The sequence below is a fragment of the Petrotoga sp. 9PWA.NaAc.5.4 genome, from assembly GCF_002895485.1.
Lineage (GTDB): Bacteria > Thermotogota > Thermotogae > Petrotogales > Petrotogaceae > AZRK01.
The window spans coordinates 1-57,671 of sequence record NZ_AZRK01000024.1 but is presented as its reverse complement, the minus strand read 5'-3'; the positions used below and the strand labels follow the sequence as shown (position 1 = coordinate 57,671).

General features: G+C 30.3%; 50 protein-coding genes and 1 tRNA gene (1 of these 51 running past the window's edge). 25 read left to right on the top strand and 26 right to left on the bottom strand.

Going from position 1 to position 57,671, the window contains the following annotated elements; genetic code table 11:
* The 9 genes from mutS to X924_RS07610 all read left to right on the top strand — a co-directional run.
* A protein-coding gene (mutS, locus tag X924_RS07650) for a DNA mismatch repair protein MutS (RefSeq protein WP_121958339.1) crosses the window boundary here: on the top strand, positions 1–312 show its final stretch. Its footprint begins 2,142 nt before the window's first position; 312 of the gene's 2,454 nt are visible here — the last part of the coding sequence; the start codon falls outside the window, past its left edge; the stop codon is at positions 310–312.
* 76 nt (positions 313–388) lie between these two features.
* Positions 389–829, top strand: a complete 441-nt coding sequence (locus tag X924_RS07645) for an Asp23/Gls24 family envelope stress response protein (RefSeq protein WP_121958338.1) — start codon at positions 389–391, stop codon at positions 827–829.
* Between the two features lie 2 nt (positions 830–831).
* Complete coding sequence (gene nusB / locus X924_RS07640; protein WP_121958337.1) at positions 832–1,266, top strand: transcription antitermination factor NusB; 435 nt, start codon at positions 832–834, stop codon at positions 1,264–1,266.
* 86 nt (positions 1,267–1,352) lie between these two features.
* Positions 1,353–3,197, top strand: a complete 1,845-nt coding sequence (dxs, locus tag X924_RS07635; protein WP_121958336.1) for a 1-deoxy-D-xylulose-5-phosphate synthase — start codon at positions 1,353–1,355, stop codon at positions 3,195–3,197.
* A 45-nt stretch (positions 3,198–3,242) separates the two neighbouring features.
* On the top strand, positions 3,243–3,749 hold the full coding sequence (locus X924_RS07630) for a hypothetical protein (RefSeq protein WP_121958335.1): 507 nt from the start codon (positions 3,243–3,245) through the stop codon (positions 3,747–3,749).
* A 101-nt stretch (positions 3,750–3,850) separates the two neighbouring features.
* The gene (locus X924_RS07625) at positions 3,851–6,079 is read left to right on the top strand and encodes an endonuclease MutS2 (RefSeq protein ID WP_121958334.1); all 2,229 of its coding nucleotides are present in this window, start codon (positions 3,851–3,853) and stop codon (positions 6,077–6,079) included.
* A gap of 16 nt (positions 6,080–6,095) precedes the next feature.
* Positions 6,096–8,168, top strand: coding sequence for a cell division FtsA domain-containing protein (locus X924_RS07620; RefSeq protein ID WP_121958333.1), 2,073 nt, complete (start codon positions 6,096–6,098; stop codon positions 8,166–8,168).
* A complete protein-coding gene (locus X924_RS07615; RefSeq protein ID WP_121958332.1) occupies positions 8,161–8,517 on the top strand; it encodes a holo-ACP synthase in 357 nt (118 codons plus the stop codon). Before X924_RS07620 ends, X924_RS07615 begins: the two co-directional genes overlap by 8 nt.
* Before the next feature lie 468 nt (positions 8,518–8,985).
* Entirely contained in the window at positions 8,986–9,810 is an 825-nt protein-coding gene (locus tag X924_RS07610) for an aldo/keto reductase (RefSeq protein WP_158245350.1), read from the top strand.
* 22 nt (positions 9,811–9,832) lie between these two features.
* Here the strand turns inward: X924_RS07610 and X924_RS07605 are convergent, their stop codons facing one another.
* The 8 genes from X924_RS07605 to X924_RS07570 form a co-directional block, all read right to left on the bottom strand.
* Positions 9,833–10,333 (bottom strand): nitroreductase family protein, encoded by a 501-nt coding sequence (locus X924_RS07605; protein WP_121958371.1) that lies wholly within the window; start codon positions 10,331–10,333, stop codon positions 9,833–9,835.
* The gene (locus X924_RS07600) at positions 10,317–10,910 is read right to left on the bottom strand and encodes a thymidine kinase (RefSeq protein ID WP_121958331.1); all 594 of its coding nucleotides are present in this window, start codon (positions 10,908–10,910) and stop codon (positions 10,317–10,319) included. Before X924_RS07600 ends, X924_RS07605 begins: the two co-directional genes overlap by 17 nt.
* A gap of 329 nt (positions 10,911–11,239) precedes the next feature.
* On the bottom strand, positions 11,240–11,929 hold the full coding sequence (locus X924_RS07595) for a zinc dependent phospholipase C family protein (RefSeq protein WP_121958330.1): 690 nt from the start codon (positions 11,927–11,929) through the stop codon (positions 11,240–11,242).
* A 47-nt stretch (positions 11,930–11,976) separates the two neighbouring features.
* Positions 11,977–12,753, bottom strand: a complete 777-nt coding sequence (locus X924_RS07590; RefSeq protein ID WP_121958329.1) for a hypothetical protein — start codon at positions 12,751–12,753, stop codon at positions 11,977–11,979.
* Positions 12,743–13,612 (bottom strand): ATP-binding cassette domain-containing protein, encoded by an 870-nt coding sequence (locus X924_RS07585; protein ID WP_121958328.1) that lies wholly within the window; start codon positions 13,610–13,612, stop codon positions 12,743–12,745. The genes X924_RS07590 and X924_RS07585 overlap by 11 nt, the downstream gene beginning before the upstream one ends.
* A gap of 44 nt (positions 13,613–13,656) precedes the next feature.
* Complete coding sequence (locus tag X924_RS07580) at positions 13,657–14,700, bottom strand: dipeptidase (RefSeq protein ID WP_121958327.1); 1,044 nt, start codon at positions 14,698–14,700, stop codon at positions 13,657–13,659.
* 215 nt (positions 14,701–14,915) lie between these two features.
* Entirely contained in the window at positions 14,916–15,350 is a 435-nt protein-coding gene (fliS, locus tag X924_RS07575) for a flagellar export chaperone FliS (RefSeq protein ID WP_121958326.1), read from the bottom strand.
* A gap of 237 nt (positions 15,351–15,587) precedes the next feature.
* Positions 15,588–16,196: a hypothetical protein gene (locus X924_RS07570; RefSeq protein ID WP_121958325.1), complete on the bottom strand. Its 609-nt coding sequence runs from the start codon at positions 16,194–16,196 to the stop codon at positions 15,588–15,590.
* A 255-nt stretch (positions 16,197–16,451) separates the two neighbouring features.
* On the opposite strand from X924_RS07570, the gene X924_RS07565 reads away from it, so the two are divergent.
* From X924_RS07565 to X924_RS07520, 10 genes are all read left to right on the top strand, one after another.
* Entirely contained in the window at positions 16,452–17,690 is a 1,239-nt protein-coding gene (locus X924_RS07565) for an aminopeptidase P family protein (RefSeq protein WP_121958324.1), read from the top strand.
* A 2-nt stretch (positions 17,691–17,692) separates the two neighbouring features.
* The gene (gene ruvC, locus X924_RS07560; RefSeq protein ID WP_121958323.1) at positions 17,693–18,184 is read left to right on the top strand and encodes a crossover junction endodeoxyribonuclease RuvC; all 492 of its coding nucleotides are present in this window, start codon (positions 17,693–17,695) and stop codon (positions 18,182–18,184) included.
* Positions 18,171–22,331 (top strand): PolC-type DNA polymerase III, encoded by a 4,161-nt coding sequence (locus X924_RS07555; RefSeq protein WP_121958322.1) that lies wholly within the window; start codon positions 18,171–18,173, stop codon positions 22,329–22,331. Before ruvC ends, X924_RS07555 begins: the two co-directional genes overlap by 14 nt.
* Before the next feature lie 5 nt (positions 22,332–22,336).
* The gene (locus X924_RS07550; protein ID WP_121958321.1) at positions 22,337–23,401 is read left to right on the top strand and encodes a hypothetical protein; all 1,065 of its coding nucleotides are present in this window, start codon (positions 22,337–22,339) and stop codon (positions 23,399–23,401) included.
* Positions 23,402–23,471: 70 nt separating this feature from the next.
* Positions 23,472–24,347 carry a DMT family transporter gene (locus X924_RS07545; protein WP_121958320.1) on the top strand — a complete coding sequence of 292 codons (876 nt, stop codon included), beginning with the start codon at positions 23,472–23,474 and terminating at the stop codon, positions 24,345–24,347.
* A 129-nt stretch (positions 24,348–24,476) separates the two neighbouring features.
* Positions 24,477–25,079 (top strand): serine O-acetyltransferase EpsC, encoded by a 603-nt coding sequence (epsC, locus tag X924_RS07540; protein ID WP_369826030.1) that lies wholly within the window; start codon positions 24,477–24,479, stop codon positions 25,077–25,079.
* Positions 25,080–25,578: 499 nt separating this feature from the next.
* A complete protein-coding gene (gene cysK / locus X924_RS07535; RefSeq protein WP_121958318.1) occupies positions 25,579–26,472 on the top strand; it encodes a cysteine synthase A in 894 nt (297 codons plus the stop codon).
* A 102-nt stretch (positions 26,473–26,574) separates the two neighbouring features.
* A complete protein-coding gene (gene clpX / locus X924_RS07530) occupies positions 26,575–27,804 on the top strand; it encodes an ATP-dependent Clp protease ATP-binding subunit ClpX (RefSeq protein WP_121958317.1) in 1,230 nt (409 codons plus the stop codon).
* The gene (gene tsaD / locus X924_RS07525) at positions 27,755–28,804 is read left to right on the top strand and encodes a tRNA (adenosine(37)-N6)-threonylcarbamoyltransferase complex transferase subunit TsaD (RefSeq protein WP_121958316.1); all 1,050 of its coding nucleotides are present in this window, start codon (positions 27,755–27,757) and stop codon (positions 28,802–28,804) included. Before clpX ends, tsaD begins: the two co-directional genes overlap by 50 nt.
* A 71-nt stretch (positions 28,805–28,875) precedes the next feature.
* Positions 28,876–28,966, top strand: a tRNA-Ser gene (locus X924_RS07520).
* A 36-nt stretch (positions 28,967–29,002) separates the two neighbouring features.
* On the opposite strand, the gene X924_RS07515 is transcribed toward X924_RS07520, so the two are convergent.
* The 10 genes from X924_RS07515 to X924_RS07470 all read right to left on the bottom strand — a co-directional run bounded on the left by X924_RS07515 (position 29,003) and on the right by X924_RS07470 (position 38,499).
* On the bottom strand, positions 29,003–29,545 hold the full coding sequence (locus X924_RS07515) for a 2-oxoacid:acceptor oxidoreductase family protein (RefSeq protein WP_121958315.1): 543 nt from the start codon (positions 29,543–29,545) through the stop codon (positions 29,003–29,005).
* A 58-nt stretch (positions 29,546–29,603) separates the two neighbouring features.
* Positions 29,604–30,353 (bottom strand): thiamine pyrophosphate-dependent enzyme, encoded by a 750-nt coding sequence (locus tag X924_RS07510; protein WP_121958314.1) that lies wholly within the window; start codon positions 30,351–30,353, stop codon positions 29,604–29,606.
* A gap of 17 nt (positions 30,354–30,370) precedes the next feature.
* Positions 30,371–31,435, bottom strand: a complete 1,065-nt coding sequence (locus X924_RS07505; RefSeq protein WP_121958313.1) for a 3-methyl-2-oxobutanoate dehydrogenase subunit VorB — start codon at positions 31,433–31,435, stop codon at positions 30,371–30,373.
* 13 nt (positions 31,436–31,448) lie between these two features.
* Positions 31,449–31,682, bottom strand: a complete 234-nt coding sequence (locus tag X924_RS07500) for a ferredoxin family protein (RefSeq protein WP_121958312.1) — start codon at positions 31,680–31,682, stop codon at positions 31,449–31,451.
* Between the two features lie 40 nt (positions 31,683–31,722).
* On the bottom strand, positions 31,723–32,403 hold the full coding sequence (locus tag X924_RS07495) for a cobalamin biosynthesis protein CobQ (protein WP_199172666.1): 681 nt from the start codon (positions 32,401–32,403) through the stop codon (positions 31,723–31,725).
* A 13-nt stretch (positions 32,404–32,416) separates the two neighbouring features.
* Positions 32,417–33,484 carry a butyrate kinase gene (gene buk, locus X924_RS07490; RefSeq protein WP_121958311.1) on the bottom strand — a complete coding sequence of 356 codons (1,068 nt, stop codon included), beginning with the start codon at positions 33,482–33,484 and terminating at the stop codon, positions 32,417–32,419.
* A gap of 14 nt (positions 33,485–33,498) precedes the next feature.
* On the bottom strand, positions 33,499–34,401 hold the full coding sequence (locus X924_RS07485) for a bifunctional enoyl-CoA hydratase/phosphate acetyltransferase (RefSeq protein WP_121958310.1): 903 nt from the start codon (positions 34,399–34,401) through the stop codon (positions 33,499–33,501).
* Positions 34,398–35,486 (bottom strand): butyrate kinase, encoded by a 1,089-nt coding sequence (buk, locus tag X924_RS07480; protein WP_121958309.1) that lies wholly within the window; start codon positions 35,484–35,486, stop codon positions 34,398–34,400. Before buk (X924_RS07480) ends, X924_RS07485 begins: the two co-directional genes overlap by 4 nt.
* Before the next feature lie 14 nt (positions 35,487–35,500).
* On the bottom strand, positions 35,501–36,724 hold the full coding sequence (locus tag X924_RS07475; protein ID WP_121958308.1) for a PLP-dependent aminotransferase family protein: 1,224 nt from the start codon (positions 36,722–36,724) through the stop codon (positions 35,501–35,503).
* A gap of 347 nt (positions 36,725–37,071) precedes the next feature.
* Positions 37,072–38,499: an MATE family efflux transporter gene (locus tag X924_RS07470; protein WP_121958307.1), complete on the bottom strand. Its 1,428-nt coding sequence runs from the start codon at positions 38,497–38,499 to the stop codon at positions 37,072–37,074.
* 337 nt (positions 38,500–38,836) lie between these two features.
* On the opposite strand from X924_RS07470, the gene X924_RS07465 reads away from it, so the two are divergent.
* From X924_RS07465 to X924_RS07455, 3 genes are read left to right on the top strand one after another with little or no spacing between them, the layout of a single operon-like run.
* Positions 38,837–39,640 (top strand): HAD-IIA family hydrolase, encoded by an 804-nt coding sequence (locus tag X924_RS07465; RefSeq protein WP_121958306.1) that lies wholly within the window; start codon positions 38,837–38,839, stop codon positions 39,638–39,640.
* 24 nt (positions 39,641–39,664) lie between these two features.
* A complete protein-coding gene (locus X924_RS07460) occupies positions 39,665–40,222 on the top strand; it encodes a methionine synthase (protein ID WP_121958305.1) in 558 nt (185 codons plus the stop codon).
* Positions 40,212–42,530 carry a homocysteine S-methyltransferase family protein gene (locus tag X924_RS07455; protein WP_233186608.1) on the top strand — a complete coding sequence of 773 codons (2,319 nt, stop codon included), beginning with the start codon at positions 40,212–40,214 and terminating at the stop codon, positions 42,528–42,530. Before X924_RS07460 ends, X924_RS07455 begins: the two co-directional genes overlap by 11 nt.
* A 24-nt stretch (positions 42,531–42,554) precedes the next feature.
* Here the strand turns inward: X924_RS07455 and X924_RS07450 are convergent, their stop codons facing one another.
* The 4 genes from X924_RS07450 to X924_RS07435 form a co-directional block, all read right to left on the bottom strand.
* On the bottom strand, positions 42,555–42,812 hold the full coding sequence (locus X924_RS07450) for a hypothetical protein (protein WP_121958303.1): 258 nt from the start codon (positions 42,810–42,812) through the stop codon (positions 42,555–42,557).
* Positions 42,813–43,057: 245 nt separating this feature from the next.
* On the bottom strand, positions 43,058–44,461 hold the full coding sequence (gene xseA / locus X924_RS07445) for an exodeoxyribonuclease VII large subunit (RefSeq protein WP_158245349.1): 1,404 nt from the start codon (positions 44,459–44,461) through the stop codon (positions 43,058–43,060).
* Positions 44,433–45,113, bottom strand: coding sequence for a 16S rRNA (cytidine(1402)-2'-O)-methyltransferase (gene rsmI, locus X924_RS07440; RefSeq protein ID WP_121958301.1), 681 nt, complete (start codon positions 45,111–45,113; stop codon positions 44,433–44,435). The genes xseA and rsmI overlap by 29 nt, the downstream gene beginning before the upstream one ends.
* Positions 45,114–45,213: 100 nt before the next feature.
* Entirely contained in the window at positions 45,214–45,765 is a 552-nt protein-coding gene (locus X924_RS07435; protein WP_121958300.1) for a hypothetical protein, read from the bottom strand.
* Between the two features lie 663 nt (positions 45,766–46,428).
* Between X924_RS07435 and X924_RS07430 the strand changes: the two genes are divergently transcribed.
* Positions 46,429–47,646: a uracil-xanthine permease family protein gene (locus tag X924_RS07430; protein WP_121958299.1), complete on the top strand. Its 1,218-nt coding sequence runs from the start codon at positions 46,429–46,431 to the stop codon at positions 47,644–47,646.
* Positions 47,647–47,737: 91 nt separating this feature from the next.
* A complete protein-coding gene (locus tag X924_RS07425) occupies positions 47,738–48,484 on the top strand; it encodes an undecaprenyl-diphosphate phosphatase (RefSeq protein ID WP_121958298.1) in 747 nt (248 codons plus the stop codon).
* A 312-nt stretch (positions 48,485–48,796) separates the two neighbouring features.
* Here the strand turns inward: X924_RS07425 and hutI are convergent, their stop codons facing one another.
* The 4 genes from hutI to hutH form a co-directional block, all read right to left on the bottom strand.
* Positions 48,797–50,077: an imidazolonepropionase gene (gene hutI, locus X924_RS07420; protein WP_121958297.1), complete on the bottom strand. Its 1,281-nt coding sequence runs from the start codon at positions 50,075–50,077 to the stop codon at positions 48,797–48,799.
* Entirely contained in the window at positions 50,074–50,979 is a 906-nt protein-coding gene (gene ftcD / locus X924_RS07415) for a glutamate formimidoyltransferase (protein ID WP_121958296.1), read from the bottom strand. Before ftcD ends, hutI begins: the two co-directional genes overlap by 4 nt.
* Positions 50,980–51,104: 125 nt before the next feature.
* Positions 51,105–53,138, bottom strand: coding sequence for a urocanate hydratase (locus X924_RS07410; RefSeq protein ID WP_121958295.1), 2,034 nt, complete (start codon positions 53,136–53,138; stop codon positions 51,105–51,107).
* 29 nt (positions 53,139–53,167) lie between these two features.
* On the bottom strand, positions 53,168–54,694 hold the full coding sequence (gene hutH, locus X924_RS07405) for a histidine ammonia-lyase (protein WP_121958294.1): 1,527 nt from the start codon (positions 54,692–54,694) through the stop codon (positions 53,168–53,170).
* Positions 54,695–55,337: 643 nt separating this feature from the next.
* Between hutH and X924_RS07400 the strand changes: the two genes are divergently transcribed.
* A complete protein-coding gene (locus X924_RS07400) occupies positions 55,338–57,305 on the top strand; it encodes a TIM-barrel domain-containing protein (RefSeq protein ID WP_121958293.1) in 1,968 nt (655 codons plus the stop codon).
* Positions 57,306–57,671 lie beyond the last annotated feature (366 nt).

Below are 57,671 nucleotides of genomic sequence, written 5' to 3'. Positions count from 1 at the left end.
TTTGCTACACATTATACAGAACTTACTTACATGTCAAATATTTATGAAGAAGTTATGGCTAAAAGAATAAAGGTGCAGGAAACAATGGGAGGGGTTGTTTTTTTACATAAGATAGAAGATGGAACGAGTGATAACAGTTATGGAATAGAAATAGCAAAATTAGCAGGATTCCCTCCAGAAATAATTGAAAGGTCGAAAGAGATATTAGATCAACTTTCTGATCGAGCTGATTTAGAAAATCGGTTAAAAAGAATTAAAGGAATAGGCAAGAAAAAGTACAAAGTTCCTGAAAACCAATTAAAAATGTTTTGATTTTATGATATAATAATTTGTATAGAAAAAATCTATGGTAACAATTTTAATAAATAAAATGTAAGGAGGGGTTTAAATGCCGTTAAATGAAGAAAATGATTATGGCGAAATTAGTATTTCAGAAAATGTGTTAAAAGATTTAGTTTATAAAAGTGTGGAAGGCCATTTGAAAGAAAAAAAGATTTTTGATAGCAAAATTCAAAAGGAATTACAAAAAAGTATAAAAGTTGTTATCAACGATGACGCAAGTGTTAGTTTATCATTGAAAGTTCCTGCAAAGTACGGAGAAAATATAGTTAGTTTTACAAAAGAAATCCAAAAAATTATAAAAGAAGAACTCGAAAAGATAGCAGAAGTATATGTTTCAAACGTTGATGTAACTATAGATACACTTTTAAAACCTGAGGAAATAGAAGAGTACGAAGAAGTTCAGGAAGGCGAAAATGAGGAAAAGGAAAAGGCTGAGGAAAAAGATGACGATGATGAAGAGGAGGAAGAAGAGGAGAAAAAGGATTAATAATGAAAGATTTTATTTTTCAGAAAAGATTGATGAGAAAAATTGTGTTTGAGAGCCTATTTCAAATGGATATTAAAGATTCTTCACTTGAAGATATTTTTTTCACCTTTGAAAAGATTACCGAAGGGCTAAAATTAGATGAAAAAAATATGGATGAAGCGAAAACTTATATAAGAGATATATATCAAAATAAACAAGAATATGATAACATAATAGAAAGATATTCAGAAGGGTGGTCTTTAGAAAGAATCGGTAGCGTTGAAAAAACAGTTATGAGAATTTTCATATATGAATTAACAAATAAAAAAGAGATTCCTACTAAAGTAATTCTAAATGAAGCTACGGAACTAACAAAAACTTATTCTACTCAAAAAGCTGCGAGTTTTGTTAATGGAATTATGGATAGATTAGCTCGCGACCAATTCTTATTGATTTAGCAAACCCTATTTTAACTATTTCTATGAAAGGGGGCCACATAGGTTTTTAATTTTAACTTTATAATTAAAAACCTATGTAATGAAAAATGAAATTTGATACAGAAACGCCTCTTTATATAGCTTTAAAAAACATGAATTATGAGGAATTAGAAGAATTAGCAAAAGAAATAAGAAATTATATATTCACTGTAGTATACAACAACAATGGACATTTAGCTTCTAATTTAGGTGTAGTGGAATTAACTATCGCTTTATACAGAGTTTTTGATCCTTTTGAAGATATTGTTATTTGGGATACAAGTCACCAATCTTATGTTCATAAACTTCTTACTGGTCGATGGAAAGATTTTAAAAATATAAGAAAAAAAGATGGAATAAGTGGGTATACTAATATTCATGAGTCGCAAGCTGATAGATTTGGTGCTGGACATGCTGGAACATCTATAGCTGCGGCGTTAGGGTATGCTATAGCCGATAAAATAAAAGGTGTGAATCGAAATATAGTTTCCATAATTGGGGATGGGGCATTAGGTTGTGGTATGGCTTTAGAGTCATTAAATCAATTGAGTTATCAAGGAGCTAAAATAAAAATAATTTTAAACGATAATAACATGGCTATATCGAAGAATGTAGGATCCCTTTCAACGCTTTTAAATAATTTTAGAGTAAAGAAAGAATATACTGAAGTTAAAAAGGTTATAAAAGATACATTAGAAGAGCACCATCAGGTAGGTAAAGATTTTGAAAACCTTTTAAGAAGAGTTAGAGATAGTTTGAAATATTCTTTGTACAATTCACCAGCAGCTTTTTTTGAAGATATGGGTATTAAATATTACGGTCCTGTAGACGGACATAATATTAAAAAATTGGAAGAATTTTTATCTTTTGTAAAAGATTATAAAGAAAATTCTGTGTTGCTTCATGTTGTTACAAAAAAAGGTAAAGGGTTTGAAGAAACAGAAGCATATCCAACTAAGTTTCATGGGGTTTCAAAAAGCAACGCTGAAAAACTTTCTTATAGCAAAGTAGTAGGATATACACTTGCACATTTAAAGAACTATCAATTTGTTGTTTTTACAGGTGCGATGGCTGAAGGGACAGGGTTAGATATTCTTCAAAATGTAGATAATAACAAAGTTATAGATATGGGAATAACAGAAGCAAGTATTGTAACAACTGCTGCTGCTGTTTCGTTAGGAGGAAAAATTCTTCCTATAGTTGATGTTTATTCAACTTTTATGCAAAGAGCTTTTGATTCTTTAATTCATGACGTAGCCCTACAAGAGATTCCTGTACTTTTTTTATTAGACAGAGCAGGTTTGGTAGGAGAAGATGGGCCTACTCACCATGGTGTATTTGATATATCATATACTCGATTGATTCCGAATGTGGAGATATGGACTCCTTTAGATGCGCAAGATTTAGCAAATATGGTATATACTTCTATAATAAAAGGTATTAACAAACCAAGGTTTATAAGATTTCCAAGAGATGGAGAGAAAGTAGATATTAAAGAAATATTGGATAAACTTCAGATAGTAGATAATGAATGGAAATATTTAAAAAAACAAAAAGAATCTAATGTCTATGTTTTAGCTGTAGGTACCCTTTCTAAGAATGTTTATGAAGCTTTAAAAACTTACGATGTTAATATTATAGGTGTTAGAAGTGTGAAACCTTTAGATATACGTATAATTAAAGAATTGAAAGAAAGAGCCGAAACAATTTTAGTTTATGAAGAAGGAAGTTTGAAGGGCGGATTCAATGAAGAAATTTTCAAAATAAGAAACAAAAACGTATATTCTTACGGTATAGACGATGAGTTTATACCTCATGCAAGTAGAAAAGAACAACTTGAATACTGTGGATTAAGCATAGAAAAAATAAGAAAGAATTATGAGAAAATTTTTAATAACAATAAAGTAAGATAAGAAAAGAAATTTATATTTTTGTATCAGAAAAAGGTGGGACATACAATGAAAAAGGTAAAAATTCCTATATTATTTTTGTTTATTTTATTAATTATACCATTACGAATTCATGCCTTAGAATTATCTACTAATAATGCTTATTCTTATACTTTAAACAGTGAAAACGGAAGTTACGATTACTTAGGAACAAGGATATCTGTTCTTATTCCTACTTCTGATAGCCAAGAGGTTTCTTATGGACCATATGTGGGAATTTTTTATAATTACAAACTTGTTGATTATGATTTTATTCCAGATGCGATGGGTATTTCATTAGGTTTAAATATGAAATATAATACTCAAATTATTCAAGAGTTGGGATTTTTAGTCACTGCCTTTGGAGGAGTCCATAGCGAAGATTTATTTAAAACCTTTAACACTGAAATATTGCTGAATATTGGAGTTAATTACAAAAATTTTTACATTACGGTAGGATATGAAACGAGATACTATCCAACAGATGTTATTGTAAATTATTTACCAATCACAATAGGGGTGAATTATAAATTTTAGATAAAACTTACAAAGACTTAGATCTAAACGAAATCGTTAAAGAAATAGCAAATAATTCCGACACTCAATATGGGCAAAATTTATTATTAAGCAAAATTGAAATGTATAAAGATTATGAAATATTAAACCGAGAAATCATGATTTCTCGTGTTTTTTTTAATTTGGCTATTAAAGGTGAGTTGAAAGATATTTCCGCGGTACCTAACATTATTGATATAATAGAAAAACTTGATAATAAAGGAAATTTAGAAGGAAAAGAATTTAGAAAAATTGGAACGTTTTTATACGAATCTAATGAAGCATATAAATTTTACAGCGAAATAGACGATTTACTTACTGAAAAAATCATTAAATACTTTCCTCTTAAAGAATTAATCGATAATATTTTTAGAATCTTTGCAGAAAATGGGGAAATAAAAGATGATGCAACAATTGAGCTAAAAAATATAAGAAAAAATATAGCTTCTACTAAAAATCAGATAAATTCGGAATTTAATAAAATAAAAAATAGATATTATAAATATTTGGCTATAGATCAACCTATTGAAAGAAACAATAGAGTTTGTATTGCTGTTAAATCTGAAAACCGCAATCTTATAAGAGGAATAACAGTTGGTAAATCCGATTCTGGAGCCACAGTTTTCGTTGAACCAGAGAATATTATCGAATTAAATGATGCACTAATAAATATTGAATCAGAAGAAAAAGTTGAAATAATAAAAATTTTATCGAATCTAACCTTTGATATACAAAAAAATCTTGAAAAATTGAAAAATAATATAGAGGTCATTTCATATATAGATGTCAATATCGCAAAATCGAAATACGCCAAAAAAAAGAATGCAATATTTGTAACACCCAAAAAAGACAATAAAAATATTGATTTAAAAGAGTTGAGGCACCCTCTTATTGACCAAGATAAAGTTGTACCTATAGATGTAGAGCTTAAAAAAAATGGAATGATAATAACTGGCCCGAATACTGGAGGAAAAACTGTTTCGTTAAAATCTATAGGAGTTGCTTTCTTTATGGCACATGCTTGTTTGCCAGTACTGGCTTTAAAAGCAGATTTACCTTTTATAGATGAGATATATACTGATATAGGTGATCAGCAAAATATTTCTGAAAATTTGAGTACTTTCTCAGCTCATTTGGTTAATATAAAACATATCGTTGAAAATGTGACATCAAATTCTTTGGTACTTATAGATGAATTAGGCACGGGGACGGATCCTATAGAGGGTTCTGCTTTGAGTAAAGCGATATTGGGACATTTACTTGATATAGGACCTATATTATTTGTCACCTCCCATCTTTCTGAAATAAAGGCCTTTTCTTTGGAAGAAGATAGACTGACGTCGGCCTCTATGTCTTTTGATTTAGAAACATTGAAGCCTACATATAAGTTGATAATAGGAGTACCAGGAGCTTCGCATGCTATAGAAATAGCAGAAAAATTAGGTATAGAGAGAAAAATAATAGAAAATGCAAAAAGAAATTTAAACAAAGAACATACAGAAAATGAAATTATTTTAAAAAGACTTTCATATTTGTATAAAGAATATGAAGAGAATCGGGAGAAGCAGAAAAATCAGTTACAAGAACTGGACAGATTAAAAAAGGAATATGGAGAAAAACTTGAAAAATTGAGAAAAAAAGAAATAGAGAGTTTAGATAAAGAATTTTTTATGATAAAAAAACAAATAAAAGAAATAAAAAACGAGATTCAAAGAATTATAGAAGATGTTAAAATCGCACTTAAAGAAAAAGACTTAGAAAGATTAAAAAACAATCTAAAAAACGCAGATAACTTATCAAATCAAATTAAAGAGTTGGAAGATTCACTTTTTAAAAAACAAAGTCTTTCTAAAAAATCAAACGTTAAGTTGAAAATCGGAATGAAAGTTAAAGTACCTGGAAATATGCAAGGAATAATAAAAGAAATAGATGAATCTAAAGCAACCGTTCAAATAAAAAATTCACCTATTGAAATAACATATCAGTTAAACGATATAGAACCAGTAGGTGAAGAAAAGGATATAGAAGAACCGAAAAACAACGTTAATTTTAAGATAAGTAAAAAAAAGGCAGTTTATCCAGAAATAGACGTGCGTGGTTATACCGTAAATGAAGCTATTCCCGTTATAGAAAAATTCATTTCTGATCTAATTGCTTCAGGAATAAAAGAGGGGAGAATAATTCATGGGAAAGGTACCGGCAAATTAGCTATCGGTATTTGGGAATACCTTAGAAACTTCCCTTTAGTAAAAGATTTTAAAATTGCAAGAACTGAGGAAGGCGGAACTGGAGCTACAATTATAGAAGTGTAGTAGGGAGGAGTATCCTATGATTTTTGGCCTTGACATTGGTACAAGAACATTAGTAGGTATTTTAGCTGATTACGACGAAGAAAATGAAAAGATAGTAATAAGAGATTTTTATGAATTAGAACATGAAAACAGAGCTATGTTAGATGGTCAAATACACGACGTTGGTAAAGTTGCAAAAAGCGTTAATAAAGTAAAGCAAATGCTCGAAGAAAAAAGTGGCGAAAAATTATCTGAAGTGGCTATAGCTATAGCCGGACGGTTTCTTATTTCATCAATAGGTACTTATGAACTTGATATATCCACGCAAGGTTTTTTAAGTGAAGATATTGTTAGAAATATGGAACTTGAAGCTGTTAAACTGGCAACAGAAAAGATTCAGTATTACGAAAGTATGTATTGTGTTGGGTATTCAGTTTTATATTATAGTCTTGATGGTCAATGGATAAAACATCTTGAAGGGCAAAAAGGTAACCAAGCAAAGGTTAAAGTTTTGGCCGCTTTTCTCCCAAGAAATGTAGTAGAAGCGATGATGTCTGTTTTAGAAAGGTCTGGCTTAAAGCCTTTTCATATCACTTTAGAACCCATAGCTGCAACAAGTTTAGTAGTACCTGAAGATTTAAGAAGCTTGAATATAGTAATGGTAGATGTTGGAGCTGGTACAAGTGATATAGCTATCTCAAATAACGGGGTAATAATAGGTTATGGTATGGTTCCGTTAGCAGGTGACGAAATAACCGAGGCCATTTCTGAAAGTTTATTAGTCGATTTTAAAGTAGCAGAAAAGATAAAAAGAGAACTTTCGGAAAAAGAAACAATAACTTACAAAGACATTCTTGATAATTCTCAAGAAATATCAAAAGAAGAAGTTTTAAAGATAATAAATCCTACTATAGACAACATAGCAGATAAAATTGTCAAAGAAATAATTAATCTTAATGGCAGATCTCCTTCAGCCGTTATGGTAGTTGGCGGAGGGGGAAAAGTACCGGGATTTATTGAAAAAATAGCTGAAAAATTACAGATCCCAAAATCACGAGTTTCATTGAAAACTGCTAGTAATTTAGAAAAAATTGTTTTTGAATGTTTGAAATTAGAAGGAAGCGAATATGTAACTCCCTTAGGTATAGTTAACGTTGCTTTAAAAAAAGAAGGAAGTGTTTTCAACAATATAAAAATTAATCATCAAAACTTCAATATACTATTCATGGGAAAAGACATGAATGTTTTACAAGTATTATTACAGGCAGGGTATTCTATGGATAGGTTAGTTGGAGCTCCGTCACCTGCTATAGGTTTTGAATTAAATGGGAAATTAATGATAGTTAAAGGTGAAAAAGGACGAACTGCAAAAATTAGGATTAATGGAGATATTGCTGATTTTAATTCTCCTGTAAAACCTGGAGATAAAATAGAAATAGAAGAACCTGAAAATGGGGGACCAGTTTCATTAACAATAAAACAAGTGATAACTCCTATAAAATATTACCTTAACGGAGAACCAAAAATTACTTATCCGATAGTATTCAAAAACGGCAAAAAAGTAGAAGATCTTGAAGAGAAAATTAAAGATGGAGAAATAATTCAAACAGTTTCTCCAACAATCGAAGATATTTTCAAAAATTCAAATGAAAAGATTTATTTTACAATAAATAACCTTCCTTACGAAGTTTCTGTAGGTACAGTTATAGTTAAAAATGGTGAAATATTGGAGAAAGATTATAAGATAAAAAATGAAGATTCATTAGAAACAAAAGCTATAGAATTACCTAAGCTTAAAGATTTTTTGAATATAGAAATAGAAAAAACAAAGGTATTTTTAAATGGAAAAGAAATTTTGCTTAATAAAGAAGAATTTAACGTTATGTTTGATGGTAGAGTTATTAATATTGAGGAAGAGATAATGAACGGTGCGAATTACACAATAAAAAAAGTTCAAAAAGATCTTCAATTGATAGATATTTTCAATCATCTTTCTTTGAATGTGAATGAGATAAAATCTTATGAAATATATATAAATGGTGAAAAAGTGGAAAGTTTTTTACAGAAAATTAATCCAGGAGCCGATGTGAAGGTGTTGATAAATGATTAGAGCAATAGGTGTCGATATAGTGAAAGTGGAAAGAATAAATGAAAACAATATAAAGAAAATACTTTCTATAAAAGAAAAAGAAGTTTACGATAGTTTCAAAGGCGAAAAAAGAAAGAAAGAGTATGCTGCTGGACGATTTGCAGTCAAAGAAGCTATTATAAAATGTTTCAAAAGGTTCATACCATATTCTGAAATCACGGTTCTTAACAAAGAAAATGGTGAACCATACTTAGACGAAGATTCAATTAGTTACATTTTTGAAAAATTTAAAAGTAGAGGAGAAATTTTAATATCTATTGCTCACGAAAGAGATTATGCTGTCGCAACGGCAGTTTTCATTGAAGAATGAATATTGTTACCGAATTAGAAAATTGGTTCAGAAATGCATAATCGTGTTGGATTTAAAGTTGGATCCAAGGCAGAACCCTCTCCTCTTCATTTCGGTACAGGTACCGAAAAAGGTAAAGAAATTAGGAATTAGTAAGGATTAGAAGCGGGGAGGTATTTTGTAAAAAATCAACGCTAAAATATACAGATAATAAGGATTTTAGAATTTCTAAAGACAGTAATGAGTTAGAGAAACTTTAGAAATGGAGCATTTTTAAAAATAGAATTTTGAATTTAAAATGGGTTCAGGGCGAAGCCCTCTCACCTACTCTTCGGTACAGGTACCGAAAAAGATAAAGAAATTAGGAATTAGTAAGGATTATAGTTATTGAGGTATTTTATAAAGAGTTAAACACTAAACTATTGATAAAATATGAATTTTAGAATTTCTAAAGACAGTAATGATTTAATAAAGGAGGTTGATATATCTATGAAAATATCTAATATTATGGATAAAACCGAATTATATAACAAAGTAAAAATGCCGTGGTTAGGTTATGGTACTTATAAAGCCCATGATAACGAACTTATAGAGGGAATAAAGTATGCATTAAGTATCGGATACAGATTAATAGATACTGCCGAAATGTATGAAAATGAAGAGGAAGTTGGTAAAGCAATTAGAGAAAGTCGAATACCTCGAGAAGAACTTTTTATTACATCAAAAGTTTGGAATACAAACCAAGGATATGAAAGTACTCTAAGAAGTTTCGAAAATTCTTTAAAAAGACTTGGTGTTGATTATTTAGACCTTTATTTAATTCATTGGCCAGTAAGAGGTAAATATATAGAAACTTGGAAAGCATTAGAAAAAATATATAAAGAAGGAAGAGTTAGAGCAATTGGAGTAAGTAATTTTTTGATCCACCATCTTAAAGATATTATTGATAATTGCGAGATTGTTCCAATGGTCAATCAAGTTGAATTTCATCCTTACCTGTTGCAAAAAGATTTGCTGGAGTTTTGTAAGAAGAACAAAATTCAGATGGAAGCTTGGAGTCCGATTATGAGAGGTAGAGTGAACGATATCCCTGAGATAATCGAAATAGCGAAAAAACATCACAAAACGCCTTCTCAAGTGGTTCTAAGATGGGATCTACAACATGAAGTAGTTACAATCCCAAAATCAGTACATAAGGAGAGAATAAAAGAAAACGCTGAAATATTTGATTTTGAATTAACTGAAGAAGAAATGAGAATAATTGATAGTTTAAATCAAAATAAAAGGTTCGGAGCAAATCCCGATGATTTTTAAAAAGGCCTCTTAAGGCCTTTTTTTACCATCTATCGTAATGTATTCTCTCTTTTTTAAATCTATTTTCGTAGTCTTTTTCTTCATTGGGATAGCCAATTGGTACGATACATAGTGGAATAATATTTTCAGGTAAATTGAAAAGTTTTCGAATTTCTTCTTCTCTTTCTTTTCGTGGATATACTCCAACCCAAACTGCTCCTAATCCTTGATGAACCACCTCTAAAAGTAAGTTTTCAGTGGCTGCACTACAATCTTGAACCCATCTTCCCTTTGAGATTTCTTTGTTAAGGTCACCACAAACTATAATGGCAACACTAGCTTGACTGGTCATCTTCGCAAAAGGATGGATCTCAGATATTTTTTCAAGAAGATCTCTTTTTTTAACTACAATAAACTCCCAAGGTTGCTCATTATTTGCGGAAGGGGCTTGCATTGCGGCATGAAGGAGAGTTTCGATAACTTCATTTGACACTTCTTTGTTTTTAAACTGCCTAATGCTTCTTCTGTTAATAATTTCTTTCAATACTTCCATTTTTATCCCTTCCTTTTTCTTTGTTTAATTTTACGTAACAATCTTTACATACCGCGATATACTTTTCAAACCCTCCAACATCAATTTCTCCCCCGTTATCAACTATTTTATATGAAAGAGTTCCTGTATATTCGCCACATTCATGACAAACAGCTTTCTTTTTTATTATGGTGTCCGCATGAGCCATAAGTAAAGATGTGACAGGAAATGGGTTGTTTTTATAACTTACGTCTAATCCAGCACAATATACATCTATTCCTGAAAAAACAAGTTTTAAAACTATATCTCTAAGTCCTTCATCAAAGAATTGTACTTCATCTATAAATACAGCTTTTTCATCTTTGTCAAGATAAGAGTAGATCTCTTCAGCCTTAGAAATATTATATGCGGCAACCGAAATATTAGAATGAGAGACTATCCGACTATTATCGTATCTAAAATCCATTTTTGGCTTAAATGCTTTAAACTTTTTCTTACCGAGACTATATATTTCAATAAAAGATAATAATTCGGAAGTTTTTCCTGAATACATTGGTCCGACTATCATAACTAATATACCACTTTTCATATGAATTTTCACTTCCTTATATATTTTTAATATATTCAATTTAGAAATTATAAAATTTGTATTTTATCAATGTTTTAGCGTTTAAATTTTTATAAAATACTTTCACTATTCTAATTTTGATCAATTGTTTATTTCTTTAATGTATTCTGTGCTTGTGCCGACACAGTGGAAAGAGCTACAACCTAAACCCGTTATAAATTCAAAAACTTATTTTTAGAAAATTCGAATTTTCTAAAGTCCACATATTTCCATATTTATTAAATATGTACCTTTGATAAAGATTAGTCTGGATAAAGTACTTTAAAAATAGCAGCTAAAGAATTAATAAATCAAAAATTTTTAATTAAATCATTTACTTCACTTAATGATTCTTTCCAAATAACATTAATTCCGTAATCATTTAATATATCTTCAGAAGGCATTTTAAATATAAAATAATCTTTGTAATTGTATTTACCTAAGGTACAAATATATAAAACATGTGAACCTATTGCTTTTATAGGATAAAATTTATATAAAAAATTAAAATTTTTCAAAAAGGTATTATAAAGATCCTTTATTTTTATATCTTCAATTTCATAATAATTGTATAAAGTTTCATCAAAAATTCTCATAAAACGAGCAGGAAGTTTTTGAGGGAAAAAATTCTTATTAACTCTAAAGACCGTTGTTTTCCATTCTTTTTTTAATATAGCAGCATCTACTATTGTCTCTATTTTTGTGTGAGACAGATGTAAGGTTCTTTCTAAAAAATTTATTCTCGGATGCATTTTTAAGTCCAAATATGAATGTAAGTAAACACCTAAAGCATATTCAGGACTTTCTTTTTTCATTTCATTTATAAATTTTGATAGGTCCACTTCATGTAAAGTTTGCGCAATAAGTTCATACTTTGGATCAGAAATATCGTAATAAAAAATATCCGGACCCATAAGACCAAAGTTGAACATTCTAACGTTTTTTAAAGTACTGGGAAAAACTTTTTGCCCAAAAATAATATGAGTTAAATAACCTGGCATTTTTAGACTCCTTTATTTTTGTCTAAAATAAAAAACGTTTAAAAGTTTTAATAACACATTTCTTTATCTTTATAAATAAAAAACGATATAAGACATAATAATACAGAAGTTATTACCAATGCTGAGATAACTAAGATATTGTTACCTCCAACTATTATATGTCCTATCTGCATATAATAAAAAGGGCTTAGTTTTGCAATTGATTCATTAGCATTTTTAAAAGAGAAAAGGGTATAAAAAGATACAGATATAATCATAGAGTAAAGTATAACTTTTATTTGACTGTTAGTTTTCATAGCTAAAAAAGAACAAATACCTGTAATAAAGATTTGAAAAACAAACGAATAAAAACCGTAAATATGCAAAAAAACTGGCGTATAAGAAAATCCCATAATAATTTTATAAAATAAAAATAGGCCTCCCATGATGATAAAGGAAATTAAAAGTTCATATATAATAATTGAAAAGAGCTTTTCTAAAAGGATTCTTAATCTTCGAAAAGGCTTGGTTAGTACAAAATTATAAATTTTGTTACTAAAATCTTTTGTGATAATGTTGTTCACAAGACTTGAGACAAAAAACGTTAAGAATATATAGGTAATAAGTAACCCATTTGTCCCAAAATACCCTTCAGGAGTAACTATAAGGTTTTTATTAAAATTAGCTAAATCAAAAATAAACTCAGGAAGGATATTTACAATTGTTTGAACCGTTTGCATAGTTTTTGAATTGAAAGAAAACATATAAGCAGCAATAAAAGCAATAAGTATAATTAAAAAATATACAAATATTTTAAAATTAGCTTTAAAATAATTATATAACATTCTCGTTACCTCCAAGAAAATGTTCAAGAATCTCTTCAGCTTTTGGAGTTAATATTTCTAAATCCCGATATCTTAAATTAAGAATTTTAGAAAGTGTACCTTTTATTAAAGATTCCTTTACTACTATTTCAACGTTTCTGCCTATTCTTTTAAAGTTTTTAAAAGGAAGCTCAGTGTTTTCTAAACCATATATTCTAATTTTTTTGATTAAATTTTGAGAAAAACTTTCAACACTATATTCACCTAATAAGCTACCTTCATTGATAATACCTATTTTATCACAAACTGCTTGTACATGACTCATACATGAAGTTGCTAAAAGTATTGTTTTATCCTTATGTTTCATATCCAATAATATTTCATAGAAAAATTCTTTTGCCACGTCGTTTATTTCGATATTTATTTCATCTATTATAAGTAAATCAGGTTCATATGAAAGAGATAATACAATACTTAAAATACTTTTTTCTTCTTGAGAAAGATCATCGAACTTTTTTTGTACTTTTAGATCAAAGGTTCTTGTAAGATCTGCAAGGTATTTTTCATTCACATCATAAATTCTTTTCGTTACATTTAAAATCTCTAAGACTGAAACATTATTGTAGTAACTAAAAATTTCAGGAACATAAGCGATGCTTTTATAAGTTCTAAAATCGGTTTCATTACCATCTATTTTAACTATTCCCTTCGTTGGTTTTAATAAGCCAACTATACATTTTATAATAGTAGTTTTTCCAGAACCTTTAGGACCAAACAAACCATATATTTCACCATTAGAAACTTCAAAATTAATATTTTCAACACCATTTTTATTTCTTTTATCATAATATTTCGTTAAATTCTCAACTTTCAGCTTCAATGTATAAACCTTCCTTTAGTAGAAGTATAGCATTTATATGTTTATCAATGTAAAATAACATTATAGATTCTTAAAAAATTTTCCCCGAGAATTTTGCTAATATCTTTTACAGTATAACCCCTTTTTAGAAGTTCTTCCACCAATATAAAAATATTGGAATGGTTTCCTAAAATATCAAATGTTTCATTTGTTTTATGTTGATTAATAAAGTTTGAGTTAAATTTTTTTAAATGATCACAAAAGTCTAATCCCAAACCAACATGGTTTATTCCAACCAAATCAACTATGTGCTCAATATTTTGTACTAGATCTTTCACAGTTGCTGCTTCATTATCATCACTAGCTAATCTGCTTAAACCGTTTATACCTATTACACCACCTGTTGAAGCAATAGCCTTTATTTGAGAATCATCCAAATTACGCTCGAAATTAACTATTTTTCTACAATTTGAATGTGAAGCAATCACTGGTTGTTTAGCAAGTTCAATTACATCCCAAAAACCTTTATCGTTGAGATGGCTTACATCAACTATCATCTTCATGTTTTGCGCTTTATTAACCAATTCCTTTCCAAAGTCAGATAACCCATTACTATTTTTTATCTCATCAGGATGTAAAAATTTACTCGGGTCACCCGCATAATTTCTTCTACTCCATGTAAGTCCAACTAATCTAACTCCTAATTGATAAAAAATTTCCAATAACTCTAAATCATTATATAGTGGTTCTACCCCTTCAAAAGATAACATGATTCCTATTTTATTACATTGTTCTGCTTTTATTATATCATCATAGTTTTTACAAAGCATGAAATATTCGGAAGACTCTTTTAATTCTTGATAAAGAGCACTTATTTGATCTAAAGCTTGACGAAGAGATATTTCAGGAACAAGTGAATTATTTATGAACAAAGAAGAAACTACAATGTTTAAACCGCCTTGTTTAAAGTTACCAAGGTGATCTTTTTCCATAACTCTATGATTTCCTAAATTTCTCTGATTTACTACATCGTAAAGTAAATCGAAGTGTGCATCCAGCACAAAAGTTGTTTCTAAAATGTTTTTTGCTAGCTCTTTTAGATCATCCATAACTTCCCCCTGATTTTATCAAATCCTTTAGTATTTATTGATTAACATTATACTATATTAACCTTAAAAATAGGCATTTTAAGAATGGAGATTTTTCAAAAATAATGTTTTGAATTTAAAATAGTCAAGAATCAATTGTAAGGTAAGATTTATAAGGTATTTTATAAAAAATTTTCCTCTATTCATAAGAATAGAGGAAAATAAATTAAAAAACCTCAGTATTGAATGTCAAACTTTGGATTCAAAGTCGAAGCATTTAATTGTTTTACAGTGTTTATCTCTTTTTTCATTACTTCTTTCCACGTATTTAAAAGGTCTTCTAAATATGTTTTAACTTCTTTTAAAATTTCTATATCTTTTTTTGTATTTGCTTCAATTAACCTTCTATATATGTAATTATATAAAGCTCTCAAATTATTTGCAATTTCTCCTCCTTTTTCTATGTTCAGAGAAACATTTAATTCTAAAACAATATCTTCGATTCTTAAAATCTGTTTGTTTGCTTCAGTAAATTTCTTCTCATCAATTAATTTTATGGATTTATCAATTCTTTCAATTGCATTTTTATACAATAATTCGATTAATTTTGCTGGGCTTGCAGTTTTAATGCTATTTTCGAAATATGTATTTGAATTTTGAGTACTGTACATCTAAAATCCTCCTTTTTTAAGTTTTATGCCCGCTTTAAAAGTTATAAAGTTTAAGTTTTGCCGTTAGTTTACCGTCCTATTTTTAAAAATACTTCTATAATTCTAATACTACTAATTAAGAGTTTCTTTAACTTTTTCGCTACGTACAACGAAATTATTCTGCACTCTCTCAGTCTTTCAGTCTGATACCACTCTCACCCGAAAAATTGCTTTGCATACTATTCGAGCGCTTATTTTTCAAAAATCTCTGAGGACTTTTTCTGCTTTGTTTAATAACTCTGTAAAAACATCTAACACTTCTTGAAAATTGAATTCCATAATATCTGAAAGTTCTAAATAATCATTGTTATTTTGTGCATTGATTATACTGACAACTATATTTTGAACATTTTTAAGCTCTTCAGGTTCATAAAACTTTTCTCCTGTAAAATTCTTAGTTTGTTCAATAACATCTAACATCGCTTCTATACCTTCTGCAATACTCATCAGCATTTTATGTCCTTCATCGGTATTTAAAAGGACCTCTTTTGATACTTTTTCAAGATTTTCTTTAACTTTTTCAATATACTCATAAGATTGAGAAATTAACTCATTCAAAACTTTCTTTTTGGAACTAAATTCCAATTCAACTTCTTCTCCACCTTCAAAAAAAGCATCTTTTATTTCGTTATAGTAGTTTAAAGGAACTTCTTTTTCATTTATTTTGATATTTGTCAAAACACCTTGGGTTTTTTCAATGTAATCCTTTACCATTTCTTCAAAGTTTTTATACTTATCATGTGGGATATCCTTAGTTTCATTTTTTATACCTTTTATAGTTAATCGAATATTTTCATCATCTAACATCGAACTTTCATCTCCTTTTTATATACGTTTTTATTTTAATGAAAAGAAAAATAATTCATAATAATAAATTCAGACATTATATAATCGTCTAAAAATACAATTTCTTTAAAAAAAATAAATCCCTTTTTATAAGTGATATAATAAAAGAGTGAAAGTTTTATGAATAAATTGGGAGCTTTATTAAATACCGCTTTAAAAGCGAAGGATACTCCAAAAATAACATTAAAACAGGTGTTGAAAGAGAGGTAATTATTAATGTCTAACTCTAAAATCAGAAGAGAAAAACTTTTTAACATTTTGAAAGGTAACTATTTAATTATCTTTTGTTCTGGAAAAAGTCCTATAAAAAGTGCAGATGAAAGTTATGAATTTACTCCTAATAGGAATTTTTATTATTTTAGCGATTTAGATATAGAAAATGCTTTTTTAGTAATGCAAAAAGTGGATGGCCAGACTAACGAAAAACTCTTTATAGAAAGAAATGATCCAGTTTTAGCAAGATGGATAGGGGAAAAAGCGAGTAAAGAATTTTGTTCTCAAAAAAGTGGTTTAAAAGTAGAAGATGTACTTTTTCTTGATGAATTTATTAATTACCTTGGGAACACGTTATCAAGAAATGATATTGAAGAAGTATTTTTAAATCTAAAAAGAGTTGATTGGGAAAGCTCATCCAAAGAAGTAGAGATATCTAAGGAGATATCAAAGATGTTTCCATATATAATTATTAAAGATATTTCTAAAGTAATTTATGGATTACGAATGCTTAAAGATGAAGATGAAATAAAAAATATAAAATATGCGATTGAAATAACTAAGGATGCATTTTTAAATTTAATTAAAAATTCACAATCTGGAATGTATGAATATGAATTACAGGCTTACTTTGATTTTGTTTTAAGAAAGAATGGAGTAAAAGATTATGCTTTTAAACCAATAATAGCTTCTGGAATAAATTCAACCATTTTACACTATTCAGATAATAGTTCCAAAACAGAAGAAGGAGATTTGGTACTACTTGATTTAGGAGCACAATACAATTATTATAGTGCAGATATTTCTCGCACTTTTCCAATCAGTAGAAAATTTAATACACGCCAAAAAGATGTATACAATGTTGTGCTGACTACAATGAAAGAAATAGAACGTCAAGCAAGACCAGGTTTGACTCTTTTTGATTTAAATGAAATAGCAAAAAAGTGTTTAGCCGACGGATGTAAAAAGTTAGGTTTGATTGAATCTTCTAATGAATTATCTAATTACTATTTTCATTCTGTAAGTCATTTTTTGGGTTTGGATACTCACGATGTAGGGGATAAAAATACTGAATTAAAACCAGGAATGGTTATTACAAATGAGCCAGGTTTATATATAACTAAGGAAAAAATTGGTATTAGAATTGAAGATGATTTGTTAATAACAGAAGATGGGTGTGAGAACTTATCAAAAGATATACCGCGTGAGATAGAAGATATAGAAAAATTATGGAGTATGTAACCATGGTTATTTTAGGTATAGATCCTGGTTATGGTAGAATAGGGTTTGGAGTAATACAAAAAGTTGGTAACACTTTTAGTATGATAGATTATGGGGTTATATATACAGATAAAGATGCTAATTTACCCAAGAGATTATTAAAAATTAAAAAAGATATGAAAAGTTTGATAGATAGATATAAACCTGACGAATCTGCTGTGGAAGAGTTATATTTTTTTAAAAATGTTGCAACTGCAATTCAGGTAGGAGAAGCAAGAGGAGTTATTTTGGTTTCGTTGGAAGAAGAAAATATACCCATATTTGAGTACACACCTTTTCAAATAAAACAGGCAGTTACAGGTTATGGTAGGGCAGAAAAAGGTCAAATACAACGTGCTTTAAAATTGATCTTGAAATTAGAAAAGACTCCCACACCTGATGATGCATCAGATGCTTTAGCTGCAGCATTTTGCCATGCAAATTTTAGGAGGAATTTCAAAAATGCCAGATATTAAAGAGTTTTTATTGGAAAATATAGGATTTTTGCCATTTAATATCGATGGAAACATAAATATATACGATGATTTAGTGGAGATAAATTTAGAAACCCTTGATTCCAATAAAGATATAAATGAAGAAATTTTGAAAAGTTTTTTTGAGCGATTGTTGAAGAAAAAAACAAAGATATCATTTTCACATAATAAAAATCCTGAATATTTAATAGAAAACTGGCAAAACCTCGTAATAAAACATCCATTAAAGGATTATTTAAAATTTTTGCGTCCTGAATACACCGATGATCGCAAAATCATATTTAGGACATATTCTACGATTGTAAAGAATCGATTATTAAAAGAAAAAGAACAAATTGAAAATTTTATTTTTAAATATACAGGTGAAAATGTTTTTTTTGAAATTGTAATAGATGAAAACATTAGACCACAAGTTTCTAATAATTTTTCTGACTTTCAAAGTTATACACAAAATTACGAAAATAATGAAGAGGGTTTGCATTCTGGTGGTTCTAATGTTGTAATGGGAAAAGAAATTAAAAAGGTTCCTATGCCTTTGTCAATGCTTCCTTCAATTGAAGGAAGAGGAGTTGTAGTAACTGGTAAAATATTTAATAAAGAATACAATGAAAAAGGACCGGTTATTGCTTTATATATAACTGATAAAAAGAGTTCTTCAATAATAAAGGCTTTTTACAACGTGGCTTCTTTGTTGAATGAAAATATTTCGATTGGAGATAATCTAACAGTTGAGGGAAATATTTTTTACGATTCATTTAGTAACGAATTTGTTATTAAGCCAGTGAGTGTGGAAAAATTAAATGAAAATCCTTTTGAAAGAAAAGATACTTTTCCAAGAAAAAGGGTAGAACTGCATGTACATTCGAAATTAAGTGCTATGGAAGGGTTGCTTGATATAGATGATATAGTCAAACAGGCTAAAAAATGGGGATATGATTCAATAGCTATTACCGATACCGGCGTTGTTCAAAGTATACCTGATTTTTACGACAAAGCTACAGTTAATAATATAAAGCCTATTTTTGGAATGGAAGCTTATGTTATTGACGAATTTGTAAATATCATTAATTTACTTAAAGAAGATAAAAAGATCAACGAACCAGAATACGTAGTGTTTGATTTAGAGACAACCGGCTTAGAACCTGCTTTAAATGAGATTATTGAAATAGGTGCTGTAAAAATTAAAGATATGAAAATAGTTTCAAGGTTTCATAGTTTAATTAAACCTAAAAAGTCTATATCGAGTTTTACTACTCATATCACAGGAATAACAAATGAGATGTTAGAAAATGAAAAAACTATAGAAGAAGTGTTACCCAAATTTTTAAGTTTTATTGAGAACACTGTTTTGGTTGCCCATAATGCTGATTTTGATTACAGATTTATAAGAGAATGGGTTAAAAAGGTTTATAATGAGCATTTTGAGCAGACTTATATAGACACTTTGGCACTTTCGAAATCTCTGTTAAATTTAAAAGGATATTCGTTGGATAAAGTAGTTGAAGAATTACAACTTGGTAATTTTGAACATCATAGGGCTCATGAAGATGCCAATGTTACTGCCTTAGCATTCTTAAAACTTTTGGAGATGGCAAAAAAGAAGAAAGTTGAGAAACTATCGGAATTAGAAAGATTGAAAAAATTTATTGATTATAAGAGAATTAGGCCGACTCATATGACGATTTTAGTAAAAAATAAAGTAGGATTAAAAAATTTATATAAACTTGTTTCAAACTCTCATGTTAAATATTTTTACCGAGTTCCAAGAATACTTAAAAGTGAATTGTCTCAAATGAGAGAAGGTTTATTGATAGGAAGTTCAGCAGAAGAAGGAGAAATTATCGAAGCTTACCTAAGAGGTGCTTCACATGATGAAATAATCGAAATAGCTAAATTTTACGATTATATAGAACTTTTACCCGTAGATTCCCTTGAAGTTAGTAAAAATATTTCAGAAGATCAAATAATAAAAATTTATAAATCAATATATGATATAAGTCAAGAACTGAATATGCCTCTTGTAATGGTATCAGATGCACATTATCTTGATAAAGAAGATATTGTTTATCTTAATACTTTAAGATTTGCTGATAAAAGGAAGATAATTAATGCAAACAAATATTTAAGAACAACCGATGAATTAATAGATGAAGCAAAAAGAATATTTGGAAATGAAGAAGTGGCAGAAAATATAGTAATAAAAAACACAAATGAGATAGCTCAACAAATTGAAATTATCAAACCTTTGTCTAAGAAATTAAACCCTCCAAAAATAGAAAATGCAGAGAATGAAGTTAGAGAAGCAGCTATTAAACGTGCATATGAGATATATGGCAACCCTTTACCAGCAATTGTTGAAAAAAGGTTAGAAAGAGAATTAGATTCTATAATAAAACATGGTTATTCTGTTCTATATCTTATTGCGGAAAGGATTGTCAAAAAATCCATTGAAGATGGCTATTTGGTAGGATCCCGTGGTTCTGTTGGGTCTTCTTTTGTAGCTACTATGCTTGGTATAACTGAAGTTAATCCTTTGCCCCCTCATTATATATGCCCAAACTGCAAACATACTGAGTTTTTCGAGGATGGCTCATACGGTTGCGGATATGATTTGCCATCTAAGAAATGTCCAAAATGTGGAAGTGAATTAAATAAAGATGGTCAATCTATACCTTTTGAAACTTTTATGGGGTTTGAAGGAGATAAGATACCTGATATTGATTTGAACTTTTCAGGCGATTATCAAGCAAAAGCTCATCAATTTATTGAGCAAATGTTTGGAGAAGACCATGTATTTAGAGCAGGTACAATATCAACTATAGCAGATAGAACTGCTTTAGAGTTTGCAAGGAAATATTGTGAAAATTCAGGTATTTTAAAAAATTCAGAGATTATTAGAATAGCAAATTCCATCACAGGTGTTAAAAGAACTACTGGACAGCATCCTGGAGGATTGATGATAGTACCAAAGGATAAAGAAATATATGATTATACACCAATTCAATATCCTGCTAACGATTCTAAAGCGGAAATTCAAACTACTCATTTTGATTACCACGTTATTCATGATGATTTGGTCAAATTGGATGCGCTTGGACATGATGATCCTACATTTATAAAGATGATGAAAGATTTAACTGGTGTAGATCCCATGAGTATACCCATGGACGATAAGAAGACACTTAGTTTATTTTCATCAACTAAAGAACTTAAAATAGATCTAAAAGATGAATTGGGAACAACTGTTGGTACACTTGGTATTCCTGAATTTGGTACCACATTTGTTAGAAGAATGCTTGAAGATACAAGGCCAAAAAGTTTTGCTGAATTGGTTAGAATTTCTGGATTGTCTCATGGAACAGATGTTTGGGCAGGTATCGCAAAAAATTGGATAGATAACAATGTTGCTTCTTTGAACGAAGTTATAGCTTGTAGAGACGATATTATGAATTACCTTTTAACTAAAGGAGCTGAACCAAAACAAGCTTTCTCTATTATGGAAAAGGTTAGGAAAGGTAAAGGAATAGATAAAAGCGATGAAGAATTAATGAGGAATTTAAAAGTTCCAGAATGGTTTATTGTATCCTGCCAAAAAATCAAATATCTCTTCCCAAAAGCTCACGCAGCAGCTTATGTTAGTATGGCATTTAGAATAGCTTGGTTTAAAGTATACTACCCGTTAACATTTTATGCTACCTATTTTACTGTAAAAGGTGATGAATTCAATTTAAAAGTTATATTTTCTGGCAAAGAAGCTATCAAAAAAAGAATTTATGAATTACGCACTAACGATTTGGATGTTCGAAAGAAAAATGAAATGACCGTTTTAGAGTTGGCATTAGAGATGATGATGAGAGGTTTCAAGTTTAAAATGGTTGATTTGTATAAATCTGATTCCAAAAGATTTATTATTGAAGAAGAGTCTCTTCTTGTACCATTTATCAAAATACCTAATTTAGGAGAAAAGGCTGCAGAAAGGATTGTAAAAACAAGAGAAGAAGGATTCAAATCTATAGAAGATTTTATAGCCAAAACAGGATGTAATAAAACCAATATCGAATCTTTGAAAGCACTTGAAGTACTTAAAGATTTACCAGAAACAAATCAAATCTCTTTATTTGGGAGATAAAAACTATGGAAGGTTGGTTAACTTTTCAGGAATTACACAGAATAACTAAATTTGTTGATGCTTTCTGTGGAACGGTAGAACCTTCTTTCAGGAATGTATATTTTTATTATGACAAAGGTTTAAAAATTTATGCTACTGATGGATGTGCCAAACTCTATTTAAGTGCAACTAAAGAATTTTTACCTTTCGATGGTATAGCTTCAATACCTGTTCAATATATAAAAGGAATTATCAAAGGTACTAAGTCCAATGAAAATTCTTTAGTAAAAATATCTTTAGAAGATAAAGAAATGATATTCGAAATTGAAGGGATGAGATTAAATAGCAAAATAGAAAAAGAGGAAGCAATTAGTATCGAAACATCGGGAGAATCCGTTGTTATTAGTAAAAAGGAATTAGGTTACTTTATTGATAAATTGGACTTTGTTTCAGCTTCTGCTAATGAAGGGGACATTATAGATATACTTACACATGACAAAAAAATTGTTTTTGGCTATCTTTCAGATTATTACAAGTTAAACACTTTTTATTCTGAAACGAAAGTTGATTTTCATCGAGAAATTCCTTTTATTTCTGCACGACATATTGTTAAAGCGTTAAATCAACTTAAAAAAAGTAATATTCTTGAATTAGGAATTGACAAATATAACATAATTCTTAGAAACCCTGGGGTATTAATAAAAGTATGCTCTTCTAAGCCGTCATTTTCAAAAAATATATTGATTTTTGAAAAATTCATAGAACAAGTCGATATGAATACAAAAGATTTAAAAAATGTTCTAAGTAAATTATATTCAACTTTTTCAGAAAGTAACATTGCTTATTTAGTTTTAAAAGAGAATAATAGTTATATATATAAAGAAGAAAAGAATGCGAGAATATCTTTTAAGTTACCTTATAGCTTTCAAAATCAATATTTAGTTCCTATACACGTAAGAAAATTGAGATCTATTTTAGCAAGAATGGATGATCATATTAAGATTTATTTAAATGAAAAAACAATGTTGTTAGAAGACTCGAAAAATAGTAAAAAAGCCATTTTTTTAGTCCAAGAATTTATAAAAAAATAATTTATTAAACAGATTGTATTTGAAAAATTAACTTTTGAAATTAAAATGGATTCAGGAAAGGAAGGAATAAATGCCTGAAAGAAACAAAGGTTTAATTTACATGTGGATATGTATTATCGCATGGGGGACTTCTTTTATTGCAACTAAAGTAGCTGTTGAAGTAATACCTCCCATTTTTTTGGGATTTTTAAGGTTTGCTATAGCTTCTATTATCTTAGTAATTTTTGTACGGAAAGATATAAAATATACTAAAAAAGAAAGAATAAGTTTAATCTTTGCAGGTTTTTTTGGAATAACTACTTATTTTATAGCTGAAAACAGTGCATTGTCTTTTACAACAGCGACAAATACATCGCTTATAGTTTCTTCAACTCCTATATTCTTTTTGATAGTAAACGATTTGATTGAGAAAAAATTTTCTTCAAAAATTAGATATTTCGGAACAACCATAGGATTTATAGGAGTTACCGTACTAATTTTAAACGGGACTTTTGTTTTAGAATTAAATCCTTTAGGAGATTTAATTGCATTTGGTGCCGTTTTTTCTTGGATTTTATATACTTTATTTTTGGAAAAAATTAAAGATCGAGATGAAGGAATTATTACAAGAGATTTAACTATGTATGGCACATTGTTTTTTATACCATTTCTATTTTTAGAAAAAAATACTTTACCCGGCTGTCCAATTTATCAACTTTGGTTGAAACCCTCTATAATTATCTCATTATTGTTTTTAGGTATTGTGTGTTCTTCAATCGCTTACTTTTTATGGATGAAAGCAATAAAAGTATTAGGAAGTCGAACAGTCACGAGTAGTTTGTTTTTAATCCCTATAGTGACTGTAATTGCTGATTCTATTCTTTTAAAAAACTTTCCGAATGTTTATTCTTTGATAGGAGCAACTTTAATATTGTTAGGAAATTATATTGCCGAGAGAAAAAGTTAACAATATTTAAAATAAACATATCTTAATTGAAAAAAATATCCTTTATAATGGGATTGAGAAAGTTGATAAATTTTGTTATATTATATATAATATATATTTCTCCGGGGAGAGTGAAAAGAAGTGAAATATTTGGTGAACTTTGCTAAGGATTTTGGTAGAATATTTAGATATTTAAATCAAGATTTAGAAATGTATTTAAAGAAAGATCCAGTTGCCAAAAGTAAGTGGAAAGTATTTTTTACTTCTGTTTCTTTTCATGGATTAATGGCATATAGGTTTGCTAATTTCTTTTATAGATATAAAATCTATCCTTTGGCATATTTTATATATGTTTTAAGTAAGGTTTTTCATTCGATGGATATACATCCTGCGGCTTTGATAGAGCCTGGAGTGGTTATAGATCATGGTTTTGGAGTAGTAATAGGAGAAACTGCCAGTGTTGGCAGTGGTACTTTAATCTATCATGGAGTTACTTTGGGAGCAAAACATGTAACAACAGGGAATCGGCATCCTATTGTAGGTAAAAATGTGATGATTGGAGCAGGAGCAAAAATTTTGGGAAGGATATACATAGGAGATGACTCTGTTATAGGTGCAAATTCGGTTGTTTTGATGGATGTTCCACCAAAATCTGTAGCAGTAGGTGTACCAGCAACTATAAAGAAGATTAATTGCCCATCTTCTACTTTTTATGAATTAGAAAATAATATTAACTCGGATTTTGTTATATAATATAATATTTACTATAGTCTGATTTTATCTTAAAGACTTATCTTATCTGTGAATAAATTAGAGATTTTAAAAATGAAGGTCTTCGGAAAATAATATTTTGATTTAAAATAGGTTTATGACAAAAAAATAGGGATTTTATATATGAGGATTTTTTAAAAACAGACTTTTGGATTTAAAGTTGGGTCTAAAGCGGAACCATCACCTCTCTTTCACTACCTATAGCGAAGAAATTAAAGAGATTCATAGTTAGTAAGTATTAGATAAGGACTTTGAAAAAAATAATTTTCAGAAAATGAAGTTTTGAATTTATAGCGAGGCCAGGGCGGAGCTCTCACCTCTTTTTCACTACATATAGCAAAGAAGTTAAAGAGATTCATAGTTAGTAAGTATTAGAATTACGGAAGTATTTTTGAAAAAATTTAAAACTAAAATATTGGCAAAATTTATGTTTTGAAATTTCTAAAGTAGGTAGAGAATAGATTAAAAGGAGGATTTTTCTTTGATTTATACTGCAATAGGTAATACTCCTATAATTACTTTGTCAAGACTTATTGAACCGGGAAGGGTTTTTGTAAAATTAGAAAAGAACAATCCAGCTGGGAGTGTAAAAGATAGACCAGCTTTTTTTATGATTAAACATGCAGAAATTAATAACCAGCTGAATGATACACAAAACATCATAGTTGAACCTACAAGCGGAAATACTGGCATAGCTTTAGCTGCTATTGGTAGAAGTAAAGGTTATAGAGTAATACTCACGATGCCTGAAAGCATGAGTGAAGAAAGAAGAAAGATTTTAAAATTATTAGGTGCAGAGTTGATTTTAACTCCTGCTGATCAAGGAATGAAAGGAGCTATAAGCAAGGCTTTAGAAATAGTTCAAGAAACTAAAGGTTTTATGCCGAATCAATTTTCTAATCCAGCAAATCCTTATGCTCATGAAGTTACAACTGGACCTGAAATAATAAGACAGATGGATTATTCATTGGATGCTTTTGTTGCAGGAGTTGGAACTGGTGGTACTATTACCGGTGTTGCAAGGTCCCTTAAGAAGTTAGTTCTAGATTGCGTTAGAATTGTGGCTGTTGAACCACAAAATTCATGTGTGATTTCGGGAGGTCAACCAGGAAAGCACAAAATTCAAGGAATAGGAGCAGGTTTTATTCCAGATAATTTAGATATTAATTTAGTAGATGAAGTAGTACAGATTAATGATGAGGAAGCGTTTGAAATGACAAACATGTTAGCAAAGGAAGAGGGATTATTCGTAGGAATTTCTTCTGGAGCTAACATAGCAGCTGCAATAAAAGTTGCAAATAGATTAGGTAAAGGTAGAAAAGTAGTTACTATAGCGCCAGATAGCGGTGATAAATATATGAGTATGTTAGATTAAAATTAACAATGATTTGATAGAATAAAGATAAATAACAAGTTTAATAGGCGGATTTTATAATTTCTAAAGATAGTGAGTTTAATGTAGTAGGAGGAATAATAAATGCCAGAAAAATATTGTTCGTTTTGTGGTAAACCTTCTAGTCAAGCTGGAGCTTTGGTCGCTGGGCCAAATGGGATATACATATGCGATGAATGTATAGATCTTTTTGGTGAGTTAGTAGAGGAAAATAAGAATAAAGCAGATCAAGAAAAACAAAAAAGTGTTAAAACTCTGCCTACACCTCAAAAGATTAAATCAGAGTTAGATAAATACGTTATAGGTCAAGAAAAAGCCAAAAAGATAATATCGGTTGCTGTTTATAATCATTATAAAAGAATATTTTCTAGTAAAAACATTACCGAAGTAGAATTAGACAAATCAAACGTATTATTGATAGGCCCTACAGGAACAGGTAAAACATTAATCGCTCAAACCTTGGCAAAAATTTTGGAAGTACCTTTTGCTATTGCAGATGCCACAACTCTTACGGAAGCGGGCTATGTAGGGGAAGATGTTGAGAACGTTATTTTAAGACTTTTGCAAGCTTGCGATTTTGATGTGCAAAGGGCTGAAAAAGGAATCATATATATAGATGAAATCGATAAAATCGCCAGAAAGTCGCCTAATCCTTCAATAACACGAGACGTCTCTGGTGAAGGAGTTCAACAAGCGCTTTTGAAGATTGTTGAAGGAACTATTGCGAATGTTCCTCCACAGGGAGGTAGAAAACACCCATATCAAGAGTTTATACAAGTAGATACATCTAAAATTCTTTTCATTGTTGGAGGAGCATTTGATGGATTGACAGATATAATAAAACATCGAATAAAGGATTCTTCTTTAGGATTTGGTGCAGATATAAAAAGTAATAGCAAGCAAAGAGAAGGAGAACTGTTAAATAATATTATACAAGATGATTTAATAAGATATGGTTTAATTCCTGAGTTTGTTGGAAGATTTCCTGTGATCGCTACTCTTGAAGATCTAGATGAAAATGATTTGATTAGAATTGCAACGGAACCTAAAAACGCTTTATTGAAACAATATGAAAAAATGCTCGAATTGGAAGGTATAGAACTTGAAGTTACTGAAGGAGCTTTAAAAGTTATAGCTTCAAAGGCTCTTAAAAGAGGAACAGGTGCAAGAGCACTAAAAACAATATTTGAAGAAATAATGCTTGATATAATGTATGAAGCACCTGAAATGAAGAATAAAATCAATAAAATAGTTGTTGATGAAGATGTTGTTACAAACAAAAAACCAGCTTTGCAAAGAAAGGAGACGGCTTAGTATAGAAAAGAAACCTATAATATTTGCTATCGAGACTTCTTGTGATGAGACTGCAGTTTCAATTTTGAAGGGTCACAATGAGTTGCTTTCTAATTTAGTAGTGTCTCAAATAGATATTCATAAAGATTTTGGAGGAGTTGTCCCTGAAATTGCAGCGAGAAAACACGTGGAGTTTCTTTATCAGTTGAGTTTAAAAGCATTTGAAGAAGCACAAATTGAACCTACACAACTAAATGCAATAGCTGTGTCTTATGGTCCAGGTTTAATAGGTTCTTTACTTATAGGAACAAGTTTTGCAAAAGGAATGTCGATATCTTTAAATATTCCGTTAATCGGTGTAAATCATTTAGTAGGACACATATATGCAAATTTTCTTGATTTTCCTGAATTAAAACCGCCTTTTGTTACATTGTTAGTTTCTGGCGGTCATACGATGATTTTATTGGTTAAAGATTACTTTGATTTTGAGATAATAGGTGAAACTAGAGATGATGCAGCTGGTGAAGCTTTTGACAAAGTGGCTCGAATATTAAATTTAGAATATCCAGGTGGGCCTATAATAGATCAGATAGCAAAGTCCGGTAAGAGTATCTATAAATTTCCAAAACCTTTGTACAACGTTGGTTATGATTTTTCTTTCTCGGGATTGAAAACTGCTGTATTGTATTTTGTAAAAGATTCAAGAAAAGCAAAGATTGAAGATATTGCAGCATCTTTTCAAGAAGCAATAATAGATACTCTTGTTCATAAAGTTACGAAATATGCTCTAAAATCCGGAATAAAAGATGTTGTTATAGCTGGTGGAGTCGCATCTAACTCCCTCTTGAGAAAAAAACTGAATACTTATAGAGATGAACTGAATATTTATTATCCTCAACTCAAATATTGTACAGATAACGCAGCAATGATAGCAAGAGCTGCTTATGAGAAGTACCAAAGAAATATGTTCGATGATTTAGATTTAGACGTTGAACCAAATTTAGGATTATCCAAAGTATAGACAAATTAATAGTTGACGAGATTATTATAATATGATATAATAAGTCTCGGTTATAAGTTAATAGAACTAATGGAGAGATGGCCGAGTGGTCGAAGGCGCACGCCTGGAGAGCGTGTGACGGTTAAAAGCTGTCCGTGGGTTCAAATCCCACTCTCTCCGCCAATTAAAATAAAAAATGCTGGGTAAAACCAGCATTTTTTATTTTACTACTTCTCTCATTCCAGCTTCTATAGCTTTTAAGTTAAGTTTTAAAAGATCTTTTTTCTTACCGATTAATTTTCTTTCTAAAGCTTCTTTTATAGAATCATGAGAAACAGCTTCTGTTGCTTTTAAGTAAGCGCCTAACATTACCATGTTTAGAATTTTGGGGTTTCCTATTTCATCGGCTATTTCGCTTGCAGGGATTTTAATAACGTGAATATCTTTTCTCGATGGTTTTCTATCTATAACTGATGAATTAATAAATAGTAATCCTTCTTCTTTTAAATTTTTTTCAAATTTAAGCATAGATGGTATATTAAAGGCAACGACTTCTGTGGGTTCATCTAATACGGGAGAAGCTATATATTCATCAGAAATTATGACTGTACAGTTTGCCGTTCCACCCCTCATTTCAGGGCCATAAGAAGGGAGCCACGTTGTATATTTTCCATCAATCATTGCAGCTAAAGATAATATCTGACCAAAAAGCATAACTCCTTGACCTCCAAATCCAGCTGCTATCAAACCGTGATAACACATATTAAACACCTCCAAATTATTTTTTATTTTGGAAAAACTCATATAAAAAAGAAATTATTTATCCGACTTTGTCAATGAATACACCTAATGGGTATTCTTTAACCATATTTTCCTCTAACCATTTCATCGATTCAATAGGGGTTAATCCCCAATTAGTCGGACATGTCGATAATATTTCAACTAACCCAAAACCAATATTATTAATTTGTGCTTGAAATGCTTTCTTAATATATTTTTTTGTTTTAAGGACATCTTGAGGCGTAGTTACTTTTGTCCTGGCCAAAAAAGCCACACCTCTTAATTCTTTTAAGACCTCTGAAACTCTAATCGGGTAACCGTCTTTTGTTTCGTCTCTTCCATACGGAGTTGTAGTAGTTTTCATACCAAGTAGCGTAGTTGGAGCCATTTGTCCACCAGTCATTCCGTATATGGCATTGTTTATAAAAATTGTAGTTATTTTTTCACCTCGGTTTGCTGCATGAATTATTTCAGCTGTGCCAATAGCAGCTAAGTCACCGTCTCCTTGATAAGTGAAAACAATATTTTGTGGTCTCGCCCTTTTTATTCCAGTTGCAACAGCAGGAGCTCTTCCATGTGCCGCAACTGTCCCATCAACATCAAAAAAGTCGTAAGCAAAAACCGAACAACCTACTGGTGCAACCATGATAGTTTTTCCTTGAATATTTAATTCATCTATTACTTCAGCAATTAATCTATGAGCGATTCCGTGATGACATCCTGGACAATAAGTAAATTCTTTTTCACTTAAAGAAACTGGTGTTTTAAATCTTTCGGTATAAGTAGACATTTTTTCACCACCCTTAGTTAAATTAACTCCATTAGTTTAGCCAGGATTTCTCCTGGTGTAGGGACGATTCCACCCATCCTTCCATAAAATTCAACAGGTCTTTTACCATTTATTGACAGTTTAACATCCTCAATCATTTGACCAGAACTCATTTCAACTGCAAAAAATAACTTCGCTGTTTTACTCCATTTTTCAAGTTCTTCATAAGGAAAAGGCCACAAACTTATTGGTCTGAAAACACCTGCTTTAACCCCTTTTTCTCTTGCCTTATCAGCGACGGATTTTACTATTCTTCCCATAGTACCGTATGCTACTATTACTATTTCTGCATCATTTAATTTGTACTCTTCATATAGTTTCTCACTTTCTGTTATCTTTTTATATTTTTGATGACGATTTAAATTCATTTTTTCTAAATTTACAGGATCTAAATCGAAAGAAGATACCCTATGTGGGGCTCTTTCATTGTTTGTTCCAATTAACGCCCAACTGGAATGATCGTTCAAATCATCTAAATTTCTAAAATCCGGGAAAGATACTGGCTCCATCATTTGTCCTAATAAACCGTCTGTCAATATTAAAACAGGAATTCTATATTTATCGGCAACATCAAAAGCATGAGAGGTTAATTCAACGGCTTCTTGGAGAGATTCTGGACTAAGAACAACAAGTTTGTAATCTCCATGGCCTCCACCTTTAGTTGCTTGAAAATAATCCGATTGCGCAGGTTGTATATCTCCTAAACCTGGTCCACCGCGAACAACATTTACAAAGACACAAGGTAATTCAGCACCAGCTATATATGAGATACCTTCTTGCATCAAAGAAAATCCTGGAGAAGAAGTTGAAGTCATTACTCTTTTTCCTGTACTTGCAGCTCCATAAATCATGTTGACAACAGCAACCTCACTTTCAGCTTGTAAAAAAGTTCCATTTACTTCTGGAAGTCTTCTTGCCATATATTCTGTTAATTCACTTTGAGGAGTAATAGGATATCCGAAGTAAAGTCTGCATCCGGCTCTTATAGCGGCTTCAGCTATTGCCTCAGTGCCTTTAACTAAAATCTTTTCAGTTTTTTCCATTATTATCAACTCCTTAACTTCGTGCTTTTTCTAAAACTTTTACGGTAATACATACATCAGGACACATTTGATAACAAAAACCACATCCTATGCAACTTTCTATATTTTTAACGGTACTTGGATGGTATCCTTTACTATTAAATTTTTTCGAAGATTCAAGAACATTTTTTGGACATACTTCGATACATAATCCGCAACCTTTGCATCTTTCTTCGTTGATTTCAATAAGAAACCTTCGTTCGCTCATGATGCTACCTCCATTCTTCATAAATTCATGGAGTTTCCTATTAAAATAGTCCATAATTTTCAAAAAATCTTTTTATTACGAATTTTTCAAATTTGGTATCTACAATTTTTTCTAATTTTTCAGAAACAGCGGTGAATGCTATAGGAACGTTTATTTCTTTGGAAACTGATTCAATAATATCTTCTCCTTCTTTGATAATTTCGGGAGTAGTTTCATTTTGAATGTTTGAATTAATAACAAGGTAATCTATTTTAGTTCTTACAAGAGATTCTAAGATATAAAAATACTTCTTAATATTTTCTTTATTTTCTGTAAAGGGTCTATGGGTATTTACAACAAAATAGACTGCATTTTTTGATTGAATAAGGAAGTTTCTCAACGAACCTAAAACAGTCGCGCCTTCTTCGTTTCCACCAACATCCAGGACGGTTTTAAATTCCGGATTTGCTATATATCCTCCAACTTCTCTTGATATTATAGGCACGTCAGCATGTAAATATTTTTCAGGAGGAGTTATTACTTTTATATTTAAGTTATTTAATTCATCCTTTTTATCTCTTACTCTAAAATAAGGACTTATTACATCGATATCAGCTATAGCAACATTTTTGTACTCCTTTTTTAATTTTAAAGCCATATTTAAAGAAATTTCTGTTTTTCCAGAACCAAACATTCCTATAAAAATATGTACATTATAATTTTTCATGATATCTCTTAGCATATAGTTACCTCTTTTAATATTCTTTTACAGTTTCTTCGCCTTTCAATACTCTCAACGCTGCCATAGCTAAGGCTTTTTCTTCGTTTCCTCCAGGAAATACGTAGACAGGAGCTATAAATTCAATTTTTTCTTTAATCCAAGGAACAAGATACTCTTTTTCATGAGCTAAACCACCAGTTAAAATTATTGCATCTATATCAAACTCTAAAATAGCTGACATTTTGCCTATCCATTTCACAATTTGATGAGCCATTGCCGAATAAACAACTCTTGCGTATTCATCTCCATTTTTTATTCTTTTGACAACTTCTCTCGCATCATTTGTTCCTAAGTAAGCAACAAGTCCACCTTTACCTTTAATAAGCTTTTTTATTTCATCTTGAGTATACATTCCTGAATAACAAAGATCAATGAATCCTGTTAAAGGTAAAGTTCCAGATCTTTCAGGAGTAAAAGGGCCATCTCCATCTAAAGCATTGTTTACATCTACAACTCTACCTTTTTTATGAGCTCCAATTGAAATACCTCCACCCATATGTACAACTATGAGATTACTTTCTTCATACCTTTTTTGTAATTTTTGGCATAAGTTTCTCGCAACCGCTTTTTGATTTAATGCATGGAAAATAGATTTTCTTTGAAAGTCTGGATGGCCTGAGATTCTGGCTATATCTTCCATTTCATCTACCACTACAGGATCTGCAATAAACGATTCTACTCCGATACTTTTAGCAATTGAAAAGGCTATTAAAGCTCCTAAATTTGATTCGTGTTCTCCATACGTAGCATTTTTTAATTCATGTATCATTTTTTGATTAATCTTGTAAGTGCCTCCAGGGATAGGTTTTAATAGCCCTCCTCTCCCAATTATTGCCGAAAAAATTGATAAATTGTATCCTTCTTTATCTAAGACGTTCAAAATTATGTTTTTTCTAAATTCATATTGATCAGCAACAGTTTTAAATGTTTTTAATTCTTCAACATCGTGGTCAATAACTTTTTTCAACACTTCTTTTTCGTCGTAATAAATTGCTATTTTTGTGGATGTAGATCCTGGGTTTATAACAAGTATATAAAACATATTATTACCTCGCTTTAAGACATAAGAATAGATAAAGCCATTGCATTGAGTTTTGATTCGTCAGAATCGGCACGTGAAGTTAATACTACAGGTTTCTTGCCACCTATTATAGAACTTGCCAATTTAGCGTTTGCAAAATATACAAGGGTTTTGTATAGAATGTTGCCAGCTTCTATATTAGGGACAATTAAAATATCAGCATCGCCTGCTACTTCACTGATTATTCCTTTATGAATTGCTGCTTCTTTGGATATAGCGTTGTCCATAGCAAAAGGTCCATCTACTATACAACCTTTTATTTGACCTCGCCTATTCATTTGAGTTAAAATCGCAGCATCTAAGGTTACAGGCATTTTGGGATTAACTTGTTCTAAAGCACCTAAAATAGCTACTTTTGGACGTTCTATCCCTAATCTTTGGGCTACTGATACCGCATTATTTATAATGTCTATTTTCTGTTCAAGAGTTGGTGCAATAATCATTCCTGCATCAGAAATAATCAATAGCTTGTGATAATTGGGAATTTCAAACACACATACTAAATTCATAGTTTTTCCAGTTTTTAAATTATATTCGTCTTTTAAATAAATAGAAAGAATTTCTGCTGTTGTGAGTTTTCCTTTCATTGGTAAATCGGCCTGCCCATTTACAACTGCTTCTATAGCACCTTTAGCTGATTCCAATGGACTTTTGGAATCTATTATTTCGACGTCTTTCAGATCTAAATTATTTTCTTGAACTATTTTTTCAATCTTTTGTTTGTCTCCAAACAGTATAAAATCACATAAATTTATTTCTTTAGCTTTTTGAACAGCTTTCAATACAACATCGTCTTCTGCGGCAGCGACCGCGATCTTTTTCTTTTTGCTTTCTTTCTTAACTTGTTCTAAAATATCTTCTATTTTTATGATTTTCATAATATTTTTTCTCCCTCCCATTCCAAGACTTTTTCTTCATTGTTTAAAATTCTTAAAGCTCCATTAGCAAGTCCTTGCATTTCGTAAGCGCCAGGATAAACCATAATAAGTCCGAGTTTAAATATTCTTTTTTTGATCATATCTACAAAATAATTGCTTTGAGCCATGCCTCCTGTAATTATTATTGCATCAATATTTCCTCCTAAAATTGCTGCCATTGCACCTATTTCTTTTGAAATTTGATAGGCCATAGCTTCTACAATTAATTTAGTATAATTATCATGTTCAGCTTGTAATAAAGCATCTCTTAAACTACTTGTTCCAAGATATGCGAATAAACCACCTTTTCCAACATATCTTGCCTTCATTGCATTTTTAGAAAACTGCTCTTTGTTTTTAAAAATCCATTTTAAAAGATCTCCCATTGGCAATTCACCACTTCTTTGGGCACTAAAAGGGCCTTCATCGCTTGCATTGTTAACATCTATCATCATGCCTTTTCTTTGAGCTCCTACAGAAATTCCACCACCTAAATGTGTAATAACAAAATTACAGTCGTAATAATTCTTGTTTAGTTCTTTTGCTGCAAATCTTGCAACCATTTTCATATTTAAAGCGTGAAATAAACTATTTCTTTCAAGATTTGGTATGCCAGAAATTCTTGATTCTGGAATAAATTCATCTACTGAGATAGGATCTGTTATATATACAGGAGGTTTATTTAAACTGTTTGCTGAAAGTTCATAAGCTATTACTGCAGCTAAATTAGAAGCATGTTCTAATTTTGAATGATTTTTTAAATATTCAACCATACTTTCATTTACCAAATATGTTCCACTTTTCAAAGGGGGAAGTATTCCTCCACGTGCTGCAATTGCGTTTAATTCATCGATAGAAATATTATGTTTTTTCAAAAAATTTAAAATAGCTTTTTTTCGAAAAGGTAATTGATCCATTATCTTTTCGCATCTTTCTATTTCGTATATATTATGTTCTATAGTTTCTTCAACGATAGATTTTTCATCTTCAAAAATAGCAACTTTTGTTGAGGTTGATCCTGGATTTATTACCAAAATTCTTTTCATGGAAAATCCCCCTGTTATTTAACTTTTTTATAATCTTCAACAACTGACCTTAACCTTCTGATTCCTTCTTTTATTTCATCATGGGAAGGCAAACAAAATGACAACCTCATATGATTCTTCTCTATTTCGTTTACATAGAAAGATTCTCCTGGAACATACAAAACACCTTTTTTTCTAGCTATTTCAAACATTTCCATCGTGTTTGTAGATTCATCAAAAGTAAGCCAAATGAATAATCCTCCTTCAGGTTTTGTCCAACTTACTTTTGATGTGTTTTCGAACTCAACTTTTAAAGCTTCTAACATCGTATCTTTTTTTGACTTATATAACTTTAAAGATGGTTCTAATTCTTTAATAATGTCGTGATTTTCTAAATATCTTGCCGCTATTCTTTGCGTTAAAGAAGGACAACATAAATCTGCACTTTGCTTAGCTATAGTAAATTGTCTTATCAATTCTTTTGGGCCAATAATTATTCCTATTCTCAACCCTGGAGATAATATTTTTGAAAATGTATTCAATAAGAGCGTTCTTTCAGGATTCATAGAATAAATATTCGGTAATTTTTCTCCTTCAAACCTTAAATATCCGTAAGGATCATCTTCAACTATCAAAAAGTTATATTCTTTAGATAATTCAGATAACTTTTTTCTTTTTTCTAAGGACATTGTTACACCTGTAGGATTTTGAAAATTAGGAACGACATATACGAATTTTAATTTTTCAATTTCATGTTTATTTTTAAGTTCTTTTAATTTTGCTTCAAAAAATTCTAAATCCATTCCATCTTCTTTTATAGGAATTTCTAAAAACTTCGGAAAACTTTGTTTGAAAGCATTAGCTGCTCCTAAGTATACAGGTTTTCCTACCGCACAATAAGATTCTTCGTCAAGCAGTACCATGCTGATTAAATGTAAAGCTTGTTGAGATCCTACAGTAATAAGCATATTGTCGTAATTTAGCCAATCAATATGTTCGTGTTTTTCGAGTAATTTTATGTACTGTTTTTTTAATTCATTATCTCCTTCAGTTGTAGCATATTGAAGAGTAAATTTATATTCATCTTTTAAAACTTTCAAAGAAATTTCAGCTAATTCGTTTCTTGGAAATGTTTCTGGATCTGGCACACCTCCCCCAAAAGATATTATGTTTGGGTTGGCAGCATCTTTTAACAATTCTCTAATAATATTAGATTTCATACTCTTTGTAACCTTAGAAAATTTATTTTCAAATTCCATATCGCCTTTCCTCCTTTTTTGTAAAAAATACATATTATCTTTAGAAATTTTAAAACTTAAGCTTTATCGATATTTAAATTCAGGACATTGTTCAAGAGAAAATTCTTGTTTCTAAAGTCTCAGTGAGAGATTATTCCTTTTTTATAACCCCATTTTAATTATAAATTAAATATACCTTAAAAGTCAAAACCGATTAGAAAAGATTAGAGGCAATGAGAGGAGAATAGAAGCAATTAAAACTGATATGAAAAAAATTTCATGAAAAATATTTCATGGTAAAAAATAAATAAAAAATCCTCTTAAAAAAGAGGATTTTAGTTAGATCTTTATTAAATTTTAATTCCTTATTAAGATTCTTGCTGTTGATATTTCTTTTCAAACTTTTCAGGAAGATTTTCTGATTCCCTCAATTCTTTTAACGCTTTTCTGAACTGTATTGTGAACAATGAGACTGTAACTATGACGGCTACTGTATCTGATACGGGCTCAGCTAAATATACTGCCATTACCTTATTTTCAAAAAATATCGGTAATATGTATATTAGAGGTATTAACAATATTACTTTACGTAATAATGCTAAAAACAATGAGGTTTTAGCATTTCCAATAGCGATGAAAGTTTGTTGACAAGCTACTTGTATTCCTAAAAGTATAGAAACAGCCATATAAATGTGAATTGCCCATACTGAAAATTCTCTTAGGGCAGTGTCGTTGGTAAACATTCCTACAAACACATGAGGAAATAGCATAATCAAAGTCCATAAAATCGTTGAGTATATTACACTAATTTTTAATAATAGTTTGAATGCGCCTTTCACACGATCAGCATTTTTTGCACCAAAATTATAACTTATTATAGGTTGAGCTCCTTGGGTAAATCCCATAAGTGGTAACATCGTAAATTGCATCAGAGAAGATAGTATTGTCATTGCTCCTACAGCTATGTCTCCACCATATTTGAGAAGGCTTGAATTGAAACTTACATATAAAATACTTTCTGTAAGCTGCATAATAAAAGGAGCAGACCCTAACGCTAATATAGAAAGAATGATATTTTTTTCTAATTTATAATTTTCCTTTTTAAGATGCAAAATGCTTCTTTTGCTTTTAAGAAAAGTTATTACCCACGTTGCAGCACATGCTTGTGAAATAACTGTAGCAATAGCTGCTCCCCTTACTCCTAATTCAAACGCATAGATAAACAAAGGATCTAAAATAATATTGAGTACAGCACCTATTAGTATTGTATACATACCAGTTTTTGCAAAACCTTGAGCTGTAATAAACGCATTCATGCCAAGAGTCAATTGAACAAAAATTGTGCCTAAGGCATATATTTGCATATAAGAAAAGGCATACTCAATAGTATTTTCACTCGCTCCAAAGATATACAACATATTTTTTCCAAAAATTAAGGTAAAAGTAGTTAAAATTAATGAAATGATTATCAATAGTACATATGAATTGCCCATAATTTTTTCCGCTGTCTTGTAATCACCTTCCCCCATTTTTATAGAAGCCCGAGGAGCTCCTCCCATGAAAACTAAAGCTGCAAATGCTGATATAGCAAGTATCAACGGAGTTGTGATTCCTACACCTGTTAAAGCTAATGCACCAATATTTGGAATATGACCTATATAAATTCTGTCAACTATAAAATAAAACATATTTATAACCTGTGCTGTAACTGCGGGTAAGGTGAGTTTAAACATAAGTTTTCCAAGACTTTCTTTTCCTAAAAAGTCGTTATTTTGAGTAATATTGTCTTTTTTCATAATTTATCATCTCCTTTTCACTTTATAAAAATTGATTTAACAAAGCAGCTTAGATATTAGAGTAATATTCCAAAAAATATTGTAAAACTTCAAAATAAAATTAGCAATTCTAATTATTAATTGTATGTTAAATAAAAAGAACGACATTAAATAAAATATATGGTAAAATATAGAAAAATAAATTAAGCACCTTTGCGTAATTGAATGAGATTGCAAAATTTGGTGTGTGTGATTGGGAAGGTATTTTTGAAAAAATTTTAAACCATCATGTTGACAAAACTTAAGTTTTAAATTTTTAGAGAAAGTAATAAAATAAGAAATAAGGAGATTTTTATATATGGACAAAGGCAAAATAAAAAGCCTAAAGAAAGTAAAATTATTTGTTTTAGATATAGATGGCACATTTTATGTCAGTAAAAAACTTGTTGAGGGGGCTCAAAGATTTTCAAATCTTTTGAAAAAACACAATAAAAAACTTGTATTTTTAACCAATAATTCGAACAAATCTAAAAAAGAGTATTTAGAAGAATTTGATTCATTAGGATATCCTATTACAGAAAATGAAATATATACAGCTGGGATTGCTACAGCAGAGTATTTAAAAAATGAATTTGGAGCAAAAAAGATTTATTTGGTTGGAACACCTTCTATCATCGAAGAATATAAAAGATTTGGGCATGAAATTGTAGAAGAATCTCCTCAAATTGTTGTTGTAACTTTTGATAAGACGTTGACTTATGAAAAACTTGCAAAAGCCTCTATTTTTGTAAGTAAGGGAGCTCTTTTCGTCGCAACAAATCCTGATTTGAATTGCCCCAGCGAAGATGGACCTATTCCAGATACTGCGGCAATAGCAAGCTCTATTTCAAAGGCTTGTAATAAAGAACCTGACATTGTATTTGGGAAACCTGAACCTAAAATATTAGAAATGATTATGGACAGTTTCAAAGTTTTTCCGTATGAGACTTGTATGGTAGGTGATAGGCTTTACACTGATATATTAATAGGTATTAGGGCAAAAACTCTTACGGCTTTAGTTTTAACTGGAGAAGCAAAATTGGAAGATTTAAATAATTCTCCTATAAAACCTGACTTAGTTGCGAAGCATTTAGGTGAGTTATCGGATTTTCTTGAGAATTGATAAAATTAAAAAAGAGGTATAAATATGTCTGATCTATATTTACCAGAAACCTATGAGATTATGCCGCAGAAACGATATTATTTATTCAGAGCTGGGTTTAAAGGAACACAATTATCCATAAATGAAAGAGTTAAAGAAGAAATAAACATGGTTTATGAAATTGGGCTAAAGTTATCAAAGCCTAAGTTAATATATGATACCTTTAGAATAGACCAAATGGAAAAAGATTTGATTCCAAAAAGCTTTAAAGGAGTTAAAAGTATAACGTTTTTTGTTTCAAGCTTAGGTGAAGAAATAGATAAATACATTTCAAATTCTAATCTTCTCACTTCTATGCTTATGGATGCATGGGGTTCAGAAGCTATAGAAGCTCTTAATGATTCTTTTGATAAAAAATTGAGAGCGCGATATGGGAAAGGAACTTTGCGCTTTTCTCCAGGTTATTCTGATATAGATATTAGAAAAAATTGGGATATAATAAACAGTTTACTTAAAACGGATATTGTAACTGTAAATAAAACTACAGGGATTATGCTCCCTCGCAAAAGTACAGTTTGTATGATAGGGTGGTATGATGAATAGAAAAAAATTTGCTGAGAAGCTAAACGAAAAAATATTAATATTAGATGGTGGTTATGGAACAGAGTTTATTAAAAGAGGATTTGGAGATCTTCCTGCGGAGTTATTAAACCTAAAATATCCTGAAGTTGTCTTAAATTTGCAAAAAGAGTATGTTGAATCAGGTGCGGACATCATTTTAACAAATACATTTAGCGCTAACAGAATAAAATTAAAACAGCTTGATCTACCACAGTGGTTTGAAAAAATAAATATTAAAGCGGTAGAAATAGCTAGAAAAGCAACTTTTAATGATACTTTAGTGTTCGGTGATCTTTCGTCATTAGGCGAGTATCCTGAACCTTTGGGAAATATATCCATGGATGATGCCATAAATGAATATTATTTACAAGCTAAAATTTTATATGAAGCTGGAGTAGATGGATTCATAGTAGAGACTATGACAGATATTAAAGAATTAAAAGCTGCTGTTTTTGGTATTAGAAAGATAACACAGGATCTACCAGTTATAGCGCATATGACATTCGAAGAGAATGCTCGATCTGTTACTGGTACTTCAGTTGAAATATTCTCAAATGTATTCAATGATTTAGATGTTGATGTTTTAGGTATAAATTGTACTTTAGGCCCGAAAGAACTTTTGAATGTTTTTCAAAAGTTGTCTTTTACTACCAACAAATTTTTATCTGTAGAACCTAATGCGGGAAAACCTATTTATGATGGAAAGACTTTAGAGTATAAAATGAGCCCTGAGATATTTGGAATATATGTAGAAGATTATATCAATTTGGGAGTAAATATTATTGGAGGTTGTTGTGGTACTTCGCCAAAACATATAAAGGTTATAAAAAATATGGTTGGAAAAAGAAGACCAAAAAAAATATATAAAGATATACCTGTTATGTATTCTTCGCGGACTTATTTAAAGAATTTTAAACCTTTTACTGTAATTGGAGAAAGAATAAATCCTGCTGGTAACCAAAAATTTCAGCAAGAGATAGAAAATTTTGATTTTAAAAGAGTTTTAGAAAGAGCAAGCTCGCAGAAACAAGCTGGTTCTTCAGCAATTGATCTCAATTTAGGAATAGAAAAAGTATTGAACGAAGAACATTTTAAAAGAGTTATTTTAGAATTAGATAAATATTCATCATTTCCCATATCTTTTGATATACAAAATATTGATTTTTTAGAATATGCTTTGAAAGAATATCCTGGAAGGCCTATCATTAACTCTTCTAAACTAACGAAAAAAGATTTAGGCAGAAAATTAGATTTAATAGAAAAATATGGTGGTTTGTTAATTATTTTAGCTCTTGAGAAAGAAATCTTACCTACTGCTGAAGAACGGTTTAAATTATTGCAAAGGAAATGGTCATATATTCAATCAAGAAATTTTGAAAAAGATAGATTCATAATAGATCCTTTAGTGCTTTCTTTGGCGTCTAATAATGATCCAAAAATAATTTTAGAAGCTATAAACCTATTTTCAAAAGAAGGGTTTAATACAGTCATAGGTCTTTCAAATTTAAGTTTTGGTCTTCCTAATAGAAACTATATAAATGCCGCTTTTTTATCAAGAGCTATTTATTCTGGCTTAACATCTGCAATTATGAATCCTGAAGACGAATTTTTAATGAACACATTAAAAGGTAATCTTTTGTTAGACAACAACATTTCTATTGAAAGTAAGGCGGAAGAATACAATGAGCTAACAAGAAACATTCTAAACGGTAATAAAGAAAATGTTTTTAAAATAATAAAAGAAGAATTAGAAACGAAAAATCCTTTAGAAGTAAGTCAAAATATTCTTGGTAAAGCTATGCAGGAAATAGGTGATTTGTATTCGAAAGGAAAGTTATACCTCCCTGAATTACTTTTAGCTGCAGAAACAGTAAAACCAATTTTTGATTACTTGAACGAAATGATACCTGAGTCAACTTTTAAGAGAGCAAAAGTAGTATTAGCAACTGTAGAAGGCGATATACACGATATAGGCAAAAATATAGTAGCCTCGGTCTTAAGGAGCGGTAATTTTGAAGTAATTGATCTTGGAAAAGATGTTGAAAGTTCAGCAATAGTAGAAGCGGTTAAAAAGTATAAACCAGAAATTCTGGGATTATCTGCAATGATGACTACTACGGTTGGTAAAATAGAAGAAGTTGTAAAAACATTAAAACCTTTAAATATAAAAGTTAAGGTAATTGCCGGTGGGGCTTCTATGAATAAAAAATTAGCAGAAACGTTTGGATGCGATGCGTATGCAAAGGATGCAAGTGAAGGTCTTAGAATTTGTAAAGAATGGGTGAATTAAGTATCTAATTCACCCTAAATTGTTTTATTCACCTGTTAATTGATTTTTTATCTTTTCGTATTTTGCATCGATTTGTATTTTTTCTTCCTTCAAGGTGATTAATTTTTCTCGAGCGTAAGTAAGTATTTCTAATGCTTTTTTATAAATCTCAAGAGCATTTTCTATATCCAAGTCTTCTTGTTCATTTTGAAAGTAATCGTTAATTCTTTCAAGTAGTTCCAGTTGTTTTTTGAAGCTCATTTCTTTGATCTCTTTTTCTGTCAACTTTATTATGTCTTGCATTTTCACACCTCACATCTAATATTTACCATTTACTTACTTTAAAAATTTTAAAACTTAAGTTTTGTCAATATTTTAGTTTTAAATTTTTTCAAAAATACCTCCATAGCTTTAATCTTTACTAATTCTTAATTCTTTTAACTTTTTCGGTACTTGTACCGAGAGATGGAAGGGGGCTCCGCCCTGGACCCATTTTAAATTCAAATGCTTATTTTCTGAAAATTTTCATTTCTAAAGTACCTAAATATTTACCATTTTTCAGTTTTTTGAATTTCTGCCTCCGCTTCTCCGTCTTTGAATATTAATTTCACTTCGTCTTTTTCGTTAAGGTTTTTTATGCTGTCTACTATTTCTTCACCTTTTTTAACCAATACTCCATTATTCAAAAATGCTGCAAATGGGCTCGATCTCGTTAAATCTTGAAAAGTAGTTATTAATTTTCTTTCAGAAACTTCAAATGTATTTTTCATTTGAGATATTATAGTAGAGCTTTTAGATTCTAAGTTTTGAATATAACTTCTAATATAATAATCTAAAAATCTTTGGATCTCTGAAATTTTGCTTATATTGGCTTCTTTTTCACTATTTTCAAATATTATATTAACTAAGTTATTTATTCTTTGGTATGTATCGCTAATTTTTTTGGAATTGGTTGTTATTTCTTTTCCTAAATAATATTTTATATTGTTTAAAGTATTGTAAGAAAGTAAAGCTTCTGTTTTTGAGCTGATCGAATTAAAAGTTAATATTATAGTCTTTTCAAGTGTTTCGATGTTATCTGTATATGTGTTTATTTGATTTACAATATCTCTGGAAACCTCAGTTGGAGTTGAATAATTCTTCCAACTTACATAATCAGGAATAGTAGAATCTTGTTCGTGGCCTATCCCTGTCAAAACAGGAATCTTTTCGTTAAACTTGGCTATTAGGTAGCCCAATTCTAAATCATCAAAGTACATCAAATCACTTTTAGAACCACCACCTCTAATTATAACGACGACATCATAATTTATTTTTGATTTTGATATTGCAAGTAACGCACGTTTTATGCCAGGAACTGTATCTGCTCCTTGCATTGGAGCTTCGTATAAATGTACTATAGGTATATACCTTGCATGACTGATATTTTTTTGGAAATCTCCAAAACCTGCAGCCGTAGGAGAAGAAATTACCGCAATTTTTTTAATAGGCTCTAATTCTATTAGGTCATGTTCAATGGTTCTGAGTAATTTATGCTTTTCCAATACTTTAAGTATTTCCTTTCTTTTCTTTTCAATCTCTGAATCACCTATAGGTATGATAGAATCTCCTATTATTGTATATCTTGCATCTCTTTTCCAAAAGCTTACTTTGCCTTGAAATCTCCAACGCTTATTTACCAATTCTTTTTCATTTTCAACTTGACAATGTTGGAGAACATAACTCACTAATGTTCGATTAAAGTATATAGTTATTGAATAATTTGAATTTCCTACCTGTTGAGATAATTCTATGTATAAATCACCTGTTTTGCTATAACGAGAATGAGTTATATCTCCTATAACTTCAATTTCTTGAGCATAAAGAGGCGAATTTACAAAAATATCGTTTAAATATTCAATTAACTCTTGAATAGAACCAAATTTAAATTCTTCGGGTTGTTGAAATAACAACAGTTAGCTCTCCTTTCACTTCACCCTTATTCTCTAATAGATATATTCCCTCAGTGATCGTTCCTTTAAAAAATTCCTGATAAATTTTTGTTATCTCCCTTGCAATAAATATGTCAATATCTCCAAAACTTTCGTAAATCTCTTTGAGTGTCTTTAATATTCTATTGGGAGATTCAAAAAATACTATTGGATAGTTTATCTCCTTTATTTCTTTTAAAAGTCTTCTCAATTTTTTATCTCTTGGAAGAAAACCAAGGGATAAAAACTTTGATCCAGGAAAACCACTTACAGCTAAAGCGGTTGTGACGGCGGAAGGACCAGGAGCAATATCCACTTCAATTCTTTCTTTCCAACATTTATCTACTAAATTAAAACCGGGATCTGCTACAACCGGCATTCCTGCATCCGTTACTAACGCTGTGAGATTATGATTTTTTATTAAGTTTATTGCTTCATCAATTTTTCTTTCTGAACTCGCTTCGTTAAAAGAAAATAATTCTTTTTTGCCTAAATCATAATGATTAATTAATTTCAAAGTGATTCTTGTATCTTCTGCTATTATCAAATCAGCTTCTTTTAAGATTTTTAAAGCTCTTAAAGTTATGTCTTCTAAATTACCTATGGGAGTTCCTACTAAAACAAGTTTTCCCATACTTCCCTCCTTGGAAAATCCCTCGAACAAAAACCGCTTAATTCAGCCCATCGTTTTTCGAAAATCTTTAACTATAAAGGGTAAAAGATACTCAAAAATTTTATTCATTTATTCCTTTTATAATATTATACAAATCACAGTTGTGTTCTCCAGCAAAATCTGAGTTATTGTAGCCATCTTGATATGTCAAATCTTCCAAATCATTATATAATTCTTCAAGGAAAGATCTCAAAAACTTATCTAAATCTACTTTTTTGCTTTTTTCTTCTATTTCTAAAAGGTACTTTATTTTAGAAAGTGCTTTTTTGTATTTTATGCAATTATTTGGATTTAATATTTCATCTACTATTATTTCAGGGTCACTATTCAAAAGATATCTGTTTTTAATTACCATTCGTTGAGATTTTAATTTATCTAAATTTACTTCCTTAGAATTTAAAAGCTTTTCTTCCTCTTCTCTGATACCTTTTTCTAACTCTTTTTTAATATTTAAAGTCCAAATTTCTTCTATGTCTTTCTTTTCCAACCTTGTTCTCACACCATTTTCATCATACCACTGAAAGATAAGCGATTTTTGAAAACTTTTGGATATTATCTTTTTAAAAGTATATTCGTTTTTAATCCTGTATTTTTTTTCATTTTCTATTTGCAATTTTATCTCCTTCGTTATTTCTTAGAATTAATCTAATTCTATTATATCAGATTTATTAGGAATCTGCTTGATAATCTTTTCTAATCAAATTCATTAACCAAAAAGATATATTTTATATTTAATTTTTACTTTTTGATAAAATAAAATAAAAGAAAGTTATGATAAAATAACCCAAGATATAGGGGTGAGAAAATTTGATTATACAATGTATATCAAAAATAAATAAAAAACAAAAAAATCCCATTAAATTTATCTTAAATCAAGAAAAAAATCTTGAGAGTTTACGCGATTTTAAAAATACCTGTCTTTTTTAAAAGGCAGGTATTTTTTTGAGTCGAAATTAAAGAATTTTTCTAAATCTTTTGATTCAAGATACCGAAAGTCTTGAAAGTAAAATCGGTTAATCAAAATTAGAATTTTTAAAATAAAATAAGTGAAGAAATTACTTAGGGATTTAGAAACAAGCATTTGAATTTATAAGGATTTTGGGGCAAAACTCTCTATCTTTTCCTTCATTACAAGTAACGAAAAAGTTTAAAATTCATATTTAGTAAGGATTAGAGTTATGGAGGTATTTTATAAAAAATTTAACGTTAAAACATACATAAAATAAGGTTTTTATAATTTATAAAGTGGGTAAAATTACTTAACAGGAGGGATTTTATGAAAAACTTCATCTTAGGATTTCAACATTTGTTAGCTGCTTTTGGTGCAACTGTTCTTGTTCCTTTATTAGTAGGATTAGATCCAAAAGTTGCTTTATTTTCTGCCGGTGTTGGAACTTTAATATTTCATTTTTGTACGAAATTTAAAGTTCCTGTATTTTTGGGTTCAAGTTTCGCATTTATAGCTCCTTTGATCGCTGTTTTTTCACAAACTGGTGATTATGCGTATGCAGCAGGTGGGGTAATAGTAGCGGGTTCTTTGTACTTATTATTTGCGTTAATTGTGAAAAAAGTAGGGATTGATAAAGTTTCAAAACTTTTTCCACCGTATGTAATTGGTACAATGATCATTATAATAGGTATGACTCTTGCGCCAACTGCAGTAAGTATGGCATCTGAAAATTGGGGAATTGCTTTAGTTTCACTAACAACTGCTTTGTTGATTGCGACTTTAACAAAAGGTTTTTTGAGTAATCTATCAGTAATTTTAGGAATATTCGCAGGTTATATGGTTGCCGCAATATCTGGGACAGTTGATTTTTCATTGTTACAAACAGATATGATATTTGGAATCCCTAATTTTATTCTCCCAAAATTTAGATTAGACGCAATATTAATGATCGCTCCAGTAGTACTTGCTACTTTTATGGAACATATTGGAGATATTACAACAAATGGAAATGTAGTTGGAAAAGATTTTATAAAAGATCCTGGTTTAAATAGAACACTCATAGGAGATGGTTTAGCTACTATGGTTGCAGGTTTTATAGGATCGGTTCCTAATACAACATACGGAGAAAATACTGGTGTATTAGCAGTTACAAAAAATTATAATCCTCAAACTTTAAGAATAGCAGCTGTTCTTGCAATAATATTTTCTTTTTTCAATCATGCGGGTTTATTTCTTCAAACAATTCCAAATGCAGTAATAGGAGGAGTTAGTTTTATACTTTTTGGTATGATAGCTTCAGTGGGAGTAAAGACACTTGCCAAATCAAGAGTAAATTTCGATAACCCAAAAGTATTGATGATAATTGCTATAATGTTAACCATAGGTCTTGGAGGAGTGAAAATTAAGGTAGGCACCTTCGAAATGGCGGGAGTAGCACTTAGTTCACTTGTAGGAATCGTTTTGAATTTGATCTTACCTAACAAACTTTTGACTAAAAGCGAAAAAAGAAAAGAAGAAAAATTAGTTAAAGTAGCAGAAGATTGAAAGAAACTATAAAAAATTGTACTAATGAAAAATTTTTGATATAATTTTTATCATTGAATAAATATTTAGGTCTCAGGGGGTAATTCACACGATGAAAAACATTATACTCGGTATTGTTCAGGGTTTGACGGAGTTTTTACCTGTTTCAAGTTCGGGACACTTAGTAATTTTCTCTAATTTTATGGAGATAGAGACGAATGTACCCTATTTCGCTCTTCTCCATTTGGCAACTTTTTTTGCGGTATTGATTTTTGTGTGGAAAGAAGTAATCGGTTTAATTGTTGGATTGTTCAAATGGGAAAAGTCGTCTCTTTCTTTAATTATGAAGTTGATAGTTTCTTCTATACCGGCAGTTTTAGTTGGTTTTACAGTGGAATCAAAGATTGAAAGTGCTTTTTCTTCAACTACTCTTGTAGGCATTTTTTTGTTGATAACTGGAATATTGTTATTTATTTCCGATTCTTTAAAAGGAAAGAAAACTTTGAGAGAAATCTCTTATATAGATGCCTTGATTATAGGTATAATGCAAGCAATAGCGATCTTCCCGGGAATTTCAAGAAGTGGTGCAACTTTATTTGGAGCATTATTAATGAAGACAAAAAGAGAAGATGCAGTCAAATATTCCTTTTTAATGAGTTTACCGGTTACATTTGGAGCAGGAATATTAGAAATTAACCAAGTTTATTTTGATTTCTCAATTATAATAGGAACTTTATCGGCTTTTATAGCAGGATTATTTGGATTATTTTTACTTCAAAAAACAGTTATAGCAGGAAAACTAAAATATTTTTCTTATTATTGTTTTATAGTTGGAATATTGACAATTGTTGTAATATAAACAAAAATGGGTTCCTGCAAGCTACACATCATACGCAAGGTTTTACTCTTTATCTTTGCGTAGCCATGCAGGAACCCCATGTAACAACACTCCCGTTACTAAACACACTACACCTTCCTTAACCTACAACTCTCACCCCGTTCTAAAGGGGCAATTGAGAATCTGAGCACCCTTTCTTACTACTTCAACACCCCTTCTCTCAGATCCTTATTAAAATAATATCACATTTTTAGAATATTGTCAAGAGTTATTCATATTTTATAGTTAATATTAAGTAAATGCTATGTAAATATTAAATACATTTATCTTATTTTATAGGATGGGATTTTTATTATATACTATTTTCCCATTTTTTATAACCATATAAGTATGATTTATCCCAAAATGATATATTAAATACTCTAAACTTGGTGTGTCAAAAATTGATATATCAGCATTTTTTCCTTCATCAATACTTCCAACTTGATTTTCCAGTTTTAAGGAAGCAGCAGCATTTATAGTCACAGAATTAATTATTTCTTGCGGTGTCATATTTAATTTAATGGCTCCAAAACTCATTACTAATTGTAGATTTTCTGTGGGAGAACTTCCAGGATTATAGTCTGTAGAAAGTGTAACAGGTATTCCTAAATCAATCATTTTTCTTGCTTTTGCATATTTTTCACTTTGAAGAAAAAATGTAGTTGTAGGTAAGAGATTTGCAATTACTCCTTTTTCTGCCATCATTTTTAAACCATTATAGCTTGCTCCTACCAAATGATCACCTGATATACAACCTAATTCAGCTGCTAATTCAGCACCTCCAGTACTTTCTATTTCGTCTGCATGAATTTTAGGAAGTAACCCAAATTTTTTAGCTTCTGATAGAATTTTTCTACTTTGCTCTACTGTAAATACTCCTTTTTCACAAAACACATCACAAAATTTAGCTAACCTTTTTTCAGAAACGAATGGAATCATTTCTTTTAATAGTTTTTCAACAAAATCGTCACTGTTGTTTCTATATTTTTTAGGAACAGCATGGGCTCCTAAAAAAGTAGGTACTATGTCTACAGGGTGGTTTTTGTTCAACTCTTTCATAACTTCCAATTGCTTTAATTCTGTTTCAAAATCATCGAGCCCATAACCACTTTTTGCTTCTATAGTAGTAACTCCATAACTTAGCATTATATTTAGACTTTTTTCGGCTTTTTCGTATAATTCCTTAAAAGATGCTTTTTTAGTAGCCTCAACGGTATCATAGATTCCTCCACCTGATTCAAGAATTTCCAAGTATTTTATACCCTTTATTTTTTCAAAAAGTTCATATTCTCTTGAGCCCGCATGTATTAAATGTGTATGTGAGTCAATTAGTCCTGGAGTTACAGTTTTTCCTTTGCAATCAATTATTTTTGTTTCAGCCGTTGTTTTTATATTTTTAGGTAAGGTACCTTGTCCAACATATATTATTTTGTCATTTTTTACTGCGATAATTCCGTTGTTAATTAATCCCGTTTCTGACATCTCTCTTTTTATTCTTGCTCTATTGGGACCTTTTAAAGTTATTAAGTTTGAAATATTTTTAAGAACTAACGTAGCTTCCTCTTTTTTCATAGTTCATCACCATAAATTTGATTCTCTAAAATCTGGTCGTAATTAAAATTTTCGAGTTTCAAAAAATAATCTGCTATGTCCGCAATTGCATTCAATGGAATCAATCCAACAATTTCACTTCCAATTACACTAACACCATATCTATTTGCTTCGTTTTCTATTACTTGAAAGACTCTATAAAGAGGTGTCTTTGTATAGTCTACCATGTTCATCGAGACTTGTACAATATTTCTTTCTTTGATCTCAAATGCGAGAGATTTACAATATTTAAATCCTCCACTTTTTCCTCGAACGGCTTTTGCTATCTTTTTGGCTACTTCTATATTATTCGTGTTTAAGTTAATGTTGAAAGCAATTAAAGGCATTCGTGCTCCGACTGCTGTGACTCCAGCACTTTCATGTGGCTTATCCTGACCATAATCTGGTTTCCATTCTTCTTTTTTCATTTTTTCAAACATTCCTTCAAATTCGCCTTTCCTTATATTTGATAGATCCTCTCTTTCAGGAGTCATAGCTGATTTTTCATATAAAAATACTGGAATATTTAATTCCTCAGCTATTCTTTTTGCTAATGTTTTTGAATATTCTATGCACTCTTGCATAGTAACGTTTTTTATAGGTACTAAGGGTATAACATCGGTTGCTCCCATTCGAGGATGTTCTCCTTTGTGTATTCTCAAATCGATCAACTCACATGCTTTTTTGCAGCTATTGAAAGCAGCTTCTATAACTTCCTCGGGTTCCCCAACAAAGGTGACGACACTCCTATTATGGTCTTTATCGTAAGAATAATTCAACAATTTAATTCCATTTTGTTTTCTAATTTCATCAACGATACGTTCTATCTTTTCTTTATCTCTTCCTTCACTGAAATTTGGGATACATTCTATCAATTTTTTCACTTTTATTCCTCCAATTTAACTTATCATAATCATTTTAAAATTTTAAAATCTGGGAAATAGTACTCAGCCTCGAAACATTTTAAATTCAAAAGCTTATTTTCTATAAAAAATAATCATTTTTAAAGTTAAAAAAGCTTATTATAATATTCATTAACCAAATCTTTTATCATATCCTTGTTTGCTATAAAGGGTAAAGTTATGTGGTCACTGTTTTTAAATTCTTTATTGTATTCTATGCAAGTTTCTATAGAGGCCGTGTTTCGTGCCCACGATCTTCTTGCAACTCCTACCATTACATCCCAAGCTATAGCATCTTTTATTATCTTATCAACTCTTTCACTTCCATCTAAAACTAAGCCAAACCCTCCATTTATGGCCTTGCCTATTCCTACACCTCCACCATTGTGAAGCGTCACTAAACTCATTCCTCTTGCTGCATTTCCTGCAAAATCATGTGTTGCCATGTCTGCCATTATATTGCTTCCATCTTTAATATTTGAAGTCTCTCTAAAAGGCGAATCGGCACCTCCGGCGTCATGATGGTCTCTTCCAATCATGATGGGTCCCACTTCTCCTTTTCTAACCATATCGTTAAATTTAAGAGCTATATTCATTCTACCCAAAGCATCTTGGTAAAGAATTCTAGCTTGAGTTCCTACTACAAGATTGTTTTTATCTGCATCTCTGATCCAAATATAATTATCTCTATCTTGACCTCTTCTGTTTGGGTTTATACATTCCATAGCTGCTTTATCTGTTTTTAACAAGTCTTCTTTCTTTCCACTTAAACAAACCCATCTGAAAGGTCCATAACCATAATCGAACAACACAGGTCCAATTATATCTTCGACGTAGGAAGGAAAAATAAATCCTTCACTTTCATCCCTTCCGTTTTTCGCTATTTCTTTTACTCCCGCATCGAAAACAGCTTTCATAAAACTATTTCCATAGTCAAAGAAGTAAGTACCCCTTTCAACAAGTAATTTTATTAATTCAAAGTGGTGTTTCAAAGATTTATTTACTAATTCAACGAATTTGTTTCTATCTTCTTCTAACAATATATTCATTTCTTCGTGAGTTAAGTCCTGAGGACAGTATCCTCCTTCATAAGCAGCGTGACAGGATGTTTGATCAGAGAGTAAATCTACTTTTATGCCTTTATTTACTATATATTCAAGTAAATCTACTATATTTCCATAGTATGCTATTGAGAAGGGGTCTTTATTTTCTAAGTGTTTAAAAGTGAGATCAAATATTTCATCCAAATTATCGCTTACAGTTTTTATCCACCCTTGTTTTAGTCGTGTTTCTATCCTTGAATAATCAACTTCAGCTATTATACCAACGCCTCTTGCTATTTCTATTGCCTTTGCTTGAGCACCACTCATTCCTCCAAGTCCAGAACTTACAAACAAATGGCCCTTTAAATCACCATCTTGTGGGATTCCTAATTTCAGTCTACCGGCATTTAATAAAGTGTTGTAAGTACCGTGAACGATGCCTTGAGGCCCGATGTACATCCAACCACCTGCTGTCATTTGACCATAATTTGCTACTCCCATAGCTTGTGCTTTGATCCAATGTTCTTGATCATCGTACATTCCTACCATCAAAGCGTTTGTGATTATTACCCTTGGACTATTTTTTGTAGATCGAAATAATCCTAAAGGATGACCAGAGGCAACAACCAAAGTTTGCTCATCGCTTAAAACTTCAAGGTATTTTTTTATCAATCTATATTGCATCCAATTTTGACATACTTGACCTGTTTCACCATAGGTTACTAATTCGTATGGATATAAGGCTACATCGAAATCCAAATTGTTATCTATCATAACTTGAAAGGCTTTTCCTTCTATGCATCTTCCATTATATTCGTCTATGGGTTTGGCTTTAATATTTCCCTCAGGTCGATATCTGTAACCGTAAATTCTTCCACGAGTAACCAATTCTTCTAAAAATTCTGGTGCTAATTTTTTATGCAAACTTTCTGGAATATACCTCAACGCGTTTTCAAGAGCTATCTCAATTTCATGTCTTGAAAGATTTAATGGCCTTTTAGGAGCTCTTCTGATACCTTCGATAAATTTAGGCATTTCTGGTAGTTTATCATCTAATTTAATAATCATTGCATCAGAAATATCGAAATTGTTGATCATAATGTTTTTCCTCCTTTTTTTCAAATTCGTTATTCTAATTTACCTATTTCTTTTTCCACTTCTTTTACAACATTTCCAGATTTCAATATTTCTTCACATTTATTGATATCTACGTACATGATTTTGTCTTCTGTAATTTTTGGAATTTGTTCTCTAATCATTTCATAAACTATTTTTGTACCTTTTCCTAATCCTTTTATTCCTCGTAAATCAAGAGCTTGGCAAGCACACAATAACTCCATTGCAAGAACCTTTCTTACATTGTTAAGAATATTTCTTGTTTTTCGTGCTGCGATTGTACCCATTGAAACATGATCTTCTTGGTTCGCAGAAGAAGGTATAGAATCAACACTTGCAGGATGTGAAAGAATTTTATTTTCTGAAACCAACGATGCAGCCGAATATTGAACGAGCATAAAGCCAGAATTTAAACCACTTTTTTCGATTAAAAATGGAGACAGCCCACTAAGAGTTGGGTTCACCATTCTTTCTATGCGTCTTTCCGATATATTAGCAATTTCTGATAAGGCAATTGATAAAAAATCCATGCTTAAAGCTATCGGTTGACCATGAAAGTTTCCTGCAGATATAACTTCTTCCTCATTTGTAAAAATTAAAGGATTATCTGTCACAGAATTCATTTCAGTTTCTACAACATCTTTTACATAGTTTATAGAATCCTTGGATGCACCGTGTACTTGTGGTATGCATCTTAGAGAATATGCATCTTGGACCCTTAATTGACCTTGACGAGAAACCATATTACTATTTTCCAATATTCTTCTTAAATTGCTGGCAGTATTTATTTGGCCTTTATGAGGCCTTAGCTTGTGCACTTTTTCATCAAAAGCGTCAATAATCCCATTTAATGACTCAAAAGTTACAGAAGAAACAATATCAGCTATTTTCGAAAGTTCAATACTATCATATATATTTAAAGCAGCTATAGCTGTCATGACTTGTGTTCCATTTATTAGTGCAAGACCTTCTTTTGCTATCAAATCAACAGTATCTATGTCAGCTAATATCATTGCTTCTCTTCCACTTAACCTTTCACCATTATAGTAGGCTTCTCCTTCCCCTATCATGGGCAAAACCATATGTGCTAGTGGAGCAAGATCCCCGCTTGCTCCTAATGAACCTTTTTCAGGGATTACAGGGTGTACCTTCTTATTGATCATTTCAATTAAAGTATTTAAAGTTGAAAGCCTTATACCAGAATATCCTTTTATCAAAGAATTGACTCTTAATAACATAATTGCTCTAACAGTTTCTATATCTAAAGGATTTCCAACACCACATGCGTGACTTTTTATCAAATTTCTTTGAAGAATTTCTGCTTTGTCGTTAGATATAAAAATATTGCAAAGTTCTCCGAAACCTGTAGTTACACCATATACAATTTTTTCTTCCTTCACAAATTTATCAACAACTTTTCTTGAATCATCAATCTTTTTTAAAACGGAATTATCTAAATCAACCTGAAAAAAATTTCTCGCTACTTTGATTACATCTTCTATAGTTAGATTGTTTCCATCTATGCAAACTTTGTTCAAATTCAAGACCTCCATATGGAATTAATATACCCACTTTAGAAATTACAAAATTCTTATTATGTGTATGTTTTAGCGTTGATTTTTTTACAAAATATCTCCCCACTTCTAACTCTTACTAATTCTTAATCTCTTTAGTTTTTGGTACTTTTAGCCGGCAATGGAAAGAGGGTTCCGCCCTGACGCCATTTTAAATTCAAAATCTTATTTTCTGAAAACTATCATTTCTAAAATTCTTAGAATTAATAATAACGTATATCAATAAAATTATAACACCATGAAAAAAATTTCTCATTTCTAAATAAAAATGATCAGCATCGTTTAACAGTAATCAAATTGAATTAAAAACAAAAATCTTTTATTTTCTTAATATTATTTTTCACAATTTTCAGAAAAAATAAGAAAATATTATCTAAACAAAAATAATTGTTTATAATCACCCGTAATATTAGTTGATTGGATAAACTAAAGTTTGACTTAAAAAGTTAAATTATATATAATTATTTTACATACAATTAAACTATTTAATAAATTAATATTTTCACGAAAAAAGAATAAGATTTGGGTTATAAATTAATTTATACAATCAACTAAAAGTAACTTTTTTAATAATGTGATTTTATCTCTTTAAAAAGGAGATTTGTTGATGCATATAACTCAAAATAGAAACCAATTAGTGGTAAAAAGTAAAAGAGAAACTATATTGATTGAACCATATGGTGAAGATTGTTTGAGATTTAGAGCTACTCTAAACAAAGATATCATTGAACAAAATTGGACGTTACTGCCTCAAAAAGAGATAGTAAGTGATATTAAAATAAAGGAAAATAAAGCAACTATAACAAATGGAAAGATTAAAGCGGAAATTTTAGAAAACGGAACAGTGAATTATTTAAAAGAAAACGAAAAAAAGATACTCGAAGAATTATGGATAGATAAAAGGGTAAACAATGCAGATCTTTTACATGCAAGAGAATATAAAGCAATAAGTAGCGAACTATACAAAATACAACTTACATTTAAATCTTACGAAGAAGAAAAGTTCTACGGGATGGGTCAGTATGCAAATGGACAATTCAATCTCAAAGGAAGTGTTTTAGAACTAGCTCAAAAAAACACACAAATAAGTATACCCTTTTTACTATCAAACAGAAATTATGGAATAGTATGGAACAATCCTGCAATAGGTAGAGCGGAGTTAGTAAACAATTACACACGATGGGTAGCTGAAGGGACAAAGCAAATAGATTATTTAATCATATATGGAGAAACGCCAGAAGAAATAATAAAAAAGTACACAAAATTATACGGAAGATCACCGATGTTACCAGAATGGGCAGCTGGATTTTGGCAATGCAAATTAAGGTACAGGACACAAGAAGAATTATTAAGCGTAGCAAGAGAATATAAAAAAAGAGAATTACCTTTATCTGTTATAGTGATAGATTTCTTTCACTGGCCAATGCAAGGGGAATGGAGATTTGATAAAAAGTATTGGCCCGATCCAAAAGCGATGGTAGACGAATTAAACCAATTGGGAATAAAGTTAATGGTCTCCATATGGCCAACGGTAGACTTAAAAAGTGAAAACTTTGAAGAAATGTTAGAAAATAACTTATTAGTAACAACAGAAAGAAGCGAACCCATCTTAATGACATTCAGGGGCTCATGTACTCATTTTGATGCAATGAACCCAGAATCGCAAAAATATGTATGGAACAAAGTAAAAGAAAACTATTATAAATATGGAATAAAGATGTTTTGGTTAGATGAAGCGGAACCTGAGATGAAAACATACGATTACGATAATGTCAGATATTATTTAGGAAACGGATTAGAGGTAAGTAACATATACCCATATTATTATGCCAAAACATTCTATGATGGGGTAAAAAGCGAAGGAGAAAATGAGATAGTAAATCTCATAAGATGTGCATGGCATGGAGTGCAAAGATATGGAACGGTAGTATGGTCAGGAGACATCCCCTCGACATTTGAATCGTTAAAGAATCAAATAAAAGCTGGGTTACACATGGCGATATGTGGTATACCTTGGTGGACAACAGACATAGGAGGATTCTATGGTGGAGATCCAGATGATCCAACGTTCAGAGAATTAATAATAAGATGGTTCCAATTTGGGGTATTTTCACCAATATTTAGGCTTCATGGTAACAGAAAATATAAAGGGGAAAAACCGAATCCTAATGAACCTGATGATCCAATGAACTTAGTAGGAGGTCCAAATGAAGTATGGTCATATGGAGAAGAGACTTATGAAATAATAAAAGAATTATTATTTCTAAGAGAAAAGATGAAACCATACATAATGGAACAAATGAGAAAAGCCCATGAAGAAGGGACACCGATTATGAAACCCATGTTCTATGATTTTCCAGAAGATGAAAAAGTATATGAAATAGGAGATCAATACATGTTTGGACCAAATATATTGGTAACCCCAATAACAGAAAAAGGAAAAAGAAACAAAAAAGTATACTTACCAAAAGGAGCAAAATGGAAAGAATTCTCTGGAGACAAAGAATATGAAGGAGGACAATGGATAGAATTCTATGTTCCTTTAAATAAAATTCCTGCATTTTTAAAAAAGTAGGATATTACGAATAAGTGGATATAGCCAAATAAAAAATCAAAAAAATAAGGAATAACTCTATAATCAAAAAGAGTGGTAGATAATTACTTATATTATTAGTTGATTGAATAAACTTACATTCGGCAATAATCAATTTAACTTTATATAATTGAAATGTGAATTTTAAAATTAATTAAATATCACTAATATTTTAATTGTTTTTTAATTTTAAAATGGGGGGATAGGTTTTTCCAATTTGAATTTGAAAAATAGACAAAATTTTTGGAGGCAGAAAAATGAACAATAAAAAAGTCGAAACAGGTAAGGATATAAACAATAATATAAAAGACAGAGTAGAAGATTTGCTAAACAAAATGACTTTAGAAG

Bases quoted from the DNA above. Each gene is read 5' to 3' on its own strand.
- X924_RS07645 (WP_121958338.1), top strand. From the start codon at position 389: ATGCCGTTAAATGAAGAAAATGATTATGGCGAAATTAGTATTTCAGAA.
- nusB (WP_121958337.1), top strand. From the start codon at position 832: ATGAAAGATTTTATTTTTCAGAAAAGATTGATGAGAAAAATTGTGTTT.
- dxs (WP_121958336.1), top strand. From the start codon at position 1,353: ATGAAATTTGATACAGAAACGCCTCTTTATATAGCTTTAAAAAACATG.
- X924_RS07630 (WP_121958335.1), top strand. From the start codon at position 3,243: ATGAAAAAGGTAAAAATTCCTATATTATTTTTGTTTATTTTATTAATT.
- X924_RS07625 (WP_121958334.1), top strand. From the start codon at position 3,851: ATGTATAAAGATTATGAAATATTAAACCGAGAAATCATGATTTCTCGT.
- X924_RS07620 (WP_121958333.1), top strand. From the start codon at position 6,096: ATGATTTTTGGCCTTGACATTGGTACAAGAACATTAGTAGGTATTTTA.
- X924_RS07615 (WP_121958332.1), top strand. From the start codon at position 8,161: ATGATTAGAGCAATAGGTGTCGATATAGTGAAAGTGGAAAGAATAAAT.
- X924_RS07610 (WP_158245350.1), top strand. From the start codon at position 8,986: ATGAAAATATCTAATATTATGGATAAAACCGAATTATATAACAAAGTA.
- X924_RS07600 (WP_121958331.1), bottom strand. From the start codon at position 10,910: ATGAAAAGTGGTATATTAGTTATGATAGTCGGACCAATGTATTCAGGA.
- X924_RS07595 (WP_121958330.1), bottom strand. From the start codon at position 11,929: ATGCCAGGTTATTTAACTCATATTATTTTTGGGCAAAAAGTTTTTCCC.
- X924_RS07590 (WP_121958329.1), bottom strand. From the start codon at position 12,753: ATGTTATATAATTATTTTAAAGCTAATTTTAAAATATTTGTATATTTT.
- X924_RS07580 (WP_121958327.1), bottom strand. From the start codon at position 14,700: ATGGATGATCTAAAAGAGCTAGCAAAAAACATTTTAGAAACAACTTTT.
- fliS (WP_121958326.1), bottom strand. From the start codon at position 15,350: ATGTACAGTACTCAAAATTCAAATACATATTTCGAAAATAGCATTAAA.
- X924_RS07570 (WP_121958325.1), bottom strand. From the start codon at position 16,196: ATGTTAGATGATGAAAATATTCGATTAACTATAAAAGGTATAAAAAAT.
- X924_RS07565 (WP_121958324.1), top strand. From the start codon at position 16,452: ATGTCTAACTCTAAAATCAGAAGAGAAAAACTTTTTAACATTTTGAAA.
- ruvC (WP_121958323.1), top strand. From the start codon at position 17,693: ATGGTTATTTTAGGTATAGATCCTGGTTATGGTAGAATAGGGTTTGGA.
- X924_RS07555 (WP_121958322.1), top strand. From the start codon at position 18,171: ATGCCAGATATTAAAGAGTTTTTATTGGAAAATATAGGATTTTTGCCA.
- X924_RS07550 (WP_121958321.1), top strand. From the start codon at position 22,337: ATGGAAGGTTGGTTAACTTTTCAGGAATTACACAGAATAACTAAATTT.
- X924_RS07545 (WP_121958320.1), top strand. From the start codon at position 23,472: ATGCCTGAAAGAAACAAAGGTTTAATTTACATGTGGATATGTATTATC.
- clpX (WP_121958317.1), top strand. From the start codon at position 26,575: ATGCCAGAAAAATATTGTTCGTTTTGTGGTAAACCTTCTAGTCAAGCT.
- tsaD (WP_121958316.1), top strand. From the start codon at position 27,755: ATGTTGTTACAAACAAAAAACCAGCTTTGCAAAGAAAGGAGACGGCTT.
- X924_RS07515 (WP_121958315.1), bottom strand. From the start codon at position 29,545: ATGTGTTATCACGGTTTGATAGCAGCTGGATTTGGAGGTCAAGGAGTT.
- X924_RS07510 (WP_121958314.1), bottom strand. From the start codon at position 30,353: ATGTCTACTTATACCGAAAGATTTAAAACACCAGTTTCTTTAAGTGAA.
- X924_RS07505 (WP_121958313.1), bottom strand. From the start codon at position 31,435: ATGGAAAAAACTGAAAAGATTTTAGTTAAAGGCACTGAGGCAATAGCT.
- X924_RS07500 (WP_121958312.1), bottom strand. From the start codon at position 31,682: ATGAGCGAACGAAGGTTTCTTATTGAAATCAACGAAGAAAGATGCAAA.
- X924_RS07495 (WP_199172666.1), bottom strand. From the start codon at position 32,403: ATGCTAAGAGATATCATGAAAAATTATAATGTACATATTTTTATAGGA.
- buk (WP_121958311.1), bottom strand. From the start codon at position 33,484: ATGTTTTATATACTTGTTATAAACCCAGGATCTACATCCACAAAAATA.
- X924_RS07485 (WP_121958310.1), bottom strand. From the start codon at position 34,401: ATGAAAATCATAAAAATAGAAGATATTTTAGAACAAGTTAAGAAAGAA.
- buk (WP_121958309.1), bottom strand. From the start codon at position 35,486: ATGAAAAGAATTTTGGTAATAAATCCAGGATCAACCTCAACAAAAGTT.
- X924_RS07475 (WP_121958308.1), bottom strand. From the start codon at position 36,724: ATGGAATTTGAAAATAAATTTTCTAAGGTTACAAAGAGTATGAAATCT.
- X924_RS07470 (WP_121958307.1), bottom strand. From the start codon at position 38,499: ATGAAAAAAGACAATATTACTCAAAATAACGACTTTTTAGGAAAAGAA.
- X924_RS07465 (WP_121958306.1), top strand. From the start codon at position 38,837: ATGGACAAAGGCAAAATAAAAAGCCTAAAGAAAGTAAAATTATTTGTT.
- X924_RS07460 (WP_121958305.1), top strand. From the start codon at position 39,665: ATGTCTGATCTATATTTACCAGAAACCTATGAGATTATGCCGCAGAAA.
- X924_RS07455 (WP_233186608.1), top strand. From the start codon at position 40,212: ATGATGAATAGAAAAAAATTTGCTGAGAAGCTAAACGAAAAAATATTA.
- X924_RS07450 (WP_121958303.1), bottom strand. From the start codon at position 42,812: ATGCAAGACATAATAAAGTTGACAGAAAAAGAGATCAAAGAAATGAGC.
- rsmI (WP_121958301.1), bottom strand. From the start codon at position 45,113: ATGGGAAAACTTGTTTTAGTAGGAACTCCCATAGGTAATTTAGAAGAC.
- X924_RS07430 (WP_121958299.1), top strand. From the start codon at position 46,429: ATGAAAAACTTCATCTTAGGATTTCAACATTTGTTAGCTGCTTTTGGT.
- X924_RS07425 (WP_121958298.1), top strand. From the start codon at position 47,738: ATGAAAAACATTATACTCGGTATTGTTCAGGGTTTGACGGAGTTTTTA.
- hutI (WP_121958297.1), bottom strand. From the start codon at position 50,077: ATGAAAAAAGAGGAAGCTACGTTAGTTCTTAAAAATATTTCAAACTTA.
- X924_RS07410 (WP_121958295.1), bottom strand. From the start codon at position 53,138: ATGATCAACAATTTCGATATTTCTGATGCAATGATTATTAAATTAGAT.
- X924_RS07400 (WP_121958293.1), top strand. From the start codon at position 55,338: ATGCATATAACTCAAAATAGAAACCAATTAGTGGTAAAAAGTAAAAGA.